57 protein-coding genes and 1 other RNA gene (2 of these 58 cut by a window edge) are annotated in these 57671 nt (G+C 42.1%); 46 read left to right on the forward strand and 12 right to left on the reverse strand.

Going from position 1 to position 57671, the window contains the following annotated elements; genetic code table 11:
• A protein-coding gene (locus QUD85_RS02945; RefSeq protein ID WP_093328011.1) for a sterol desaturase family protein crosses the window boundary here: on the forward strand, positions 1-918 show its 3' portion. It extends 66 nt beyond the left edge of the window; the window shows 918 of its 984 coding nt (coding positions 67-984); its start codon lies off the left edge, out of view; its stop codon occupies positions 916-918.
• Between the two features lie 30 nt (positions 919-948).
• On the opposite strand, the gene QUD85_RS02950 is transcribed toward QUD85_RS02945, so the two are convergent.
• A complete protein-coding gene (locus QUD85_RS02950; RefSeq protein WP_093328009.1) occupies positions 949-1188 on the reverse strand; it encodes a YdcH family protein in 240 nt (79 codons plus the stop codon).
• A gap of 109 nt (positions 1189-1297) precedes the next feature.
• Positions 1298-1777 carry a ribonuclease E activity regulator RraA gene (gene rraA / locus QUD85_RS02955; RefSeq protein WP_093328008.1) on the reverse strand — a complete coding sequence of 160 codons (480 nt, stop codon included), beginning with the start codon at positions 1775-1777 and terminating at the stop codon, positions 1298-1300.
• Positions 1778-1923: 146 nt separating this feature from the next.
• Here rraA and rnpB point away from each other — a divergent pair.
• Positions 1924-2274: RNase P RNA component class A (rnpB, locus tag QUD85_RS02960), an RNA gene on the forward strand.
• 458 nt (positions 2275-2732) lie between these two features.
• Here the strand turns inward: rnpB and QUD85_RS02965 are convergent.
• On the reverse strand, positions 2733-5885 hold the full coding sequence (locus tag QUD85_RS02965; RefSeq protein WP_093328007.1) for an HD domain-containing phosphohydrolase: 3153 nt from the start codon (positions 5883-5885) through the stop codon (positions 2733-2735).
• A gap of 253 nt (positions 5886-6138) precedes the next feature.
• On the opposite strand from QUD85_RS02965, the gene QUD85_RS02970 reads away from it, so the two are divergent.
• Genes QUD85_RS02970 through QUD85_RS02980 form a run of 3 tightly spaced genes read left to right on the forward strand, consistent with a single transcriptional unit; the run spans position 6139 to position 8441 of the window.
• Positions 6139-6591: an NfeD family protein gene (locus QUD85_RS02970; RefSeq protein WP_093328006.1), complete on the forward strand. Its 453-nt coding sequence runs from the start codon at positions 6139-6141 to the stop codon at positions 6589-6591.
• Positions 6592-6603: 12 nt separating this feature from the next.
• A complete protein-coding gene (locus QUD85_RS02975; protein ID WP_093328005.1) occupies positions 6604-7518 on the forward strand; it encodes an SPFH domain-containing protein in 915 nt (304 codons plus the stop codon).
• Positions 7518-8441 (forward strand): SPFH domain-containing protein, encoded by a 924-nt coding sequence (locus tag QUD85_RS02980; protein WP_093328003.1) that lies wholly within the window; start codon positions 7518-7520, stop codon positions 8439-8441. Before QUD85_RS02975 ends, QUD85_RS02980 begins: the two co-directional genes overlap by 1 nt.
• A 135-nt stretch (positions 8442-8576) precedes the next feature.
• Here the strand turns inward: QUD85_RS02980 and QUD85_RS02985 are convergent, their stop codons facing one another.
• Positions 8577-8726 carry a hypothetical protein gene (locus tag QUD85_RS02985; RefSeq protein WP_177168834.1) on the reverse strand — a complete coding sequence of 50 codons (150 nt, stop codon included), beginning with the start codon at positions 8724-8726 and terminating at the stop codon, positions 8577-8579.
• 411 nt (positions 8727-9137) lie between these two features.
• Between QUD85_RS02985 and ygjK the strand changes: the two genes are divergently transcribed.
• From ygjK to lpxC, 23 genes are all read left to right on the forward strand, one after another.
• Complete coding sequence (gene ygjK, locus QUD85_RS02990) at positions 9138-11558, forward strand: alpha-glucosidase (protein ID WP_245732059.1); 2421 nt, start codon at positions 9138-9140, stop codon at positions 11556-11558.
• 103 nt (positions 11559-11661) lie between these two features.
• On the forward strand, positions 11662-12459 hold the full coding sequence (locus QUD85_RS02995) for an SDR family oxidoreductase (protein WP_093328002.1): 798 nt from the start codon (positions 11662-11664) through the stop codon (positions 12457-12459).
• 80 nt (positions 12460-12539) lie between these two features.
• The gene (locus QUD85_RS03000; protein ID WP_093328000.1) at positions 12540-13022 is read left to right on the forward strand and encodes a YcxB family protein; all 483 of its coding nucleotides are present in this window, start codon (positions 12540-12542) and stop codon (positions 13020-13022) included.
• Positions 13012-13881 (forward strand): sulfite exporter TauE/SafE family protein, encoded by an 870-nt coding sequence (locus tag QUD85_RS03005; protein WP_093327999.1) that lies wholly within the window; start codon positions 13012-13014, stop codon positions 13879-13881. The genes QUD85_RS03000 and QUD85_RS03005 overlap by 11 nt, the downstream gene beginning before the upstream one ends.
• Before the next feature lie 99 nt (positions 13882-13980).
• Positions 13981-14979 carry a Fe(3+) ABC transporter substrate-binding protein gene (locus tag QUD85_RS03010; protein WP_093327998.1) on the forward strand — a complete coding sequence of 333 codons (999 nt, stop codon included), beginning with the start codon at positions 13981-13983 and terminating at the stop codon, positions 14977-14979.
• Positions 14976-16592, forward strand: a complete 1617-nt coding sequence (locus tag QUD85_RS03015) for an ABC transporter permease (protein ID WP_245732058.1) — start codon at positions 14976-14978, stop codon at positions 16590-16592. The genes QUD85_RS03010 and QUD85_RS03015 overlap by 4 nt, the downstream gene beginning before the upstream one ends.
• Positions 16592-17641 (forward strand): ABC transporter ATP-binding protein, encoded by a 1050-nt coding sequence (locus QUD85_RS03020; protein WP_093327996.1) that lies wholly within the window; start codon positions 16592-16594, stop codon positions 17639-17641. The genes QUD85_RS03015 and QUD85_RS03020 overlap by 1 nt, the downstream gene beginning before the upstream one ends.
• Before the next feature lie 281 nt (positions 17642-17922).
• Positions 17923-18381 carry a division/cell wall cluster transcriptional repressor MraZ gene (gene mraZ / locus QUD85_RS03025; protein WP_093327995.1) on the forward strand — a complete coding sequence of 153 codons (459 nt, stop codon included), beginning with the start codon at positions 17923-17925 and terminating at the stop codon, positions 18379-18381.
• Between the two features lie 9 nt (positions 18382-18390).
• Complete coding sequence (rsmH, locus tag QUD85_RS03030; RefSeq protein ID WP_093327993.1) at positions 18391-19332, forward strand: 16S rRNA (cytosine(1402)-N(4))-methyltransferase RsmH; 942 nt, start codon at positions 18391-18393, stop codon at positions 19330-19332.
• Between the two features lies 1 nt (position 19333).
• Entirely contained in the window at positions 19334-19648 is a 315-nt protein-coding gene (ftsL, locus tag QUD85_RS03035; protein ID WP_093327992.1) for a cell division protein FtsL, read from the forward strand.
• Positions 19645-21390, forward strand: coding sequence for a penicillin-binding transpeptidase domain-containing protein (locus tag QUD85_RS03040; RefSeq protein ID WP_093327991.1), 1746 nt, complete (start codon positions 19645-19647; stop codon positions 21388-21390). Before ftsL ends, QUD85_RS03040 begins: the two co-directional genes overlap by 4 nt.
• Positions 21383-22879, forward strand: a complete 1497-nt coding sequence (murE, locus tag QUD85_RS03045) for a UDP-N-acetylmuramoyl-L-alanyl-D-glutamate--2,6-diaminopimelate ligase (RefSeq protein WP_177168844.1) — start codon at positions 21383-21385, stop codon at positions 22877-22879. The genes QUD85_RS03040 and murE overlap by 8 nt, the downstream gene beginning before the upstream one ends.
• Positions 22876-24261, forward strand: coding sequence for a UDP-N-acetylmuramoyl-tripeptide--D-alanyl-D-alanine ligase (murF, locus tag QUD85_RS03050; protein WP_093327989.1), 1386 nt, complete (start codon positions 22876-22878; stop codon positions 24259-24261). The genes murE and murF overlap by 4 nt, the downstream gene beginning before the upstream one ends.
• Positions 24261-25343 carry a phospho-N-acetylmuramoyl-pentapeptide-transferase gene (gene mraY / locus QUD85_RS03055; protein WP_093327988.1) on the forward strand — a complete coding sequence of 361 codons (1083 nt, stop codon included), beginning with the start codon at positions 24261-24263 and terminating at the stop codon, positions 25341-25343. The genes murF and mraY overlap by 1 nt, the downstream gene beginning before the upstream one ends.
• A gap of 3 nt (positions 25344-25346) precedes the next feature.
• Positions 25347-26690, forward strand: a complete 1344-nt coding sequence (gene murD, locus QUD85_RS03060) for a UDP-N-acetylmuramoyl-L-alanine--D-glutamate ligase (protein ID WP_093327987.1) — start codon at positions 25347-25349, stop codon at positions 26688-26690.
• Between the two features lie 47 nt (positions 26691-26737).
• Positions 26738-27892: a cell division protein FtsW gene (ftsW, locus tag QUD85_RS03065; protein ID WP_245732063.1), complete on the forward strand. Its 1155-nt coding sequence runs from the start codon at positions 26738-26740 to the stop codon at positions 27890-27892.
• Complete coding sequence (gene murG, locus QUD85_RS03070; RefSeq protein WP_093327984.1) at positions 27889-28992, forward strand: undecaprenyldiphospho-muramoylpentapeptide beta-N-acetylglucosaminyltransferase; 1104 nt, start codon at positions 27889-27891, stop codon at positions 28990-28992. The genes ftsW and murG overlap by 4 nt, the downstream gene beginning before the upstream one ends.
• On the forward strand, positions 28989-30428 hold the full coding sequence (gene murC, locus QUD85_RS03075) for a UDP-N-acetylmuramate--L-alanine ligase (protein WP_093327982.1): 1440 nt from the start codon (positions 28989-28991) through the stop codon (positions 30426-30428). Before murG ends, murC begins: the two co-directional genes overlap by 4 nt.
• On the forward strand, positions 30421-31347 hold the full coding sequence (locus QUD85_RS03080) for a D-alanine--D-alanine ligase (protein ID WP_093327981.1): 927 nt from the start codon (positions 30421-30423) through the stop codon (positions 31345-31347). Before murC ends, QUD85_RS03080 begins: the two co-directional genes overlap by 8 nt.
• Before the next feature lie 3 nt (positions 31348-31350).
• The gene (locus QUD85_RS03085; protein ID WP_093327979.1) at positions 31351-32121 is read left to right on the forward strand and encodes a cell division protein FtsQ/DivIB; all 771 of its coding nucleotides are present in this window, start codon (positions 31351-31353) and stop codon (positions 32119-32121) included.
• A gap of 5 nt (positions 32122-32126) precedes the next feature.
• The gene (ftsA, locus tag QUD85_RS03090; protein ID WP_093327977.1) at positions 32127-33368 is read left to right on the forward strand and encodes a cell division protein FtsA; all 1242 of its coding nucleotides are present in this window, start codon (positions 32127-32129) and stop codon (positions 33366-33368) included.
• 48 nt (positions 33369-33416) lie between these two features.
• Positions 33417-34589, forward strand: coding sequence for a cell division protein FtsZ (ftsZ, locus tag QUD85_RS03095; protein ID WP_093327976.1), 1173 nt, complete (start codon positions 33417-33419; stop codon positions 34587-34589).
• Positions 34590-34721: 132 nt separating this feature from the next.
• Positions 34722-35636, forward strand: coding sequence for a UDP-3-O-acyl-N-acetylglucosamine deacetylase (lpxC, locus tag QUD85_RS03100; RefSeq protein ID WP_093327974.1), 915 nt, complete (start codon positions 34722-34724; stop codon positions 35634-35636).
• Positions 35637-35675: 39 nt separating this feature from the next.
• Here lpxC and QUD85_RS03105 read toward each other — a convergent pair whose 3' ends face one another.
• Complete coding sequence (locus tag QUD85_RS03105; protein WP_093327973.1) at positions 35676-36152, reverse strand: DUF721 domain-containing protein; 477 nt, start codon at positions 36150-36152, stop codon at positions 35676-35678.
• A gap of 72 nt (positions 36153-36224) precedes the next feature.
• Between QUD85_RS03105 and QUD85_RS03110 the strand changes: the two genes are divergently transcribed.
• From QUD85_RS03110 to QUD85_RS03125, 4 genes are all read left to right on the forward strand, one after another.
• Positions 36225-37079, forward strand: a complete 855-nt coding sequence (locus QUD85_RS03110) for a M23 family metallopeptidase (protein ID WP_245732057.1) — start codon at positions 36225-36227, stop codon at positions 37077-37079.
• A gap of 92 nt (positions 37080-37171) precedes the next feature.
• Positions 37172-39856, forward strand: coding sequence for a preprotein translocase subunit SecA (secA, locus tag QUD85_RS03115; protein WP_093327970.1), 2685 nt, complete (start codon positions 37172-37174; stop codon positions 39854-39856).
• 63 nt (positions 39857-39919) lie between these two features.
• Positions 39920-40315: an 8-oxo-dGTP diphosphatase MutT gene (gene mutT, locus QUD85_RS03120; RefSeq protein WP_093327968.1), complete on the forward strand. Its 396-nt coding sequence runs from the start codon at positions 39920-39922 to the stop codon at positions 40313-40315.
• 64 nt (positions 40316-40379) lie between these two features.
• Positions 40380-40916: a hypothetical protein gene (locus tag QUD85_RS03125; protein WP_093328062.1), complete on the forward strand. Its 537-nt coding sequence runs from the start codon at positions 40380-40382 to the stop codon at positions 40914-40916.
• 110 nt (positions 40917-41026) lie between these two features.
• On the opposite strand, the gene QUD85_RS03130 is transcribed toward QUD85_RS03125, so the two are convergent.
• Positions 41027-41956, reverse strand: coding sequence for a LysR family transcriptional regulator (locus QUD85_RS03130; protein ID WP_093328060.1), 930 nt, complete (start codon positions 41954-41956; stop codon positions 41027-41029).
• A gap of 101 nt (positions 41957-42057) precedes the next feature.
• Here QUD85_RS03130 and QUD85_RS03135 point away from each other — a divergent pair, with 101 nt between their 5' ends.
• From QUD85_RS03135 to QUD85_RS03175, 9 genes are all read left to right on the forward strand, one after another.
• The gene (locus QUD85_RS03135) at positions 42058-43077 is read left to right on the forward strand and encodes a zinc-binding alcohol dehydrogenase family protein (RefSeq protein WP_093327967.1); all 1020 of its coding nucleotides are present in this window, start codon (positions 42058-42060) and stop codon (positions 43075-43077) included.
• Positions 43078-43429: 352 nt separating this feature from the next.
• The gene (gene rplM, locus QUD85_RS03140) at positions 43430-43858 is read left to right on the forward strand and encodes a 50S ribosomal protein L13 (protein WP_177168843.1); all 429 of its coding nucleotides are present in this window, start codon (positions 43430-43432) and stop codon (positions 43856-43858) included.
• 3 nt (positions 43859-43861) lie between these two features.
• The gene (gene rpsI / locus QUD85_RS03145) at positions 43862-44254 is read left to right on the forward strand and encodes a 30S ribosomal protein S9 (protein WP_177168842.1); all 393 of its coding nucleotides are present in this window, start codon (positions 43862-43864) and stop codon (positions 44252-44254) included.
• 267 nt (positions 44255-44521) lie between these two features.
• The gene (petA, locus tag QUD85_RS03150) at positions 44522-45112 is read left to right on the forward strand and encodes a ubiquinol-cytochrome c reductase iron-sulfur subunit (protein WP_093327965.1); all 591 of its coding nucleotides are present in this window, start codon (positions 44522-44524) and stop codon (positions 45110-45112) included.
• The gene (locus QUD85_RS03155) at positions 45112-46377 is read left to right on the forward strand and encodes a cytochrome b (RefSeq protein WP_093327964.1); all 1266 of its coding nucleotides are present in this window, start codon (positions 45112-45114) and stop codon (positions 46375-46377) included. The genes petA and QUD85_RS03155 overlap by 1 nt, the downstream gene beginning before the upstream one ends.
• Positions 46377-47126: a cytochrome c1 gene (locus QUD85_RS03160; RefSeq protein ID WP_093327962.1), complete on the forward strand. Its 750-nt coding sequence runs from the start codon at positions 46377-46379 to the stop codon at positions 47124-47126. The genes QUD85_RS03155 and QUD85_RS03160 overlap by 1 nt, the downstream gene beginning before the upstream one ends.
• A 111-nt stretch (positions 47127-47237) precedes the next feature.
• On the forward strand, positions 47238-47879 hold the full coding sequence (gene sspA, locus QUD85_RS03165) for a stringent starvation protein SspA (RefSeq protein ID WP_093327961.1): 642 nt from the start codon (positions 47238-47240) through the stop codon (positions 47877-47879).
• 15 nt (positions 47880-47894) lie between these two features.
• Positions 47895-48338, forward strand: coding sequence for a ClpXP protease specificity-enhancing factor (locus QUD85_RS03170; RefSeq protein WP_218139578.1), 444 nt, complete (start codon positions 47895-47897; stop codon positions 48336-48338).
• 116 nt (positions 48339-48454) lie between these two features.
• Complete coding sequence (locus QUD85_RS03175; protein ID WP_093327958.1) at positions 48455-49072, forward strand: hypothetical protein; 618 nt, start codon at positions 48455-48457, stop codon at positions 49070-49072.
• A gap of 50 nt (positions 49073-49122) precedes the next feature.
• Here QUD85_RS03175 and nadC read toward each other — a convergent pair whose 3' ends face one another.
• Both nadC and QUD85_RS03185 read right to left on the reverse strand, forming a co-directional pair.
• The gene (nadC, locus tag QUD85_RS03180; RefSeq protein ID WP_093327957.1) at positions 49123-50007 is read right to left on the reverse strand and encodes a carboxylating nicotinate-nucleotide diphosphorylase; all 885 of its coding nucleotides are present in this window, start codon (positions 50005-50007) and stop codon (positions 49123-49125) included.
• Positions 50007-50525: a retropepsin-like aspartic protease family protein gene (locus QUD85_RS03185; protein WP_093328058.1), complete on the reverse strand. Its 519-nt coding sequence runs from the start codon at positions 50523-50525 to the stop codon at positions 50007-50009. The genes nadC and QUD85_RS03185 overlap by 1 nt, the downstream gene beginning before the upstream one ends.
• A gap of 130 nt (positions 50526-50655) precedes the next feature.
• Between QUD85_RS03185 and ampD the strand changes: the two genes are divergently transcribed.
• Both ampD and ampE read left to right on the forward strand, forming a co-directional pair.
• Positions 50656-51189 carry a 1,6-anhydro-N-acetylmuramyl-L-alanine amidase AmpD gene (gene ampD, locus QUD85_RS03190; protein WP_093327956.1) on the forward strand — a complete coding sequence of 178 codons (534 nt, stop codon included), beginning with the start codon at positions 50656-50658 and terminating at the stop codon, positions 51187-51189.
• Between the two features lie 73 nt (positions 51190-51262).
• Positions 51263-52096 carry a regulatory signaling modulator protein AmpE gene (gene ampE, locus QUD85_RS03195; RefSeq protein ID WP_093327954.1) on the forward strand — a complete coding sequence of 278 codons (834 nt, stop codon included), beginning with the start codon at positions 51263-51265 and terminating at the stop codon, positions 52094-52096.
• On the opposite strand, the gene QUD85_RS03200 is transcribed toward ampE, so the two are convergent.
• Both QUD85_RS03200 and QUD85_RS03205 read right to left on the reverse strand, forming a co-directional pair.
• Entirely contained in the window at positions 52093-53049 is a 957-nt protein-coding gene (locus QUD85_RS03200; protein WP_093327953.1) for a lipid A deacylase LpxR family protein, read from the reverse strand. The genes ampE and QUD85_RS03200 overlap by 4 nt on opposite strands.
• On the reverse strand, positions 53042-53941 hold the full coding sequence (locus QUD85_RS03205) for an alpha/beta hydrolase family protein (RefSeq protein WP_093327952.1): 900 nt from the start codon (positions 53939-53941) through the stop codon (positions 53042-53044). Before QUD85_RS03205 ends, QUD85_RS03200 begins: the two co-directional genes overlap by 8 nt.
• Positions 53942-54075: 134 nt before the next feature.
• On the opposite strand from QUD85_RS03205, the gene QUD85_RS03210 reads away from it, so the two are divergent.
• From QUD85_RS03210 to rraB, 3 genes are all read left to right on the forward strand, one after another.
• Positions 54076-54993 (forward strand): aldo/keto reductase, encoded by a 918-nt coding sequence (locus QUD85_RS03210; protein ID WP_177168841.1) that lies wholly within the window; start codon positions 54076-54078, stop codon positions 54991-54993.
• Positions 54994-55118: 125 nt separating this feature from the next.
• Entirely contained in the window at positions 55119-55862 is a 744-nt protein-coding gene (locus QUD85_RS03215; RefSeq protein WP_093327948.1) for a 1-acylglycerol-3-phosphate O-acyltransferase, read from the forward strand.
• Between the two features lie 3 nt (positions 55863-55865).
• The gene (gene rraB / locus QUD85_RS03220; protein WP_093327946.1) at positions 55866-56216 is read left to right on the forward strand and encodes a ribonuclease E inhibitor RraB; all 351 of its coding nucleotides are present in this window, start codon (positions 55866-55868) and stop codon (positions 56214-56216) included.
• On the opposite strand, the gene QUD85_RS03225 is transcribed toward rraB, so the two are convergent.
• Together QUD85_RS03225 and QUD85_RS03230 are read right to left on the reverse strand one after the other, a co-directional pair.
• The gene (locus QUD85_RS03225) at positions 56217-57074 is read right to left on the reverse strand and encodes a hypothetical protein (RefSeq protein WP_093327944.1); all 858 of its coding nucleotides are present in this window, start codon (positions 57072-57074) and stop codon (positions 56217-56219) included.
• A 66-nt stretch (positions 57075-57140) separates the two neighbouring features.
• Positions 57141-57671 carry the 3' portion of a trimeric intracellular cation channel family protein gene (locus QUD85_RS03230; protein WP_245732056.1) on the reverse strand. Its footprint extends 99 nt past the window's final position, so 531 of the gene's 630 nt are visible here — the last part of the coding sequence; its start codon lies beyond the right edge, outside the window; its stop codon occupies positions 57141-57143.

The raw sequence follows: 57671 nt of genomic DNA on the forward strand, positions 1-57671 counted from the left end.
CTTTATTGGGGCTATTTGGTTTCGGCAATAGTGCTGGCGGTAGGTGTGTATTGGGCGACTCATTCATCACGCAGTATTAAACAGTGTTTTGCCTTTATTTTCCCAAAACGTATATATTTGTCGGCTTCAGCCCGCTTAGATTATCTGCTATTTGTAGTAAATAAATTAGTGCGCGCAGCGCTGTTTCCATTGATTTTGATCACCATGGCTCCTATCGCGCTTCATGTGTCCGGAGTCATTGAATATGTATTTGGCGCACCTGAATTCATCCAAGCAAGTCCCGCAACCATCATGGTGGTATTCACATTGTTGCTCTTTTTGGCGGATGATTTTTCTCGTTTCTTTTTACATTATTTAATGCACAAAGTGCCACTACTTTGGGAATTCCATAAAGTACATCACTCAGCTGAAGTACTTACGCCCTTTACTGTATATCGCTCGCATCCATTAGAGAACTTTTTGTATGCTACGCGGATGGCATTAGCTCAAGGCTTTGTTGTTGGTGTCTGCTATTACTTATTTGGTCCAACGCTTAAAATGATTGATATCGTTGGCGCTAATGTCTTTATTTTCGCATTTAATATTTTAGGGTCGAACTTACGCCATAGTCACATATGGCTCAGTTTTGGCAACAAAGTGGAAGGTTGGTTGATAAGTCCGGCGCAACATCAAATACATCATAGCGATAACCCTAAGCATTTCGATACTAATTTAGGCACGGCTTTAGCTATTTGGGATCGGTTATTTGGTACGCTGATTAAAGCGTCAGACGTAAATAATATTCGGTTTGGTATGGGCAAGCATTCTGCAGACCATAGTTCATTATGGAAAATGTATACTCAACCAATTATGGCTAGTGGAAAACTGATCAAACGTAAACTATCTGTTAGCACTGAAGCAAAATCGAAAGCCGAATAATCAGTTTGCCAGCCGTGGTAATTATGCTTATTAAGCGCTAGAAATTTGCTGATATAATTCGTCTTTAAGCACAGCGCGATCATGTTTTAACTGGTGCATAGCTTCATCGTCAATGGGCGCACTGTTTAACTCTAGCTCTCTAATTTCTTTATCTAGCGCATTGTATTGCTTGTTTTTGTCCGCAAACACCACATCACTTTCATTAAGTGCATTAATCTTATCTTTTAACTCTGGAAAGTCGTTAATTAACGAGTGTACTTCACCTAACATGTCGGCTCCTATTGGGATTGTTTAACTTAAGCTTAGTCTATTTTCTTAAATAGAAAGCGTTAATTTTTATTCCCCAATAAAGATGCGACGACAAGACTGATTTGCGCGCTTAAATAAGCGAGGTGCTTGATATTAGTACACCATTTATATCAGCGTATAGCCAATCACCCTGACTAATGGTAATACCTAAGAATTTAGCAGGTTGGCCGAGCTCACCTAATCCTCGTTTATCTGTTTTTCGTGGCATACAACCAAGGGCCATAATACCTAGAGATAGATTTTCCAAAATTTCTACGTCACGCACGCAACCATTAATGACAACGCCGGCCCAACCATTTTTTATGGCTGCGAGGGCAAGGTTGTCACCTAGAAATGCAAATTGCTTGCTACCATGTGCTTGCACAACTAACACTTTTCCTTCCCCTGGCGACTTTAGCAATTGTGCTACTAATGAATTGTCGTTTGGACATTCAACCGTAACCACCTGACCACAAAAAGGTTTATTACAGCCAAAATGGATTAGACCAGCTTCGGCTACTTGCACTGTTTGCTGAAAAGCATCATATAAATCGGGTGTCGAAAACGTCATGTTGTAATTCACATTATTGATGGGTTATGGGATGTTTCATCATTCACCAAGACGCAAACAAGGTGTTAATTCATTTTATTGATAGTCGATATGTCAAGCTCACTAATTTGGTTTACCTTGCAGGGTCTTTTGCGATAGAATGCGCGCGAGTTAACCAGACAATCGCTGCTTGCTTCTAGCAAGGGGAGGAAAGTCCGGGCTCCAAAGAGCAGGGTGCCAGATAACGTCTGGGCGGCGTAAGCCGACGACAAGTGCAGCAGAGAGAAGACCGCCTAAGCACGCAAGTGCCGGTAAGGGTGAAAGGGTGCGGTAAGAGCGCACCGGGCCACTGGTAACAGCTGGCAGCAGGGTAAACTCCACCCGGAGCAAGACCAAATAGGAACTCGTACGGCGTGGCTCGCGTTGAGTTCGGGTAGGTTGCTTGAGCCTTAGAGCGATTTAAGGCCTAGACGAATGATTGTCCACGACAGAACCCGGCTTACCGGTTAACTCCCTCTTTCCTAAATATCTGGGGTCAGAACATGTTCTGACCCCAGATGTCATTATATTTTCATCAATACGTTAGCTAATATGAATAGTCGCAATGTTTTAACACGCGTTGAAAGCCGCCGTCCTGCCACAATCATCGTATGCGAATGATTGCGCTTATTCCAAGAACAGAACCCGGCTTATCGGTTAACTCCCTCTTTCCAAAATATCTGGGGTCAGAACATGTTCTGACCCCAGATGTCATTATATTTTCATCAATACGCCGACTAGCATAAATAGCCGCGTTGTTTTGAACGGCGCTTGTAGCCTTTGTCCTGTCTCAATCATCGTATGCGAATGATTGTACTTTATACAAAAAACAGAACCCGGCTTACCGGTTAACTCCCTCTTTCCAAAATATTTGGGGTCAGAACATGTTCTGACCCCAAATATTTTGGACGTGCCAATAAAGGTGAGTTGACGTAGGTTATAAGTACTGATTTATATCCACGTCATCAATTTGTTCAGGTTTGAGGTATTTTTCCGCGTACTCTTTGTAAACGCCGCTGGTTAAGAACAGCTTAAACACATCGCCGTCGACATGATCGTCTTTGACCATAAACGATAGGATTTTTATTGATTCACTAATCGTTTTTGCCTTCTTGTATGGGCGGTCGCTCGCCGTTAGTGCTTCATAGATATCCGCGAGCACAAGCAGCCTTTCTGGCGTTGATAAGTCTTCTGCGGTGAGCTTTCTAGGATAGCCTGTCCCTTTTAGGGTTTCATGGTGTGTTGTTGCGTATTTAGGCACACGAGACAGCTCTTTTGGAAATGGCAGGCCTTCGAGCATTTTAATAGTGCTGATCATATGCTCGTTGATTTTAAACCTATCTTCGGTCGTTAATGTGCCTCTGGAAATGCTTAGGTTGTAGATTTCACCCAGATTATAAAGATGCTCTGGAATATCCATTTTAATCCCTAGCTTAGGATCAAGTTCCATAGGCGCTTGGCGCTCGATAATATGTTGCGGTTTGTTCGCTAACAATTTCTCTTCAGCAGGGAGATTAGTTTTTAGGTTTGGAAGATTTAATTCTTCGACTGGTGATAAACCCAAAGTATCGTCAAAGTGGCGCGTCCAAGTTTGTTCTGCTAGCGCTTCAATACGTTTGATTGCTTCTTCTTCCAAGAATTCACCACCAACATTGGTGTTTGCGATAAAGGCGAAGTCTTCTTGTAGCTGAACAAAGCGTTGCTCAAGCGATGCTTTAAGCTCGTCAGCTTTACTTGGATCTGCCTGCAACGCTTTGAGGTAATCTATTTCTGCATCTCTTCGCAGCACCTCAAATCGCATACGTACTTCATGAATACGGTTATAAATTGTTTCAAGCTTAGAGCCTTTATCAACAATGTGCTCAGGAATCGTTAATTTGCCGCAGTCATGCAGCCACGCTGCCGTATAGAATTCGCGATATTCATCTTCATTGGCAAATTTAAATTCTGCAAATGGCGCATCGTCGGACTTCTCTGCCGCACTTGCTAGCATTAATCCAAGTTCTGGCACGCGGCGACAATGGCCGGCAGTATAGGGTGATTTAGCATCGATTGCTTGTGCGACTTGTTGGATGATGCCATCCATCAGCTCCTTCAGTTCTTTTTCATATTGCTGAATAGAACCTGACATCCCATAGAGGGAATGCGCCAATTTATCTAATTCTAAAATACTAGTATCGACGACATTTACATCGTCATACTGTCTGTTTTTAATCTTATCTGTTTCTAACTCGAGCTTTTTAACCGGATTTACGATCGGGCGAGCAAGTAACCAAGAAATAGGCAGCGTAAACAATACACATAAAATGGTGACGCCCATCGATACCGTGACTTTTTTAATAATAGGTGCAAACACTTTCTCTGCAGGCACTATGATAGAAAAGAAGGTTTCTCCCGCTTCATCAATTGGTTCGATATAAACAAAGGTAGGGACATGATCGACCATGATGGTTTCAAGTTGATTATTGGTGCCGCCGGCTTCAGCGATATCGACCAAGAACTCATAAGGGACGACACCTGTTTTGAGTCCTTTCGAATCTTCATCATTTAAACTAAACCATTTATTGGCAAGAAACCTGCGCTGCCTATCGTCAATATGAGCAATCGCTTTATCGAGGATTTGTAAGAGCATGGCGTCTTCGTTTTCCTTAACGCTCATATACAAATTCGTTGAAACATCGAGTGGTTTCATATCGATACTACTGTGAAACTGTATATTTTTAACAAAATATTTTTCAACGTTATGCTCTAATACAACACCGACATCGATAGCGGCATCTACGTCGCCGTTTTCGACAGCTTCAATTACCGCATAAAGAGTGTCGTATTCATACAAATCCATGGTTGGGAAGTGATGTGTTAACGCTGGAATGATTGACCAACCATTTAATATAGCGACCCGCTTATTGGAAAGACTGTTGATTGACGTGTAAGTTTCTTCTTGCGGTTGGGTAATTATTGAAAAAGGGACATCAAGATAGCTTTTAGAGTAGTCACCATGATCCATTCCGCTACTTTGAAAAATCGACGTCAAAATATCTATTTTGTCATTTTGATATTGCCTGATGAGTTGCTTCCACGTGAATCCATTGACGAATTCAAACTGAATACCTGTCATTGCCCCGATTAGCTTAATAACATCAACGCTATAACCCTGTGGTACGCCCGAAATAGTATAATCAATCGGTGCCCAATCTAGCTCATTCGCAACTTGAACTTGCGGCAAAGAGCGAATGTAAGACTGTTCTTCCGCCGTTAGCGACATTGGGTTCACAGTAGGCAATCGAGTACTGTGATTGAACACTTGGTTGGAGGCATTGATATTACCGTTCTTTTGATAAACATAGATTTCTGATTCAAGCCGAGTCGAGTCAGATAAGTCCTGCTCTTGCAAATATGAAGCTAAGGTAAAAAGTGCAACATCGATGCCCAATACTGCGTCGTGATCTTTGAGCTTAATTGCGTAGCTTTGACCAGGTGATTGCAGATGTTCGAATAAGTAAGGGTCTGTTTGATAAACCGAATCCGTCGTTGCATTGGTAAACCACACTCTGCTTTGCGGATAAAATTCTGACTGCATTTCGCGTGTGGTTCGAACGTTAAATGACTCATCTACATAGGTAAATGTTTTGGTACGGTCCTCACCTTCACCGCGTACATCAACGATTACCCATCGATCTTTTGTCGAGGCGTTGTACTGCTTTCTAATACTTGGCGACGCGTTGAGGTTAACTAGTTGATGAAAAACGCCGTTTTGTTCAGACAAATGCAAACTGTAAAAAACATTTTGTACGTTTAGAATCTCAGCAAACACTTGGTCAATGTCTTTACTAATATCGTCATTGTCCAGAATTGGGGCATGTGCAGCCAATACCTTTAATGTATGAGCGCTGCGTTGCTCGAGATTAGTAAGAAAATTACTCGTATTTTGTGCGGTTAAATTAAATAGTGTTTGTGTTTGTTCGCTGGTAATCACACGAGAAAAGTAATATTGCGCCCCGATGGCTATTGCTGCGGTAATCGTGGTAGCAATAATAACGATGGTTACAACAGTAAATTTAATTGAAAACAAACGGTTGATGCGTCGCATGTTGATCCTAGAATGATTTTTATTGTTTGATTTTAGTATAAAAAACAATCTAACTGTAAACAAATGGTTAATTCAATTTTAGCGGCTTGTAATTAGACAAAAACGCTTTGAAATAATTTGTTGCGATTTGCTCGCTCGATTGTCACGACAAGTCACTGTATTACTGGTATATTTTATTGTGGGGGCATAACTCGCCCAGCAAATACAGCTATAGCTTCAATTTGTTGGGTCAAGGAAATAACAAGGAGAGCGAATGGATTTTTCTGATCCGGTAACAATATGGGTGACACTAGGCATTGTGCTAATGCTTGCTGAAATTGTGTTACCTGGCGGTATTGTTTTCTTCATTGGGCTAAGCGCACTGCTTACGGGTGGTGCATGGTTTGTTGGATTAGTGGACACCTGGGTATATTCTCTGGTGACATTTTTTATACTTACCATGGTGCTCATTTTAGCCTTTAGAAATGTGTCTCAGTCTTTATTTGGTGGTGACCAGCATATTGGTAATACGGATGAAGATCTTGATATTTATGGTAAAACGGCTACCGTCATAGAACCAATAGGCCCGGGCAAACAACCGGGTAGAATCGACTTTCAAGGCACACAGTGGCCAGCATTAAGTGATGGCAGTGAAATTCCTGCTGGCGCTAATGTCAAAATTATTTGTCACGAAAACATCTCGCTGTTAGTCGAATTAAAACAATAACAAGGAGGAAGCATGGTTGCTTTAACAATAGCCATTCTGGTTATTCTGTTTATTATTTATCAATTATTACTAGTGGTGCCAATGCGAGAAGTCGCAGTGGTAGAACGCTTAGGAAAATTTCGAGCGGTGTTACAACCGGGTTTTCATTTTTTAATTCCTTTTATCGATCGTGTGGCATACGCGCATGATACTAGAGAGCAAGTATTAGACGTGCCGCCACAAAGCTGTATTTCTAAAGACAATATTCAAATCGAAGTTGATGGCCTCGTTTATATTAAAGTGATGGATGGCCACAAAGCGAGTTACGGTATTGAAGACTACAGAATTGCAGCCGTTAACCTTGCTCAAACAACGATGAGAAGTGAAATAGGTAAACTTAATCTAGGCCAAACCTTTTCAGAACGAGAGCAACTTAACGAAGCGATTGTACGTGAAATCGATTTAGCTTCGAACCCTTGGGGGATTAAAGTGCTGCGTTATGAGATTAAAAACCTAACGCCGTCACAGCATGTTGTTAATACCCTAGAAAAACAAATGGAAGCAGAGCGCAGCAAGCGTGCTGAAATTACTTTAGCAACCGCTGAAAAAGAAGCGCGTATTAATTTGTCGGAAGGTGACAGACAAGAAGCTATCAACCTGTCAGAAGGCGAGAAACAAAAGCGTATTAATGAAGCAAAAGGTAAAGCGGAAGAAATATCGATTGTTGCTAATGCTAAGGCGCAAGGTATGTCTCGTATTACGCAAGCGGTTAATACTTCGGGCGGTATCGATGCGATGAATATGCAATTGATGGAACAATTTATCAAAGAAATGGGCAAAATTTTGGAAAGCTCAGAAGTGTCTGTTGTACCCACGGATTTAGCTAAACTAGAAGGCTTTTTCACTGGCGTCGAACAAGTGACACAATCTGTAAAAGGAGGTAAGTAATGCCAGCACCATCTGAATTATTTGTACTTGGCGTATGGGGCCTTATATTTCTTGTTTTCATCATTAAACTGTTTGCTTCCATTCGTTTGGTTCCGACAAAATCTGCTTATATTGTTGAGCGTTTAGGAAAGTATTACACGACACTGGATGCTGGTTTTCATGCCTTGATTCCTTTTATCGATAAAGTGGCCTATATCCATGACCTAAAAGAAGAGTCTATCGATGTGCCGCCGCAAGAGTGTTTCTCGCGTGATGAAGTAAACGTTACGGTGGATGGGGTTATATACATTTCCGTGATCGATCCAGTTAAAGCAAGCTATGGCATTGTCGACTACCGCTTTGCAGCAATGCAATTGGCGCAAACAACAACGCGCTCTGTCATCGGTACGCTAGATTTAGACAGAACCTTTGAAGAACGTGATCTCATAAGCGCTAAAGTTGTTGAAGTGCTTGATGCAGCAGGGGAGTCTTGGGGTATTCGTGTTCATCGATATGAAATCAAGAATTTAACACCGCCTTACACGGTAAAAAATGCGATGGAAATGCAAGTGAACGCTGAACGTGAACGTCGCGCTGTATTGGCTAAAAGTGAAGGTGACAAGCAAGCGAAGATTAACCGCAGTGAAGGTGTCAAAATGGAAGTTATTAATTTGTCTGAAGGTGAAATGCAAAAGCAAATTAATGAAGCAGAAGGTAAAGCGGAAGAAATCCTTACTATTGCGAACGCGACGGCGGAATCAATTGAAAAGCTTGCGTCGGTTATTAAGGAACCTGGTGGTGAAAACGCACTGCGTATGCAACTTGGTGAGCAGTACCTGCGTAATTTGCAGGGCCTAGACAAAGACAGCACACGTATCGTTCTGCCAAGCAATATGACCGATTTCCATCAATGGATGCGAAATATTGGCTTGGATGCTAAATAACTGGTTGCAAGGAAAGAAAACTTTCAGTAGCATCTCCAAAAAAAACATCCCCTCGCAAAAATACCTTTTCTGCGAGGGGATATCGAGAAATCGTTTTACAACTTAGGCGTTTATTACGCCTTTTTTAATGCGCCTTTATTCGTAAGAGCGCTCTAGCCATTGAATTTGAAGCTTAAGATCTTCAATTTCTTTATGTGCATTTGCAAGTTGCTCTGCAAGTGCATTTTCCGGCTGTTGTGATTTTTGCTGTGTATTCACAGACTGCGTTGGTGTATTGATTTCCATAACCTTACCTGTAAAATAACTGAAAGTCGTTATGTATTATTACAAAATAACTTTCATTTAGCTACGCCTTGCCTGCAAAAAACTCAGATAAATTTGTTAAAAAAATGCTAACGCATTGATTTTTATCATATTAAAAATTCTTGTTAATTTTGAAAGAAAAATACAGTTTTGCTAGGTTTCTATGGTGTTTCTAGCCACATACCTATTGTTTGGGTAACACTTTCAATTCTTCAGCCACCCAGGCTACTTTTACCTTTGATTACACATTAACCGCTTCAATGGGGTTGTGAAAAATAAAACAGACTTATCCAACTGCGGGGTTAAACCTGTTTTTAACAATAATTATTACAGATGATTTTGAATGGTATATTGTATATCATGAGGTGTAAGGGATATTCATTGGGAAAAACAGTGTTTAAAAAAGGGCTCATTATATTTTTGTTAGTGCTGCTACCGTTACTAGCGTTTAGCGAGGAAACGACACAGCATTCGCTGGGTGTTGCGCGTTATGGCGATCCACAATTTTTTCAGTCATTCGATGCGTATGGTAATCAGCAGTTTAATCCTTTTATCGACCTTGGCGCTTGGCATGGTTACTTGTTTCCAAAAGATAGCGAAAACTATGGAACATTTACCGGCCCTTACATCATTGCACAGGAATATGGTGTATTTATAGCAACAGCGCTAGAGCGACTAACGCTAACAAATTTAGCTAACAACGTTTCCTATAATTTCAGAGAAGCTACAGCCACATTTTCGCTTAACGACGGTGTGATGAAACAGCATTATCAATTTAATCAATTTGCCGTTCAATTGTCGCTGGTATTTAAAGATGAACGCAGCGCTCTTGTTGAAACTAAATTGATTAACACGTCGGATGCAGCGCTTGAACTTAAATTGCAGTGGCGAGGAAAACTAAACGACGATTTTTCACTGTCAAAACCTCTGTCTATCTCTCACCCCTCTTGGCAAGCAAAATTTAAAGCATTGCAGCAAGGCGTTGTGGTTGAATTTGGTGCGCTATCAGATAAGTGGAATATGCTGTTTGAGCAGGGCGCTCAATTTAAAATTACACGCAGTATCTCGGCTGAAACAACTATTTATGACAATGGGTATGTAGCCAGTATACGCCAGCATATTGCAGCTCATTCATCTGCAGTTATCATTACTTCTCATCAATACTTATTGAACCCATCTGAAAAACAGCGATTTGCGAAAGAAAATATTAGCCTCAATAGCACGCTATTTAATCAAGCATCAAAGCAGGCAAAGCATCGATGGCAGCACTATGCAAAGCAATTACCACAACCAAAAAACCAAACAGTTGCTCACCTTCAATCTAAGGCAATTACTACCTTAATTAACAATTGGCGCTCTCCAGCAGGAGCAATAAAACACGGTGGCGTGTCACCATCATACACGGCGCGTTGGTTTAATGGTTTTTGGGCTTGGGATAGTTGGAAGCATGCAGCTGCAATCGCGCAGTTTGATGTGCAGTTAGCGCAAGATTCAATTCAGAGTATGTTTGACTACCAAATATTAAGTAGTGATCCGTTGCGACCACAAGATGCAGGTATGGTTGTTGATGCCATTTTTTACAACAAAGATAGCGCTAGGCAGGGCCATGGTGGTAATTGGAATGAACGCAATACTAAACCGCCTCTTGCTACATGGGCGGTCTGGCATGTTTATCAGGTATCTAGAGACAAACAGTTTTTGGTTGAGATGCTGCCAAAATTAGAAGCATACCATCAATGGTGGTATCGCAATCGCGATCACAATCAAAATGGTTTAATCGAATACGGTGCAACTAAACATCGTTTTCACAACAATGACAAAGAAGCACTAATTTTTGTTGTTGAATTAAACGAAAGCGCTAACGATGAGCAAAAAGCGAAAACAAAAGAAAAGTGTCAGCAGAAGGCTGAAGGCAAATACCAGTGTCACGGAATAGAGCAATATCATCAGTTTAAAGAGCAAACCTTTGTTCAATCTATCGATATCCCAGCACAACATGGCGCCGGTTGGGAGTCGGGCATGGACAATGCAGCTCGATTTGGATTTATTTCGGCTCAACAGTTAGCTGCATACGCCGATGCTCACTACCAAGGTAATCTGGTTCGTGCTCGGCAAGACTGGTCTGTTGATTTTTTTGAAAATCGAAATCAGCAAGGCGACTTACTCGGCTATTCTATTAATCAAGAATCAGTTGAGCTCAATAGCTATCTTGCGCAAGAGAAGCAGTTGCTAGCAAAAATCGCGATACTGTTGGGACAAGAGCAAAAGGCATTGAATTACTCTAAACAGGCAAACGCCCTAGCAATACGAATTAATGCATGTTTTTATGATGAGGCTTCAGGTTTCTACTACGATTTACAAATTGATTCTAATCGACAAAAGGGCTGCGAGGGCAAGTTACTTGTGCATCGAGGTCGAGGACCTGAAGGTTGGAGTCCTCTTTTCGCCAATATTGCAGACAAAGAAAAAGCTAAACGGGTTATTGAGGTAATGCTTAACCCCAGTGAATTTTATGGCTTTGTTCCTTTTGCTACTGCTAGCCTGAGCAACCCTGCATACCATCCAGATATATATTGGCGGGGTCGGGTTTGGCTAGATCAATTTTATTTCGCGTTAGTAGCGCTGACTAACTATGGCTTTCATGAAGCTGCAAGTAACAGCTTTCAAAGGTTGCTAGCTAATGCACAAGGCTTAACCGACAGTCAGCCGATAAGAGAAAATTATCATCCTGAATCAGGAGTTATGCAGGGGGCGACAAATTTTAGTTGGAGTGCAGCACATTTATTGCTTACATTAAAGCTACTTGAACATTAGCATGATCTTAGTACTTGGTCGTTGGCGTATAAGTCAAACGTAGTAAATTACGCCTTGAAAACTAGGCTTGTGTTGTAACAGAGAAAATCAAAAAGTAGTGGTTATGGATATTAAAAATAAACGTATTTGGGTGACAGGGGCATCATCAGGTATTGGTGAAGCTGTAGCAAAAGAGTTAGCAGCGCAAGGAGCTAACTTAATTCTATCGGCAAGAAATGAAGCGCAGTTAGAAGCATTGCGTGCTTCATTACCTAACGCCGAAAGCCATATCGTTGTTGCCATTGACTTGAGTAAATCTGAAGACATTGCTGATATTGTTGCACCCGTGTTAAAAGACATTGGTCGTCTTGATGTACTTGTTAATAACGGTGGTATTTCTCAGCGAGGTTTAGCGCGAGATACCCTATTGGACGTTCAACGTCAGGTGATGGAAGTAAACTATTTTGGCACAGTAGCAATGACGCAAGCCGTATTGCCATCAATGTTAGAAAACGGCGGTGGTATGATCGTCACTGTCTCGTCAGTGGCTGGCAAAGTAGGTGGACAAAGCATGTCAGGATACAGCGCATCTAAGCATGCTATTTTAGGCTATATGAATTGTTTGCGCGCAGAAGAAGCGCTTAATGGTATTAAAGTGCTTAATATCTGTCCGGGGTTTGTACAAACCAATATTAGTGTCAATGCTATGCTCGCTGATGGCCAGCAGTATGGGAAAGTAGCGGGTTCTATTGCTAACGGTATTGATGTGCAAACTTGTGCGGTTAAGATGGTGAATGCCATCCGTCAGGAGAAAGATGAGGTCGTTATAGGAAAAGGCATCAGTTATTGGGCACCAACAATCTACCGTTTCTTCCCGGGGCTATTTAGACGACTTAGTTCTAGTAAGAATTTTAGAGAATAATCAAATGCCGCAATCGCGGCATTTTTTATTATTCAAAATTTGTTAAACTAGCGTCATCCAAACGCTTTCATAAAAAAATAATGAGCGAATCATTTTTGTACACAACATCATATCAACTGGATAAACCTTATTTTATTGAGTGTTTCGAAGAGTCAGCCGAAAAACCATTAAATGCGAAATCATTTACGAAAAGCTATGGTTTTTTAGCCGTCGCGTTCGCAGTGTTTGCGATGGCCGAAGTATCCGATTACTTGGCTTGGTTTTTTGTTGGTTTGGCTGCAGTAGAAGCGCTAAGTATTTATTATCAAAAGGCCTGGTGGGTAACCCGCCAAATGTGGTCTCGAGCAAGCCATGAAACAGTTTCAATTCAAATTGACGATACTGGTATTCAAAGCCAGACACGTCATTTAACGTCAACTATTGAGTGGCAACATATCACCGCAGTTGCTGAAAGTGACAGAGGGTTTGTGTTTAGCATAGAAAAAGGACGTTCATACTTGTCTAAAAGCTGTTTGACTGAAGAAGCTATCGCCTTTATTAAAGCCCAGATTAATGTCGACTAAAACTATTTTAAAAGACCCTCGCTTTTTATCTGCTTTTGTTTGTTGCTGGGCTATTCTGCTGTGGTTATCTCCGTTCACATGGACGGGTATTCTTTCCTACGCGCATTACAGTGGCCTGGGCGTATTGGGTGCTATTTTTGCAAACTCTACCGGCGCAGGTGGCGGAGTAATTTTTATCCCAGCCTTTAACCAGTTAAATTTTACAGAAGCACAGGCAATCGCAACTAGTTTTGGTATTCAATGCTTTGGTATGACTGCCGGTGGATTAACCTGGTGGTTGCACTACAAAAAAGAAAAAACATCGTTAAGGCTGTGGACTGGTTTTAAACGTATTATTGCCATAACGAGCGTGGCAAGTATTGTTGGGCTGTGGGCGGTCTACGCAAATGGTGTCGGTTCACCCGCTAGTTTGCACCAAAGTTTTAGCTGGTTCTCACTGATATTAGGTGCCTTTATTATCTTTAGTGTACTGATGCTAAAACCCGCTAGAGAACGCAGCCAAATTAACCAATTTGATTATCTGATGCTAGTAGTACTCGGGTTGATCGGGGGCGCATTAACGGCTTGGCTTTCGGTGGGTGTTGGTGAATTGCTCGCAATCTATCTGATATTGCGCCGCTTTGACGTTACTATGGCCGTTGCGGCTGCGGTTATTGTCTCCGTGTTTACAGTGTGGTCGGCTATCTGGCAACATACCTTAGTGGATTTTCAAGTCTATTGGCAGGTGGTGCTTTTTGCAGGTCCTGGTGCTGTGTTAGGTGGTATTTTTGCTAAAACATTAGTTAACTATTTATCAGCCACGCGTTTAAAGTTATTTTTTGCGTTTTGGCTGTTGGTTATCGGCGTAGTTGGCATTTAAACTTATTTAAATGAGAATTATTCTCAAAAACCTTGACAATATGTCGGTGCTTAATTAGGCTTGCCAACGTATAAAAACAAATTAATATTTGGACCTTAAATGCTTAAAAAACTATTGATTGCAGCGCTATTAATGCCTGCGCTGTTTGCGCAAGCAGCAGAAGAAGTAAACGTATATTCTTATCGTCAAGCCTACCTTGTTGAGCCATTGTTTGCTGAATTTACTAAACAAACTGGTATTAAAGTGAATGTCGTTTTTGCCAAGAAAGGTATGGCGGAAAGGCTAGAGCGTGAAGGTAAGCATAGTCCAGCAGATGTGCTTCTAACAACAGACATTAGCCGTTTAATTGAGCTACATGAAAAAGGCTTGTTGCAAGTCAACGAAGACGCAACAATTACGGCAGCTATTCCTGCGCAATACCGTTCAAATGACAACACATGGTTCGCGTTAACAACACGTGCTCGTAATATTTACTCTGCTAAAAAATTAGGCGACTTAACGCTTAATTATGAAGATCTAGCCGATCCTAAATGGGCAGGTCGTATTTGTACTCGCAGTGGTAAGCACCCTTATAATGTTGCGCTAGTATCTTCTATGATTGCGGCTCATGGCGAAGCAGACACGTTAACCTGGTTGAAAAAAGTTAAAGCAAATTTAGCGCGTAAGCCTCAAGGCAACGATCGTGGTCAGGTTCAGGCTATTTCACAAAACTTATGTGATTTATCGTTGGGCAATAGCTACTACTTTGGCAAAATGCTTAATGATGACAAACAAAAAGTATGGGCTGATGCCGTTAACATTAACTTCCCTAACCAAGAAAATCGTGGCACCCACGTGAATATTTCAGGTATGGGTATGGCTAAGTTCTCGCCTAACGCAGACAATGCAAAAGCGCTAATGACTTTCTTAGTATCAGAGCAAGCACAGCAAATGTATGCAGAAACAAATATGGAATACCCAGTGCGTATGGGCGTGAAAGTCTCTGATCTAGTTGCTTCTTGGGGTGATTTTAAAGCGGATACATTACCGCTTGAAACCATCGCTAAACATCGTAAAACAGCACTTAAACTATTAGACCAGGCTAAATTCGATCTGTGAAATTAGATTCAACTCGCTATAACATAGCCGTTTGGTTAATTGCACTGGCGCTTTTTGCGCCAGTGTTAGTTATGGTGGTTGAAGGTCTCTTTTCTTCGTCCGCACTATTGCCACATTTGTGGGATACAGTGCTACCAACCTACATAAAAAATACCCTGTTACTTGCTGTCTTGGTGGTGTTTTTCGCATTGCTCTTTGGCATTCCATCAGCATTGCTTATAAGTTTTACCAATATCAAAGGTAAAGGCATTCTGCGCTGGTTGCTGATGTTGCCGCTAGCAATGCCCGCTTATTTAATTGCCTATTTGTATACCGATTTATTCGATTACGCCGGCCCTGTTCAGCGCTATCTTCGCGCCTTTTTCGATTGGCAGTCTCCTGCTGATTATTACTTTTTCGATATTAGAACCATCACTGGTGCAAGTATAATGTTGGCACTCGTGTTGTACCCCTATATTTATCTTTTGGCTCGCACAGCCTTTGATAACCAAGATCAAAACCAGCTCAACGCGGCCAGAAACTTAGGGCTTAATGCAAAACAAGCCTTGTTAAAAGTTGCTGTACCTTTAGCTAGGCCTGCAATAGCTGTAGGGGTAACACTTGTTGCAATGGAAACACTTGCCGATTTTGCAACCGTGCAATATTTTGCAGTTAATACACTGACTACGGCAATTTATGATACTTGGCTTGGCTATGGCGACCTTGCTTCAGCAAATCTCATGGCTAGTGTTTTAATGATGTTAATTTTGACTGTGGTGGTATTGGAGCATAGAGCGCGAGCGCAGCAACGTCATCAATCCAATCGGGTGGCAAAGCAGTCGGCGCCAATTCAGCTCAGTTTAAAAGGCCAAATCTTTGCTAATCTATTTTGCTGGTTACTTGTTGGCGCAGGGTTTCTTTTACCTTTTGTCATGCTAATTGATATGAGTATTTCATACATTGAATATGCGCGATTTGAAACCATTAAGCAGGCGGCAATCAATAGCTTCCAATTGGCAGTCTACACAGCAACCGTTGCCGTTTTACTAGCGATCTTATTTGCCATCTACAAGCGTTTTAGCACCAGCAATGGCGCAAGGTTTCCGCTTCAGATTTCAAGCTTTGGCTACGCAATACCGGGTACAGTGTTAGCTATGGCGCTATTATCGACGCTTGGTCCAGCCGATAATTATCTTAATTACGCCATCGCCGCGCTAGGTTTTGAGGAGCCAGGGCTGTTACTATCAGGTACTATGTTTGCATTAGTTTTTGCGCTTGTGGTTAGGTTTGCTGCAATAGCAAACGGCGCTCTAGAAAGTGGCATGGCTAAAATTCCACAAACATTAGATTTAGCGCCGTCGAGTTTAGGCGTATCGTTTAAATGCGCGGTTACACAAATACATTTACCCTTGTTAAAGCCGTCTATATTAGTTGCATGGCTTATGGTATTTGTAGAAGCTATGAAAGAGTTACCCGCAGTACTTGTATTGAGGCCTTTTAATTTTGATACGTTAAGCACCTACATATATCAATTGATCAGTGATGAGCAATTGGAGCAAGGTGCTATAGGTGCAGTATTTATTGTTGTCGTTGGGTTAATCCCGGTCATTTGGTTAAATAAAGAAAAGCAGTGATGAGTGATATTCTTGTAATTAATGAATTAACAGTTGAGTTACAGCAACAAACGATCATTGCTGACTTGTCTATGTCATTGCAGCAAGGGCAGATACTAGGCCTTGTCGGTCCAAGTGGATGCGGCAAAACAACACTACTTAATGCCATTGCAGGGTTTGTTGACCAGCAAAAGGGCGAGATTGTGCTTGATACCCATATTCGTATTAGCCAAAAAACACCTGTGCCGGCAGAAAAACGTCATGTTGGTATGATATTTCAGGACTATGCGCTGTTTCCTCACTTAACGGTGGAAAAGAACATCGCCTTTGGTATTCAAACCTTGCCGGCACAACAACAAGCTGATCGTATCGCCCGTTTGGTCGAATTGCTTTCACTTGTTGGCCAGGAGAAAAAATATCCTCACCAATTATCGGGTGGACAACAACAGAGAGTAGCTATAGCTCGTGCGTTGGCGACGCAACCTAAATTATTGCTGTTAGATGAACCGTTTTCGAACATCGATGCAAGATTGCGCAGTGAACTGATGGTTGAGATGAGGGCGTTGCTGAAAAAATTAAATATTAGCGCAATATTTGTCACCCACAACAAAGATGAAGTGTTCACCTTTGCAGACCAAATGGCAGTTATGGACAATGGTCAAATATTACAAATGGGTCCGCCAGCACAGTTAAGCAAACATCCAAACTCTTGGCTTGTGGCAGACTTTTTGCAATTGGGCAGTTGGTTACCTATTGATGTAAAAGGCAATGTTGCTGATTCAGTGTTAGGCCAATTACCTATTGACGAAAAAGACCAATTAAACGGCAAATATTCCTTATTATTAAAGCCTCAAGATGTTATGATCAGCGCCGATTCGCAAGCGAATATTGTGATCAAACATATTGGCGTAACAGAATATGGTTTCCACTATATTGCCGACAGTTTAGACCAAAACAACTCGCTCGCTTTCAAGCAATTAAGTTTTTACAGTGAAACGCAGTATCAATTGCATCAACAATTAACCGCGCAGGTAGCACTTCATAAGTTTGTCGTCTTTGCTTCATCTTAAAAGTTGTTTGAGTTGGGTTAAAACTGCTCAAAAGTTCACCGAATATACACCTCTAGTTGCTAAACTACTAAAAAATATCGTCATTTTGGGGAAAGTGATCCACTTTGCCCCACGGTTTAGCTCTTTTCTTGCTAAGCCTTGAAAATTCTGCGCTAGCGCATGATCAAATTTTACATTCTTTGCTTGACATCACTTGGTTTTGGTCACTAAACTACATAAATGTGGGAAAAAGTGGGAAATAGTGGATCAAGAGACTGATCCCGACAAAGATAAGTAGGATTATGTTTAGAGGCACCAGTGCGATCACGCTCGACAGCAAGAACCGTATCACGATACCAACCAAGTATCGTGAAGAGCTTGTTGCCGATTGCCAAGGCAAAATGGTGTGTACTGTTGATATTCAACATCCCTGTCTTCTACTTTATCCGCTCCCAGAATGGGAAGAAATAGAATTAAAACTCACCAAGTTGTCTAGCATGAATCCGCAAGAACGTTTGTTACAACAAGTGTTACTTGGCAACGCATCTGACGTTGAAATGGATAAAAGCGGCCGTCTTTTAATTAATGGTCCGCTTAGAAATCACGCCAGTTTAGAAAAAAACATCATGCTAGTTGGTCAATTAAAAAAATTCGAAATTTGGAGTGAGTCGGCTTGGCAGGAGCAGATGCAAAGTGGCATCAATAAGATCCAGTCAGGCGAGATTGAATTAACAGAGCGTTTACTTGACTTGTCACTGTAACGATAAAAAATGTCAGCGGAAAATTTACATATTTCAGTATTGCTGCAACCAGCAATCGACAACCTAGCCATTGATCCAGATGGCACCTACATCGACTGTACTTTCGGTCGAGGAGGCCACTCCGGCCTAATTTTAAACCACTTATCTGAAAACGGGCGTTTAATCGCCATCGACCGTGATCCCACAGCAATTGAAGCCGCTAAAAAATATGCTGACGATAGCCGCTTTTTAATTGAACACCACGGTTTTTCAGAGCTTGCCAATATTGCTGTGAAGCACGAGATTACAGGCAAGGTAGACGGTATTTTATTTGACTTAGGCGTCTCGTCCCCACAACTTGACGTCGCAGAGCGTGGCTTTAGTTTCATGAACGATGGTCCGCTTGATATGAGAATGGATACCTCTAAAGGGCAAACCGCAGCGCAGTGGCTTGCTCATGCTGATGTTGAAGACATTAGTTGGGTACTAAAAACCTTTGGCGAGGAAAAACTTGCATGGCGAATCGCCAATGCAATTGTTGACGCTAGAGAAGAAACACCCATTGAAAGAACGGGCCAATTGGCAGCAATCGTAAAAACGGCCGCGCCTCAGCCAAAACTCAAAAAGCATCCTGCGACACGCACATTCCAAGCGATTCGTATGTATGTAAATAGCGAGTTAGAGCAGATTGAGAAAGCGCTTGATGCCAGTTTGTCGGTGCTTAAGCCCGGTGGCCGACTTGTTGTTATTAGCTTTCATTCATTGGAAGACAGGCTAGTTAAACAGTTTATGAAGAAACATTCTCAAGGTAAACAAGTGCCAAGAGGATTGCCAATAAGTGAAGAGGAATTACAGAAAGGAAAAAAATTGGCATTGGTAGGTAAAAAACAAAAGCCTAGCAAGCAAGAAGTAGATGAAAATATAAGATCGCGTAGTTCGGTATTGAGGGTCGCAGAGCGACTAGCTGATTAATATGGCTGATAACAAGAGCGTTCTGGTTTTAGACATTTGGCAAGATATTAAGCGTCATATGTTTAGCTACTTGTTAATGCTACTTGTTGTGATTTCAGCGTTTGCGGTGATTTATTTCACGCACATGAATCGCCAAACAACGAGTGACTTAGAAAATTTGTTAACCGAGCGAGATGAATTAGATATCGAGTGGCGTAATTTGCTACTGGAGCAAAATAGTTTAGCGGAACATAGCGAAATAGAAAAAAAAGCACAACGTGAATTGAGGATGCAGCGCCCAGAATCGGGTTCTGAAATAATATTAAAAATTAAATGAGCAAGGCAGTGAATAGTAAGAAAACAACACAAAAACCAAACACCGTAGCATGGCGTTTTTACGTCGTGATTGGTGCTATTGTGCTTGTTTATTTTGCGCTTACTGCACGTGCTGCTTACATTCAGATTATTGAACCTGACATGCTGAAAAAGCAAGGTGATCGTCGTTCAATGCGGGTTGCTAGTTCCAAAGTACAACGTGGTTCAATTGTTGACCGTCATGGCGACGAACTTGCCGTAAGCGTGCCTGTTGAAACGGTATGGGCAGATCCTAAAGTTGTCATGGATAAAAATGCCTTGGCAATGGTTGAGCATTGGCAAGCTCTAGCTGATGTATTGCATCAAGATGTGAATAAATTAACGCAACGCATTGTTCGCAATCCGGCAAAACGATTTGTATATATTGAACGCCAAGTTTCCCCTGCCATGGCTGATTACATTCAAGCCCTTAAGATTCCAGGTATTTATCTGCGTAAGGAATCTAAACGTTTTTATCCTGCTGGCGAAATTAGTGCCCACGTTGTTGGCTTTACCAATGTCGATGACAAAGGTATTGAAGGCGTCGAAAAAGTGTTTGATGAAACACTTACCGGTACAGATGGACGCAAGCGTTTTAGAAAAGATGCGAAAGGCCGCAAAATAGAAATTATTTCCGTGGAAGAGTCAACGCCACCACAAGATGTTGCTTTGACTATCGACCAGCGCATTCAAGCATTGGCATATAAGGAACTGAAAGGAGCGGTTAAAGCATTTAAAGCAAGCTCAGGCTCGGTGATTGTAGCTGATGTACATACAGGTGAGATTCTGGCGTTGGCCAATGCGCCATCATTTAACCCGAATAATAGAGCGAATACTGCAACGCATCGTTTTAGAAACCGCGCGATTACAGATACCTTTGAACCGGGCTCAACAATGAAGCCTTTGTCTGTATTGAGCGCTTTAGAGTTTGGTAGCGCAGAACTAGACACCGTGGTAAACACTAGCCCGGGTTGGATGAGACTAGGTGGACGCCGTGTTAGCGATCCTATTAATCGCGGAAAGCTTACTTTACCTGAAATCTTAGCCACGTCATCAAATATGGGCACGACAAAACTTGCGTTATCGATGCCTAAAGAATTTTTACTAGACCGATTCTTCGATGCTGGCTTTGCAGAAGATACAGGTACTGGCTTAGCAGGTGAACATACCGGCGTTATGCATGATCGCCCGCGTTGGTCAAAATTTGAATTAGCGACATTATCCTTCGGTTACGGCTTAGCGATTACGCCAATGCAATTAGCAAGATTTTACGCAACCCTAGCAAATGGCGGTATTAAACGTCCATTTTCTATCGTAAAACAAGAGCATGTGCCAGAGGGCGAACAAATTTTTACGCCAGAGCTAACTTCTGAGTTAGTTACCATGCTTGAAGGCGTTGTAACTAATGGCGGTGCACCTAAAGCTAAAGTTGATGGTTACAGAGTCGGTGGTAAAACCGGTACCATCAAAAAAGCAGTTGCTGGTGGCTATGGTAATGACTATGTCGGTTTATTTGCAGGGGTAGCACCAATAAGTAACCCTCGCTTGGTGGTCGTTGTTGTAATTAACGAACCAGGTGGTGACCTATATCACGGTAGTGATGTATCAGCGCCCGTTTTCTCGCGCGTGATGAAAGGCTCGCTGCGTTTACTAAATATTGCACCTGATCAAGTATCACCAAAACAACTTGCTAAGTCAGTAGATAAGGAGGATGACAATGCCTAACGCCTTATCTCGACTTCTTAGCGCCGCAAACATTGCTTTCGACAAACAGATTGAAAGCAGACAGTTAGTTAATGACAGCCGCGAAATCAAAACGGGTGACGTATTTTGTGCGGTAATAGGTAGTGCGTCCAACGGTAATTTGTTTATCTCTGCAGCCATTGAAAAAGGCTGTAGCGTAGTGTTATCGCAATGTCAGCAGCAAGAGCAACATGGCAATGTGCGCGAAGAGCAGGGCGTGCCAGTTATCAGTATGTATCAGCTCGACCAATCCCTAGCCGATTTGGCGCTATGGTACTACGATAATCCGCAGAAAAAATTGAACATTTTTGGCGTAACTGGGACTAATGGTAAAACAAGTGTTAGCCAGCTTATCGCTCAGCTATTAGAACAACTTGGAAAAAAAGCCGCTGTTATCGGTACAACAGGCGCTGGCCGTTTGAACGCGCTCACACCAATTGCCAACACCACACCAGGTCCGACTGAGTTAGCTCAGTTATTTGCTCAATTCGTTGAACAAGGTATCACTGATGTTGCCATGGAAGTATCTTCCCATGCCCTAGAGCAAAAAAGAGTCGACGCTAGCTTATTCGATATCGCTGTGTTTACCAATTTAAGCCGAGATCACCTTGATTATCATGGCACAATGGAAAACTATGCGGCTGAAAAATTTAAAGTGTTTTCAGGCCAACAAAAACAAGTGGCAATACTCAACGCAGATGATGCTCAAGCAAAACAATGGTTACCAGTAATGACACAACCCGTGTGTCTGTTTAGCTGCAAGCAAGATGTTAGCGACAATCGCTATTTTGTTTACGCCAAAGAAGTGTCACTAACTCGTCAAGGTATGTCTTTATCGATTGTTACGCATAAAGGTCCATTAACAATAAGTGCCCAGCTAATAGGTGCATTTAATGTGGAAAATCTATTGGCGGCCATTGCAGTGGCAGTGATGCAAGAATATAGGCTTACGGATATAGAACAAGCGGTGGCTGCAATAACCCCTATCACCGGTCGAATGGAAACATTTTCTGCACCGGGAGAGACGACGGCCGTAGTTGATTACGCTCACACGCCAGATGCACTAGAAAATGCATTGTCTGCATGTCGTCAACATTGTGCAGGCAGTTTGTGGGTTGTCTTTGGTTGTGGCGGCGATCGAGACAAAGGTAAGCGCCCACTTATGGGGCAGGTTGCTGAAAAAGGGGCGGATAATATCGTTGTCACCAATGATAATCCGCGTACCGAAACACCAGAAAATATTGCCAGCGACATTTTGGCAGGTATTGAAAACAAGCAAAGAGTTCAAGTATTGCTGGATCGCCAGCGTGCGGTGTTGTCAACGCTGCAACAAGCTAAATCAGACGACATGGTTTTGCTTGCAGGTAAAGGCCACGAAGATTATGTCATCGTTGGCGAAGACACTATTTATTATAACGAAAGAGAAGTTGTTTCAAATTTCTTCTCAACTAAAAAAGAGGGCATGCAATGATTTCATTATCTTTATCAGAAATTGCAACTGCCGTGTCTGGAGAGTTAATCGGGAAAGACATCACCATAGAATCGGTAACAACCGACAGTCGTGCGCTAACACACGGTGATGTCTTCCTCGCCCTTAAGGGGGCGAACTTTGATGGTCACCGTTTTGTAGAGCAAGTATTGGCACAAGGTGCTAGTGCGGTGATTGTTAGTACTAAACAAAAGACGGATACTCCGCAAATTGTCGTCAATGATACGCACAAAGCATTGGGTTTATTGGGTGCTTATGTAAAACAGCAAGTCGCGCCAAAAACCGTTGCAATTACTGGCAGTAGCGGAAAAACAACCGTTAAAGAAATGGTTGCCGCTATTTTGTCGCGCCTTGGCAATGTGTTAGCAACGGCAGGCAACTTTAATAATGATATTGGTGTGCCTTTAACCTTACTGCGTTTAGAAAAACAACATGAATTCGCTGTGATGGAATTAGGTGCAAATCATATCGGTGAAATTTCCTATACATCAGGATTAGTAAAACCAGATATTTCGGTTATCAACAACATTGCCGCCGCTCATCTCGAAGGCTTCGGCGATTTATGCGGCGTTGCGCGCGCAAAAGGCGAAATATACGAAGGGCTAAAGCCAGGCGGTATAGCACTATACAACAAAGATTGTAAGTATGCACATAAGTGGCAGTGGCGTTTAACAGATAAAACCGTGAAGACTTTTTCATGTCTAAACAAGGCAGATGTTTACAGCGAAAATGTGTCGCTTAATGCCATTGGCTGCCCAGCGTTTACGTTGAATGCAAATGGCGAGACTATCGATATTACGTTGCCAATTCCTGGCCGACACAATGTGTGTAACGCGGTAGCCGCGGCGACTATAGCTTTGGAATTTGGTGCAACCCTTGAAGATATTCAACAAGGACTAGAGCAGATGGCGCCGGTTAAAGGACGCTTGAATCTACACAAGTTATCAGATGATTTCACCGTGATAGATGATACCTACAATGCCAATGTTGAATCGAACAAAGCAGCAGCCGAACTGCTCGCAAGTTATAGCGGGAAACGCGTATTAATTTTAGGTGATATGGCTGAACTAGGCAGTGAAGCTCGCAATTATCATCATGAGGTTGGCGCTCACGCAAAAGGTCTTGGTATTGATAATTTGCTAACGCTTGGCGTACTTAGCCAAAACACATCGATGGCATTCAATGGCGATGGCTACCACTTTACTGAAAGAGAAATGTTAATCGAACAACTAAAACAACTTGTGGTTGATGAAAAACAACCTGTAACCATTCTTGTTAAAGGGTCACGCAGTTCGCATATGGAAAATGTAGTGAAGGACATTTTGGCTTGGCATAAAAACACAAGCGTTGAGGAGCAAGTCTAATGTTATTGTGGCTAGCGGATTATCTAACGCAGTTTTATACAGGCTTCAACGTTTTTTCATATTTAACGTTTAGAGCTATTGTCAGTACGTTAACTGCTTTAGGCATTTCCATTTATTTTGGCCCTAAGCTAATTCGTAAGTTACAACTACTGAGTTTCGGTCAAACGGTACGTGATGATGGCCCTCAAAGCCATTTGTCTAAGCAAGGCACGCCGACTATGGGCGGCATCTTAATCCTTGGCGCTATTGTTACAAGTGTTTTGCTTTGGGCTGACTTAAGCAACGTATATGTTTGGGTAGTGCTATTTGTTATCTCCTCTTTTGGCATCTTGGGATTTGTAGACGACTATCGCAAAGTTGTGCGAAAGGACCCTAAAGGGCTAATTGCACGTTGGAAATATTTTTGGCAAACAGTGTTAGGCCTTGGTACTGCATTCTTCTTGTATTGGTTCTCACAATCTCCGCAAGAAACTGCCCTGTTATTGCCTTTTATCAAAGACGTCATGCCGCAACTTGGCTTGCTTTATATTTTGCTTACCTATTTCGTGATTGTTGGTACCAGCAATGCCGTCAATTTAACTGATGGTTTAGATGGTTTAGCTATCGTTCCTACCGTAATGGTAGCCGGTGCATTTGCCATTTTTGCTTACATGACAGGCAATATTAATTTCTCTGCTTACTTACATATTCCTTATATTCCGCTGACAAGTGAATTGGTGGTGGTATGTACGGCAATTGTTGGCGCAGGGCTAGGTTTTTTATGGTTTAACACGTATCCAGCACAAGTATTTATGGGCGATGTTGGTTCATTAGCACTTGGTGCTGCTTTAGGTGTTATTGCCGTGCTTGTTCGCCAAGAACTGGTGCTGTTTATTATGGGTGGTGTCTTTGTTATCGAAACATTGTCGGTCATTTTGCAAGTGGGCTCTTACAAGCTAAGAGGCCAACGCATATTCAGAATGGCACCGATTCATCACCACTATGAATTAAAAGGTTGGCCAGAGCCACGCGTCATCGTGCGCTTTTGGATTATTTCTTTAATGTTAGTGCTAATCGGTTTAGCAACGTTGAAACTTAGGTAACTAATGGATTTTTTGACGCAACTTAACAATAGCAACGTACTCGTACTCGGTGCAGGTGTCACCGGGATGTCGTGTGCGCGCTTTTTAGCGTCAAAAGATATCGCTTTTTCACTTAATGACAGCCGTGATGCTGTTTTAGATGCTGCAATGTTCAGCAAAGAATTTCCACATGCAACGCTGAGCTTAGGCAAGTGGGATACAAAATTAATTGCAGCAGCAGATATTATCATCATTAGCCCTGGTATTGATTTAGCAACGCCAGCACTTGCCGCTAAACGCGATGATTGCGAAGTAATTGGCGATGTAGAAATTTATTGTCGATTGAAAGACACGCCAATACTGGCAGTTACGGGATCAAATGGTAAATCTACGGTTGTAAGTTTGCTTGCCCATATCGGCGAACAGCTTGGCAAGCAGGTTGCTTTAGGTGGCAACATTGGTGTGCCTGTGTTGGATAATATCGCGCTTGACTTAGATTGTTTGATTTTAGAGCTTTCTAGTTTTCAGCTGGAATCTATGCACTCGATGCAAGCTGTTGCAGCAACGGTGTTAAATGTGAGCGACGATCACCTTGATCGACACAAAACACTTGAAAATTATCAGGCCATTAAACAACGCATATACAGCCAAGCATCCTGCGCTATTGTCAATCGTCAGGATAATCGCACCTTTACCTCGCATAATCATCAAATTAGTTTTGGTGATGATAAACCTGGACATAACCAATTTGGTTTGTACCAAGGTGCGCTCTATTTTGGTGAGCAAAAGTTAGTGGATATAGCGTCACTAACTATCGCAGGTAAACATAATGCGATAAATGCGCTAGCTGCATTAGCCTTGGGTTATGAATTAGGCTGGCCACTAGAAGATATGGCAGCAGCATTAAGCAGTTTCGAAGGTCTAGCACATCGCTGTCAAAAGGTCAGCGATAAAGCAGGGATTACTTGGATTAATGACTCTAAGGCAACCAACGTTGGTGCAACAGAGGCTGCGATCGAGGGTTTGGCGGCAATAAAGCCGGCAGGAAGCAACATCGTTTTAATTGCTGGTGGCGAAGGTAAAGGGGCTAACTTTTCGCCACTGGCACCCTTATTTGAGCAAGCATTGTCTGTGCTGATTACTCTAGGTAAAGACGGTCCGATGCTTGCGCAATTAAAGAAAGGGGCAATTGAAGTAGAAGACATGGAGCAAGCCGTTGAATGTGCGTACAAGCACGCGAAGGCGGGCGACATTGTAATTTTGTCTCCAGCATGTGCCAGTTTAGACATGTATAAAAACTACATGGTACGTGGCGAAGTATTTAAACAAGCTGTGGATGAACTTACGTTGGAGGAGGCTCTCGTATGACGACATTAACGCCTTCTTTTAATGTGTTTAAGCAGCTTAAGCTGCCGATGTGGATTGCGCCAAAGACTCAAGATGCTGTGACCTTTGATCGCACATACATAGTCATTGCAGTGTTGATGTATATGATCGGCTTAGTAATGGTCGCTAGCTCGTCTATGCCGGTAGCGGAAAAGTTGTTTAACAACCCATTCCACTTTGTGATCAGGCATGTCATTTATATTGGTTTGAGTGTAATCATTGCGGCTGTATTTTTAACTATGCCGATGCATAAATGGAAAGAATACAGTGGTAACTTTTTACTTGCCGCTATTGCGCTGTTAGTGCTGGTGTTGCTTGTTGGACGCACCGTTAATGGCTCTACACGTTGGTTGGTGTTAGGTCCTATTACTGTGCAAGCGGCAGAGCCGGCAAAACTGTTTTTCTTCTGTTATCTCGCGTCATATTTGGTGCGCAGAAGAACGGAAGTTATGGAGCATGTTAAAGGCTTTTATAAACCGCTAATCGTGTTTGGTGTACTGGCCTTTTTATTATTGAATCAGCCAGATTTAGGTACTGTTGTCGTCATGTTTGTTACGACCATTGGTTTATTGTTCCTTGCAGGGGCAAAACTATGGCAATTTCTTGCAGTCTCCGCTGTAGGGATATCAGCTATTGTCGCGCTTGCTGTATTTACACCGTATCGCTGGCGTCGTATTACCAGCTTTTTGGATCCATGGGCAGATCCTTTTGGCAGTGGCTATCAGTTAACCCAATCACTGATGGCATATGGTCGTGGAGAAGTCTTTGGTCAGGGGCTAGGCAATAGTATTCAAAAACTAGAATATTTACCCGAAGCTCACACTGATTTTGTTATGGCAATACTGGCAGAGGAATTTGGTTTTATCGGTATCAGTATTGTGCTGTTTTTAAGCATGATTTTAGTGCTAAAAGCACTACTGTTAGGGCGCGAAGCGCTAAACAGAGAAAAATACTTTGAAGGGTTTTTCGCATACGGTATTGGCATTTGGATGAGTTTCCAAACAGCGGTTAATATCGGTGCTAGCGCAGGTATAGTGCCAACAAAAGGGTTAACTATGCCGCTAATTAGCTATGGCGGTAGTTCAATGATCATTATGACTATTGCTGTGGTTGTTTTAATTAGAATTGATCACGAATTAAGGTTGCAAAGTCTTCAAGCAACCAAGAAAGGGGGGCAAACATGACGCAAGTTGTAGGTGAAAGTCAGAAACGCCCAACTGTATTGGTAATGGCAGGCGGTACCGGAGGACATATTTTCCCGGGGATCGCGGTCGCAGATTATATGAAGGCACAAGGATGGCATGTTCATTGGTTAGGTACGGCAAAGCGTATGGAAGCCGATATTGTGCCGGCTCATGGTTATGATATTTCGTTTATAAATATCGCGGGTCTGCGCAATAAAAATTGGCGCACGTGGTTAAAAACACCATTTAAGTTATTGCAGTCGCTGATGCAATCGATCCGCGTTATTCGCAAAGTGAATCCAGACGTAGTGTTGGGAATGGGTGGCTATGCAAGCGCACCTGGTGGTTTTGCAGCATGGCTAATGAGCAAGCCACTGGTATTGCATGAACAAAATGCGGTAGCAGGTTTAAGTAATCGTTTTTTAAGTTATCTGGCAACAAATATTTTTAGTGCCTTTCCAGGTGCATTTGCAGCGAAGCGCGCTGAAGTAGTGGGTAATCCACTTCGCCAAGATATCTTATCTTTGGAACAAGTAATTCCTGAGCAACCAGCGACAACGAAGAAAGTGTTAGTGGTCGGCGGTAGTTTGGGGGCGCAAGTGTTAAACGAAACTGTGCCACAAGCGATTGCTCAAATTAAATTACAAAACATTACTGTGTGGCATCAAACAGGTAAAGGAAATCACCACGAAGTGGACAACAGTTATCACCAATACGGTGTTAATAAAGACAAAGTCAAAGTGAGTGAGTTTATTGATGATATGGCTGACGCATATCAGTGGGCAGATGTCGTTATTTGTCGAGCGGGTGCTTTAACGGTTTCCGAACTAGCCATGGCGGCAAAACCGGCAATTTTTGTTCCTTTGCCACACGCTGTTGATGATCATCAAACGAAGAACGCCATGTATTTAGTCGAGCGCGGTGCGGCAAAGTTATTACCGCAAAAAGAGTTAAACGGGACGACACTTGCACAAATGCTAAATAGCTTATTTGTGTCGGACACTGTAGTGCAAAAAATGTCAAAAGCGGCGCATGATGCAGCGCATGCCGATGCAACTAAAAAAGTAGCTCAACGTTGTATGGAGTTAGGTAGCAAATGAGTACAGTAATTGGACAAATGAAAATTCCAGAAATGCGTCGAGTAAAGCGCATTCACTTTGTTGGTATCGGTGGTGCTGGCATGGGTGGTATTGCTGAGGTATTGCTCAATGAAGGCTATCAAATCAGTGGTTCAGATATTGCCGAAAATCAGGTAGTAAGACGCTTACGAGATTTAGGTGCACAGATAGCTATAGGCCACCAGGCAAAGAATATTGATGGCGCCAGCGTTATTGTGGTGTCTACAGCGATCGACAACACTAACCCTGAAATCAATGCCGCATCAGAGCAACGCATACCGGTTGTTCGTCGCGCCGAAATGCTAGCCGAATTAATGCGTTTTAGACATGGCATTGCTATTGCGGGTACACACGGTAAAACAACCACAACAAGTTTGATTTCAAGTGTATTTGCAGAAGCAGGGCTTGATCCGACGTTTGTTATCGGTGGCCTATTAAATAGTGCTGGAACAAACGCTCGACTGGGTTCAAGCAGATATTTAATAGCAGAAGCCGACGAAAGTGACGCGTCATTCTTGCACTTACAACCTATGGTAGCGGTTATAACCAATATTGACGCTGACCATATGGAAACCTATCAAGGCGATTTTGAAAAACTTAAAGATACTTATATCGAGTTTTTACACAACTTACCTTTTTATGGTTTAGCGGTTGTCTGTATTGATAATCCCGTGGTACGAGAAATTTTGCCTCGCATTAGTCGTCAAGTAGTGACGTATGGTTTTTCTGAAGATGCTGACGTGCAAGCAACGAACTATCAGCAACAAGGTGGTGTTAGTTACTTCACGGTAGAGCGAGCAGGCGAGATGCCACTAGAACTTAGTGTTAATTTGCCAGGGCAGCACAACGTACTTAATGCACTTGCTGCAATCGCAGTAGCAACAGATGAACATATTGCAGATAAATCTATTGCTGCTGCATTGGAAAAATTTGCAGGTATAGGTCGCCGTTTTGAACAGCTGGCAGACTTAAAGACGAAAAACGGCAACATGGTGTTGGTCGATGACTATGGACACCATCCGAGTGAAGTGAAAGCGACGATTAAAGCAATGCGCAATGGTTGGCCAGAAAAACGTTTGGTGATGGTTTTTCAACCGCATCGTTATTCGCGCACACGCGATTTATATGACGATTTTGTTGATGTGCTATCGGATGTTGATTGTCTTCTGTTGCTTGATGTTTATGCAGCGGGAGAAGCGCCAATAGCGGGCGCTGAAAGTAAAAACTTAGCTGGCAGTATCCGTCAACGCGGACAAATAGACCCTATTTATGTTGGCGACATTACTAAGTTAGCAGAGCTTTTAGCAGCGCAACTACAAGATGGTGACATGGTGATTACCCAAGGCGCAGGCAACATAGGTGCAATTGCTCGTGACCTAGTGAATCAAGATATATTGCAGGAGGGCGCTAATGTTTAGTCCTCAGGGAACGTCTGTTGCTGTTTTATATGGCGGAAACTCAGCTGAGCGAGAGGTGTCTTTACGTTCAGGAGATGCCATTGCACGTGGTTTAGAGCAAGCTGGTTTTCAGGTTCGTTTGATTGATACCAAAGAAGCAGATGTCTTTAGTCTGTCTTCATTAGCTTTGGATTGTGTGTTTATAGCCTTGCACGGTCGCGGCGGTGAAGATGGCAGCGTTCAAGGTGCGCTTGAATATATTGGATTGCCGTATACGGGATCTGATGTGCTTGGTTCAGCATTGTCTATGGATAAGAACCGCACCAAGCAATTATGGCAAGGCATTGGCTTGCCAACAGCAGATTTTCGCGTAGTAGAAAAGCAGAGTTACAACGCGGCAGATGCGGCAAAAATTATTACCGCATTTGGCAAGGTAATGGTAAAGCCGGCTCACGAAGGTTCAAGCATTGGAATGGCTAAAGCGTCAAGTGCGGTGGAATTGCATGCTGCGCTTAGTGAAGCATTTAAACACGACGTCAGCGTTTTAGTAGAACAATGGATTGATGGACCAGAGTATACGGTTGCAATCTTAGGTGATAAGGCGTTACCGCCAATTAAAATGGAAACGCCAAATGAGTTTTATGACTATCAGGCAAAGTACCAGTCTACAACAACACAATATCACTGCCCATGTGGTTTGAGTGATGCAGACGAAGAAGAGCTAAAGCAGCTTGCCCTTAAAGCGTTTAAGTCGACAGGCGCTAAAGTCTGGGGTCGTGTAGATGTTATGCGTGACGCTAATGGTCAATGGCAATTACTTGAGGTTAATACGGTGCCAGGAATGACGGAAACGTCGCTTGTGCCAAAAGCTGCAAACGTTGAAGGTTTATCGTTTGTAGAACTTGTTACCGAAGTTGTTCGTTTGAGTATGGAGAAATAAACCATGGCGCGAGCAAGACGAAAAAGTACCAAAACTAAAACACCATTGCATTGGAGTTTTTGGCTAGGTGTCAGCTTTTTTGTCTTGGTTATCATCGGTGTGCTATTTGCAAGTTACAGTATTACCGAAAAGATGGTTGAAGAAGAGTCTATGCCGGTCAGTATCGTAAAAGTTAGTGGCGAAATGCCCTATACGATCAAAGCGGATATAGATGGGGCGATAGCGCAAGTAAACTTGGGTAATTTTTTTCAAGTTGACGTTGATGAGATTCAGCGACAAGTGATGAATTTACCATGGGTGTACTCAGTATCAGTACGTAAACAATGGCCTAACCAAGTCAATATTTACGTGGTAGATCAAACACCTGTTGCCCGTTGGAATGGAGACTTTTTTCTTAATGCAAAAGGTCATGTGTTCCAAGCAAGTGCAGATAGAGTCGCACACTTCTTGCCCTCATTTTACGGGCCAGAGGGAAGTGAATTAGATAGTTTAGCTAGGTTTCAAGATTTCAATCGACTACTTGATTACAGAAACCTCGCCATCGAAGAGTTAGTGTTGTCTGAGCGTTACTCATGGCAAATCACATTGGATGACGGTGTAAGGCTGAATTTAGGACGAGAAGAAGGGATAGAGCGGATACAGCGCTTTATGGATGTATACCAACAATTAAAAGTAAATGCGGCCGAAGGCAAGCAAATCGATTATGTAGATTTGCGCTACGACACCGGTGTAGCAGTTGGTTGGAAAGAACAAGAAAAACAAGAAAGAGTTTAACGTTAATGGCAAAAGGTAACGAAAGAAATTTAGTTGTTGGATTGGATATCGGTACATCCAAAATATCTGTTGCTGTCGGTGAAATAACCCATGACAACCAGTTAAGTATTGTTGGCGTAGGTAATCAACCTTCACGCGGTATGGATAAGGGTGGGGTGAGTGACCTTAACCTAGTTATTCAATCTATTCAGCGCGCTATTAACGAAGCTGAACTAATGGCTGATTGTCATATCGACTCGGTGTATTTAGGTATTTCAGGCAAGCATATTAGCTGTCAGAACGAAAACGGCATGGTACCAATCAACGATCAAGAAGTTATTCAAGAAGACGTTGATAATGTGATTCACACCGCGCGCAGTGTACCTATCTCTGCTGAGCGAAGAATGCTACATGTGTTGCCACAAGAATTTAGTATCGACAGCCAAGAAGGTATAAAAAGTCCTATTGGCATGTCTGGGGTGCGAATGGAAGCGAAGGTTCATATCGTTACCTGTGCTAATGATATGGCGAAAAACTTAGTTAAGTGTGTTGAGCGCTGTGATGTAAAAGCAGATCAACTGATTTTCTCTGCACTTGCTTCAAGCTATGCGGTACTGACAGATGACGAAAAAGAGTTAGGTATCTGCGTGGTAGATATTGGTGCTGGCACCATGGATATTTCAGTATTTACCGGCGGTGCGCTGCGCCATACTGCTGTAATTCCTGTGGCGGGAAACCAAGTGACAAGTGATATAGCCAAAATATTCCGCACGCCTCTTAGCCATGCAGAAGATATCAAGGTGAAGTATGCCTGTGCATTGCGCCAAATGGTGAGCATGGAAGAAAACATTGAAGTACCGAGTGTCGGCGGTAGGCCAGCACGTTCAATGTCTCGCCATACACTGGCTGAAGTGGTTGAGCCTCGCTATCACGAGCTATTTGAGCTTGTGCAAGAAGAGTTGCGAGAAGCAGGTTTAGAAGAACAGATTGCTGCAGGTTATGTATTGACCGGTGGTACAGCGAAAATGGAAGGTGTCGTTGAATTTGCAGAAGAAGTCTTCCAAATGCCAGTTCGCGTGGCAAACCCAACAGGGTTAGTTGGTTTAAAAGAATATGTGAATGATCCAACGTACGCGACAGTAGTTGGCTTATTGCGTTACGGCATGCAAGCCACAGACGCTGACGAAAATGATAAGAAACTGGGCGAAGGAGTGAGTGTAAAAGGTCTTTGGGACAAACTCAGCGCTTGGTTTAAAGGTGAATTTTAACAATTAATAACAAATTTTTTTGGTGGAAACAAAAAATCGGAGAGTACTATGTTTGAATTAATGGAAGATCATAACGAAGAAGCGGTAATAAAAGTTATCGGGGTCGGTGGTGGCGGCGGAAACGCCGTCGAGCACATGGTGTGTCAGACAATCGAAGGTGTTGAGTTTATCACGGCTAACACTGATTCACAGGCGCTACGCAACTCGTCTGCAAATGTTACTTTGCAAATGGGTGGTGAAGTTACAAAAGGGTTAGGTGCAGGAGCTAACCCAGAAATTGGCCGTCGCAGTGCGGAAGAAGATCGTGAAACGATCAAGCAAACCTTGATGGGTGCCGACATGGTGTTTATCGCTGCTGGTATGGGTGGTGGTACCGGTACTGGTGCTGCTCCTGTTGTGGCAGAAGTAGCCAAAGAAATGGGTATTTTGACAGTTGCTGTTGTAACTAAACCATTCCCATTCGAAGGTAAGAAGCGTATGAGCTACGCAGAGCAAGGTATTGAATTTTTAGCGAAGAATGTTGACTCATTGATCACCATTCCTAACGAAAAATTATTAAAAGTACTAGGCTCAGGTACAAGCTTACTTGATTCGTTTAAGGCGGCAAACAATGTATTGCTTGGTGCTGTTCAAGGTATTGCGGAACTTATTACGCGCCCTGGTTTGATCAATGTTGACTTTGCCGACGTAAAAACGGTGATGTCAGAAATGGGCACAGCAATGATGGGCTCAGGTGTAGCAAGCGGTGAAGACCGTGCGCAAGAAGCGGCAGATGCTGCGATTTCAAGCCCACTGTTAGAAGACGTAGATTTATCAGGTGCACGTGGAATATTAGTTAATATTACAGCGGGTATGGATTTAAGTATCGATGAATTTGAAACAGTAGGTAACGCAGCGCGCGCTATCGCTTCAGATAATGCGACTGTAGTTGTTGGTGCGGTAATTGACCCTGAAATGACAGAAGAGCTACGCGTAACAGTTGTTGCGACAGGTATTGGTGCTGAGCGTAAGCCAGATATCACTATCGTTGCACCACCTAAAGTTGAGCCAGTAACGCCACCTCAGCAAGTCGTTGGTGGTGACTTTGTAGCGACTTCTGGTGGCGGTCAACCTGATACAGCGACAATGGCAGATGCCAATGCGCAAAGTAATGTTAATCAGGACCCAGCGCTAGATAACTATTTGGATATTCCAGCTTTTTTACGAAAGCAAGCTGACTAATTATTGGTCGAATAAACAAAGGTAAAAGCTGTATTTTTGATTTAATTAGCATTTGCTGATATAATTCGTCGCCGCTGTTTGAAGTGGTCAGACAAGTATTGAAGCGTAAATGCTTGAGACAAAAGGCTTATTATGATGTATCAACGTACTATAAAAGACAAAGTATCGGCCATTGGTGTTGGCTTACATAAAGGTGAAAAGGTGCAGTTAACTCTCCTTCCTGCGCCTGCAAACACTGGTATTATCTTTCGTCGTGTAGACCTCGATCCGGCTGTAGATATTCCTGCAATGCCAGAAATCGTTGGTGAAACTACGTTATGTACGAATTTGATCAACGAGCAAGGCGTTCAAGTTTCCACCGTCGAACACTTGCTATCAGCATTAGCCGGCCTGGGCATAGACAATATTATTGTAGAAGTCGATGCACCAGAAATTCCAATCATGGATGGTAGTGCTTTACCTTTCGTTTATCTTATTCAATCTGTAGGTATTGAGACGTCTAATGTGGCGAAACGCTTCATTCGTATCAAAAAGCCTATTCGTGTTGAAGAAGATGACAAGTGGGCAGAATTGGTGCCGTATGAAGGATTTAAAGTTAATTTCACCATTGACTTTAATCATCCTGTGATTTCAAATACGGTGCAAACCATGTCTATGGACCTAACGAGTTCGTCTTTCATTAAAGAAATCAGCCGTGCGCGTACGTTTGGCTTTATGAAAGATATCGAATTCTTACGCTCGCATAACCTTGCACTTGGTGGCAGTTTAGAAAACGCTATCGTGTTGGACGACTTCAAGATGCTTAATTCTGAAGAACTTCGTTACGACGACGAATTCGTTAAGCATAAGATCCTTGATGCGATTGGTGATTTGTACATGTGTGGCTCAAGCATTGTTGGCCAACTAAATGCGTACAAGTCAGGTCATGGTTTAAATAACGTGTTATTACGTGAAGTCTTTAAACAAACTGACGCTTGGGAATGGGTGACGTATGAAGATGCTGAACAAGCACCGATTCGATACGTAGGCGTGACAGCGACAGCTTAAGATAACTAATTTAGAGAAAGCCGGCTTATGCCGGCTTTTTTATTTGCCTTGCTTTTTGTTAGCAAGGGCTGCCAGTTTTTCTAGTTTTTGTTGCAATGATGGCGGCGCAGATTTCGCCACTTCACGGATTTGCTCTCCCGCTTCCTTCGAGATAAACTGTGTCTTTTCAGCCGTTTGCGCTACACTAGAGGCAGGCGAATGATTAAAGTTAGGCGCTACTTTTATATCGATATTGGTAAATGTGCCTGCGGTTTTTTCAGTTAGCGCATGCTTGATGTTGTTTTTTTCAAATTGAAACCGCTGTGACCAAACTGCTGATTTTACTTCAATTATTAGCGTTTTGTCATGAAAGTTACCAATACGCCATGCGTCTAACGGAATGTCAGGGCAAAGGCTGGCAACAATAGAAGAAACTGACTTCAAATAGTTGGTTTTTTTTGCAATTTGTGCCAAAGTGCCCTGCGATGAAGATAAAAGGCTCGACATATCGACAGGTTGTTTTTGTTTCGGAGCCATATAGTCAATTTAAATGAATACGATTTTATGAGTTTAACACTAGTATACAGAGGAAAAAATGTTAGATACTTAATGAAGCTAAATAAGTTTCATTGGGCTTCTGCTTTGCTGACATTTGCATTGGTCAGTGGCGGTTTATTTTATCTATTTTTTTCGTCTAATGATGTGCCGTTGCAACCAAACGGATATGCGCTTGTAGAAACAAATAATAATATAGAAGAGTTAGAAGTCGCTAATCAGCAGATCGTTGCATTAACGATGAAAATTGCGGATTTGCAAAGCCAAGTTCTGCGTTTAAACGCTTTGGGCGACAGATTAGCCGAAGAAGCAAATATTCCAGAAAAAGAATTTAACTTTGAAGAGCAAGTGCCAGCGGGTGGTCCATTATCACAGCAAACCGTTGCCACAAAAAGCCTGACCGAACTGATGCATGAGATATCATCATTGCAACGAGAGTTAGGTTATGAAGAAAAACAGTTGAAGCTACTTGAATCTTTAACCTTGGGTCACCATATAGAAAATAGCAGCTATTTATCTGGTCGCCCGATTGCTAAAGGTTGGTTGTCGTCATACTTTGGAATGCGCAAAGACCCTTTCTCAGGCAGGCCAGCAATGCATAAAGGTGTTGATTTTGCGGGTAAAGAAGGAACGCATGTTATCGCTACAGGTGCCGGTGTAGTCACTTGGTCTGGTGAGCGATACGGTTATGGTCAGTTAATCGAGATTGATCATGGTAAAGGATACAAAACCCGCTATGGTCACAATAAGTCTTTACTTGTTAACGTAGGAGACGTTGTTAACAAAGGAGACACCATTGCATTAATGGGCAGCACAGGTCGTTCTACCGGCCCACATGTACACTACGAGATTTTACGAAATAATAAACAAATTAATCCCGTAAAGTACGTGTATCGTAAAGCTAAATAACATAAGATAGCGTGCAATTAAATTTTCGAATGATCGGCAGGCGCCGATCTTTTATTTTGCCTGTGGCAAATTAGATAAATTGGTTTAACAAGATGTTTGTAAAGTTAGTAACTAAAATGTTTGGTAGTCGAAATGACCGACTACTCAAAAAAATGCGCAAAGAAGTCGATCAAATTAATGCGCTTGAGCCAGTCATTGAAGCCCTTTCTGATAGTGAAGTTAAAGCCAAAACACAAGAGTTTCGAGAGCGTATCGAAGCTGGTGACACCTTAGAGCAAATATTACCTGAAGCATTTGCTGTTGTACGCGAAGCAAGTAAGCGCGTATTTGGTATGCGCCACTTTGACGTGCAAATGATCGGCGGCATGGTGTTAAACCAAGGCAAAATTGCAGAGATGCGTACAGGTGAAGGTAAAACCCTTACGGCAACATTACCAGCTTACTTAAACGCGCTTACTGGCAAAGGTGTTCACATTGTTACCGTGAATGACTACCTAGCGAAACGTGATGCTGACTGGTCACGTCCATTGTTTGAATTCTTAGGCTTAAGCGTTGGTTGTAACATTCCAGGTTTAGCGCCAGCTGACAAGAAAGCTGCTTATGAGGCAGATATCACGTACGGTACAAATAACGAGTTTGGTTTCGACTACTTAAGAGACAACATGTGCTTTTCGCCGCAAGAACGAGTGCAAAAGCCATTGCATTTCGCTGTTGTGGATGAGGTTGACTCAATTTTAATTGACGAAGCACGTACACCATTAATCATTTCTGGTGCTGCAGAAGATAGTTCGGAGCTTTACCGCGCGATTAACACCATTGTTCCTTCACTTGAGCAACAAGAGAAAGAAGATGAAGAAGGTGTTGAAAGTACGGGTGACTACACCATCGACGAGAAAGCAAAGCAAGTTTACTTAACTGAGCGTGGTCAAGTTCGTGTTGAAGAAATTCTAACAGAAAAAGGCTTATTGCAAGATGGCGATTCGCTTTTTGCTGCAGGTGCAATTAGCTTATTGCATCATGTCATGGCTGCACTTCGTGCACACAAATTATTCCAGAAAGACGTCGACTACATTGTTAAAGACGGTGAGATCGTTATTGTTGACGAACACACTGGCCGTACAATGGAAGGCCGTCGTTGGTCTGAAGGTTTACACCAAGCTGTTGAAGCGAAGGAAGGCGTAAACATTCAAAATGAAAACCAAACGTTAGCGTCTATCACTTTCCAGAACTTTTTCCGTATTTACGAAAAGCTTGCTGGGATGACTGGTACTGCAGATACCGAAGCATTCGAATTTAACCATATCTATGGTTTAGAAACAGTGGTTATCCCAACGAACCAACCAATGGTACGTGATGACCAAGCGGATTTAATTTATTTGTCTGCCGAAGAAAAGTTCGAAGCGATTCTAGAAGACATTAAAGATTGTGTAGAACGCGGTCAGCCGGTGCTAGTGGGTACTATTAGCATCGAAACGTCTGAGTTTCTTTCTTCATTTTTAAAGAAAGCCAAAATCAAACATAAAGTACTTAACGCAAAATTCCATGAACAGGAAGCAGAAATTGTTGCTGACGCAGGTAAGATTGGCGCGGTAACGATTGCGACCAATATGGCCGGTCGTGGTACTGATATTGTATTGGGTGGTAATTTAGATTCAGCGATAGCGAACCTTAAAAACCCATCAGATACACAAATAGAAAAAGTAAAAGCTGACTGGCAAGCCGAGCACGATAAAGTGCTTGAGTTAGGCGGTCTTCGCATTATCTCTACCGAGCGTCATGAATCTCGTCGTATCGATAACCAGTTACGTGGTCGTGCAGGCCGTCAAGGTGACCCAGGTTCGAGCCGTTTCTATCTTTCGATGGAAGATGGCTTAATGCGTATTTTCGCGTCAGAGCGTATTGCCAATATGATGCGTAAATTAGGTATGGAGCGCGGCGAAGCTATAGAGCATCCATGGGTTACGCGTTCAATTGAAAACGCTCAACGTAAAGTTGAGGGACGTAACTTTGATATTCGTAAACAGTTACTAGAATTCGATGATGTTGCTAATGATCAACGTAAAGTTATTTATGAGCAACGTAATGAATTGATGGACGAGTCTGACATTAAAGATGTAGTAGAAAACATCCGTACAGATGTGTTGTCGCAAGTGTTCGCGCAGTATATTCCGCCGCAATCATTAGAAGAAATGTGGGATGTACCAGGGCTAGAAGAGCGTTTAAAAGGTGATTTCACATTAGACCTACCGTTACAGCAGTGGCTTAAAGAAGACAGCAAACTTCACGAAGAAACATTGCACGACAAAATCCTTGAAACGGCTGAGCAAGAATACAAAGAAAAAGAAAATGCGGTTGGTGAAGAAGTGTTACGTCATTTCGAAAAAGCCGTTATGCTGCAAAGCTTAGATTCGCATTGGAAAGAGCACTTAGCGGCAATGGATCATCTTCGTCAAGGTATTCACTTACGTGGCTACGCTCAGAAAAACCCTAAGCAAGAATACAAGCGTGAATCTTTTGCATTGTTTGAAGAAATGCTTGAGAACATGAAGTTTGACGTGGTTGGCATTTTAAGCAAAGTACGTATTCAAGCTGAATCAGATGTTGAAGCCGTTGAAGAACAGCACAAAAAAGCAGATGAAGCGCCAAAATCATTTACTCATGAAAGTGCAAGTAACCCAACACAGCCGGAGCAAACTGTTCCACGTGTAGGACGCAATGAACCTTGCCCATGTGGTAGTGGTAAGAAATACAAGCAGTGCCATGGCAAGCTAAGCTAGTCTGATTTTTCAAACTAACATTAAATACCAGTCTATGACTGGTATTTTTTTATGAGGAACACAATGAAACAAGTACATGTTGCAGTAGGCGTAATTTTTCAAAATGATGCGTTTTACCTAACTAAGCGAGCTGACAATGTTCACCAGGGCGGTAAATGGGAGTTTCCAGGCGGCAAAGTTGAAACTGGAGAAACGGTTGCGCAGGCACTGCAAAGAGAATTACAAGAAGAAGTTGCCATTGATGTCCTTGCCTGTCAGCCACTGCTTATCATTGAACATGATTACGGTGATAAACAGGTTAAATTAGAAGTCTTTATCGTTGATCAGTTCCAAGGTGAACCAACCGCTCAAGAAGGACAACAAGAACAATGGTTTAGTTTAGAAGAATTGAGCGAAATAGACTTGCCTGCAGCGAACACAGCTATTGTTGAAAAGCTTAACCAACACTTTGCTAGTTAAATTTTGCAAAAAGGGCGTTAAGTGCTTATTTTTAACTAAACGTGTTAGCGAGTGAATGCTAAAAATGAACATAGAAAAAGAAATACCGTTATTAGAAGAGATTTTTGCTTCTTGGCAATCTGTCATTGGTGACGAATATATGGGGTACAGAAATCACGTATATCGTATGATTCATTTTTGTTTCGCTTTACATGAATGCGATGCAGAAACGCACGAAAAAATAATCATTGCAGCTGCTTTTCACGACATAGGTATTTGGATTGAAGACACCGTCGACTATATTCCGCCATCATTGCCGCCGGCTAAGGCCTATCTTGAAGAGCGCGGACTTATGGATTGGTGGCCAGAAATAGAGTTGATGATTACAGAGCACCATAAAATTCGTCAGTACAAAGGTGAATTCCCGTTGGTTGAAGTATTTCGAAAAGGCGACCTCGTCGATTTTTCTTTAGGTGCGGTCAAATTTGGCATTCCTAAAACCTACATTCAAGAAGTAAAAACCGTTTTCGACAATGAAGACTTCCATAAAAATTTAATGAAACGCGCCGGCCGCTGGTTCTTAAAACATCCATTAAATCCTGCTCCTATGATGAAATGGTAATTTTTTTATAACATTTGGGGTCAGAACATGTTCTGACCCCAAAGTGAAAAGTCATATTTATTAGCTAGTTACCATTTCCAGTTTTAACCAATTTTCATGATTTCAGCGTTTTACGTTGGTCTATGAATATGCCCGTTTGTATATAGTTCTTGTAACATTTGCGTGCATTTTTCTCGTAAAGTATCTCTCAGTAGACGCACTGCTGGTGTGATTAACTGTTTAGAAGGGCAGATAAGCCAGAGCTCGGTGCTTGGCGGAGAATATGCTGGCATGATGTTAATTACACGATTCGCGATCAAATCAGGATACATATCTAATGCAGATTTTGTTGCGACGCCTTTGCCAGAGACACACCATTTACGAACTAAGTCGCCATCATTACCGGCTCGATTGCCCTGCATTTTCACAATGTATTTGTCACCATCAACTATAAACTCCCAGGCGTTGTAGATTTTATCCCGCAGTTGATAAAACAACCCATTGTGATGCGCCAAATCATCGGGATGCTTGGGGGCTTCGTGGTGCTGCAAATACTCTGGTGATGCGCATAAAATTCTAGGTACATCACATATTTTGAATCCATACATTGACGCGTCGGAGGGCGAGCCATAGCGCAGTGCAATATCAACAGGATCTCTATAAAAGTCGATATTGCTGTCACTTAAATGCACTTTCATTGCAACATTGTTGTGTTGGTCTATAAATTCGTCTAACCAAGGTAAGACAATGTTCCGTCCTAAGTCGGAAGAAATTCCTAGTCTTATTTCACCTTCGACAATACCTTGTTCATTTTTAAGGTTTTGTGCCGCTTGCGCTAGTGTTGCAAGAGCGCGCTCACATTCAGGTAAATAATGCTCTCCTTCAACAGATATTTTTAGCTGTCGTGTGGTACGTATGAACAATTCTGCGCCTAAGCTTTGTTCCACTCGCTTAACTGCCGCACTTGCCGTGGCTGTGCGTAAATCTAATGCAGTAGCGGCTTTGGTAATGCTCTTAAATTCAGCTACTTTTAACACTATCTTTAGATCTTCAGTATTCATATATTCAAAAATTATTTGATAATCATTCAATTATTATGCTGTTTAATGCTTGGTAATCAAGTTTTACACTCTTGCTGTCTCTCGATATAGGAATTAAACAAATGAAAGCAATCGGATACAAAAAGTCATTACCCATCACAGACGATCAATCTTTAGTTGATATTGAATTAGCGAAGCCAACGGCCGAAGGGCATGACCTGCTGGTTAAGATTAATGCCATTGCCGTAAATCCAGTTGATTGGAAAGTTCGACAATGGATGGCTCCAGAGAATGACGAATATAAAGTGCTTGGCTGGGATGCGGTAGGAGAGGTGGTTGCGGTTGGCGACAAGGTAAGTCACTTCAACATTGGCGACGAAGTGTATTATGCCGGCGACCTAACTCGGCAAGGAGCAAATGCTGAGTTTCAGCTTGTGGATGAACGTATTGTGGGTAAAAAACCAAGTAGCTTGTCTTCAGCAGAGGCCGCTGCCTTACCGTTAACGGCAATCACTGCATGGGAATTATTGTTCGAGCATTTACAGATAAAGCAGCAAAGTTCGGAAGATAAATCTAGTGACGAAGTTTTACTTGTTGTTGGTGCTGCTGGGGGCGTAGGTTCAATCCTAGTTCAACTTGCTAGTCAGCTAACAAACGCCACTATTATTGGTACGGCAAGTAGACAAAGCTCTAGTGATTGGGTGACAGCATTAGGTGCTGACTATGTCGTAGACCATAGTAAACCCTTGTCTCCTCAAATAGAGGCGCTGAATATTGGTCAGGTAACTCATGTAGCAAGCTTGAATGCGACAGATGCTTACTTTGATGCTTATATAGACTTACTGAAACCTTTTGGAAAAATAGCGTTGATAGATGATCCGAAAGTTATCGATATTTCGAAGATAAAGATGAAAGCATTGTCTTTTCATTGGGAGTTCATGTTTGCTCGTTCTATGTTCAGCAGCGACATGCAAGCGCAGGGTGATTTACTAAATGCATTATCTGACCTTATTGACGAAGGAAAAATTAAAACGACATTAAGTAAAAACTTGGGACGCATTAATGCGGAAAATTTAAAAGCGGCTCACGCTGAACTTGAAGCAGGCAAAGCAATAGGAAAAATTGTATTAGAAGGCTTCTAATCATTTTTTAATATTTGGGGTCAGAACATGTTCTGACCCCAAATATAATAAATAATAATTTCAATAGGTTATGATTTTTAGTTTGCGTTGTTTATTCGCGTTTTCGCCGCTTTATACAGTTTTTAGATGTAATTAATTGATGAGAAGTTGTCGTTTTTTGCATATTTTTTAATTTGATTAAAATTTCTACGTGATCTTTTGCTTAACTTCCTTTATAATCCTGCGCTCCCAACGTTACACATGCCTATTTTTAGGCGCTAGACTCGATACTCGAAGGGGTAACAGCGTAGTCTATTAAACCGGTAGCCTTGGCTACTATGTTTTGTAACTTTTAAATATCGGGTTTTTATTAATGAAAACTTTTACAGCAAAACCAGAAAGCGTAGAACGCGATTGGTTTGTCGTTGATGCTGATGGTAAAACATTAGGTCGTATTGCGACAGAAATTGCACGCCGTTTACGCGGTAAGCACAAGCCAGAATACACACCTCACGTTGACACAGGCGATTACATCGTTGTTATCAATGCAGAGAAAGTACGTGTTACTGGTAACAAAGCGAAGGGTAAAATCTATTACTCGCATACTGAGTTCCCAGGTGGTTTGAAGCAAATTAGCTTTGAAAAGCTAATTGAAAAAGCGCCAGAACGTGCAATTGAATTCGCAGTTAAAGGTATGTTACCAAAAGGTCCTCTAGGCCGTGCAATGTACCGTAAACTTAAAGTGTATGCTGGCCCTGAGCACAAGCATGCAGCACAACAACCACAACTTTTGGAGCTTTAACCAATGGCTGATAATCAATATTACGGTACTGGTCGTCGCAAGAGCTCTGTGGCTCGTGTGTTCATGAAGGCAGGTAAAGGTACCATCACTATCAACAAACGTGACATTTCTGAGTACTTCTCACGTGAAACGGCTCGTATGGTTGTTCGTCAACCACTTGAGTTAGTTGAGCTATTAGAAAAGTTTGACTTCAACATCACTGTAGTTGGTGGTGGTATGTCAGGTCAAGCTGGTGCTATCCGTCACGGTATCACTCGTGCATTAATGCAATATGACGAAGCATTACGTGGTGACCTACGTAAAGCTGGTTACGTTACTCGTGACGCTCGTCGTGTTGAACGTAAGAAAGTTGGTTTACACAAAGCGCGTAAACGTCCACAATTCTCGAAACGTTAATCATTGCACTGCAGCGATTACAGAAAAACCGGCATTTATTGCCGGTTTTTTTTTGCCCTAAAGCTTCGTTGTTAAAACATTTGCCATTCTTGCCTTTTTTTTCGTCATAAAGCCTTACAAATTTGTGTTAATCCTTGTAAAAAATGGGGTATTTCTTTATGATCGTAACAATTTTTTATAGTCGCCCGTTTTAGGTAAAAAATTTGTTGGAATTGGTTGGAATTTCATCAAAACCTAATCAAGAGGCTAATTTTTTGGAGAGTCTGAATGAGCAATGCGCCCGTTGATAACGGCCGTCGACGCTTCCTTACTGTTGCTACTTCTGTAGTAGGCGGTGTAGGTGTTGCCGGTGTTGCTGTACCTTTCATCGGTTCGTGGAATCCATCTGCTCGTGCTAAAGCTGCTGGTGCTCCAGCAGAAGTAGCCGTTGGCAAGATCGAACCTGGTCAATTAGTTCGCGCCGAATGGCGTGGTAAGCCTGTGTATGTAGTACGTCGTACTGAAAAAACGATTGCAGATCTTGGAAATCACAATGATCAATTACGTGATCCAAATTCTGAAGAAGCACAGCAGCCAGAATATGCGGCAAATGAATACCGCTCCATCAAGCCTGAATTTATGGTGGCACTAGGTGTATGTACTCACTTAGGTTGTGCGCCAACTTACCATAAAGGTGATTTTGAACAGCACGTAACAGGTGTTACCGACGGTTTCTTCTGTCCTTGTCATGGTTCAAAATTCGATATGGCAGGTCGAGTATTCTCAGGTGTTCCTGCGCCACTTAACTTAGTGGTTCCAGAACATTCTTTCCCTAATGACGACACCTTGTTAGTAGGTGTAGCACCAGGAGAAGCGTAATGTTTGCAAGTTTCATGGCTTGGATCGACAAGCGTTTACCTGTGACGGATGCAATGAACAAGCATGTTCTTCAGTATCCGGCGCCAAAAAACTTTAACTTTTGGTACTTCTTTGGCTCGTTAGCCATGTTAGTACTAGTGAACCAAATCGTAACGGGTATTTGGTTAACAATGAATTATGAACCATCGGGCGACGGTGCATTCGCATCGGTTGAATACATCATGCGTGATGTAGACTACGGTTGGTTACTTCGTTATATGCACTCGACAGGCGCGTCTGCGTTCTTCGTTGTTGTATACCTTCACATGTTCCGTGGCCTAATGTACGGTTCATACCAGAAACCACGCGAGCTGTTGTGGATCTTCGGTATGTTGATCTTCTTAGTGCTTATGGCAGAAGCGTTCATGGGTTATCTATTACCATGGGGTAACATGTCATACTGGGGGGCTCAGGTAATTATCTCCCTCTTTGGTGCTATTCCAATTGTTGGTGAAGACTTAGCTACTTGGATCAAAGGTGACTACGTAATTTCAGGTGCAACGCTTAACCGTTTCTTTGCACTTCACGTTATTGCACTTCCGTTAGTACTAGTTGTACTTGTTTTCCTTCATATTCTTGCACTTCATGAAGTTGGTTCAAACAACCCAGAAGGTATTGATATCAAGAAGAAGAAAGGTTCGGTGCCTGAAGAAGAGCACAGCAAGTTTGAATTCCACGAGAATTACAAGAATAAGTATGACATCGTTGATGCAATCCCGTTCCACCCTTACTACACGGTTAAAGATATTATGGGTGTTGCCGGATTCTTAATCTTGTTCTGTTGGGTCATGTTCTTCTATCCAGAAGGTGGTGGTTATTTCCTAGAAAAACCAAACTTTACACCAGCTAACGGCCTTAAAACGCCTGAGCATATTGCACCGGTTTGGTACTTTGGTCCGTTCTATACCATCTTACGTGTAATCCCTGATAAATTATTAGGTATGATTGCGATGTTCGCTGCGATAGGTATGTTGTTCGCACTACCTTGGTTTGACCGTGGTACGGTTAAATCTATTCGCTATCGTAGCAAGTGGCACCTAATTAACTTAATTCAGTTTGCTATTTGTTTCATCATTCTAGGTATTTTAGGTACGCTACCAGCAACAGACCTAGCGAACTTAATTGGTACGATTGCAACACTAGGTTATTTTGGTTTCTTCGTTGCACTATGGTTCTACAGTAAGAATGAAGACACTAAGCCGGTACCAGAGAGGATCACAAAATAATGAAAAAGTTACTTTTAGCCGTATTAGCTTGTGTTCCTTTGGTTGCTCTAGCAGCAGGCCCAAGTGCACCAACAGATAAAGCTAACAATGACCTAGCTGATAAAGACTCGCTAAAGCGTGGCTTTGAAGCATATATGAACTATTGTTTAGGTTGTCACTCCCTACAATACCAACGTTACAATCGTACGTTTGAAGATTTAGGTATTGACGAGGAAGAAGGCAAAGCTAAATTCATGTACACAGGCTCTAAAGTGGGTGACCATATCAAAAACGCTATGCCAGCAGCAGACGGGGCAAAGTGGTTTGGTTCAACACCGCCTGACTTAACGCTTGAAGCGCGTTTTAGAGGTACAGATTGGATTTATACGTATTTACGTACATTCTATGTTGATGAGTCGCGTCCATTTGGCGTAAACAACGTTATCTTCAAAGATGTTGGTATGCCACACGTATTGCAAAGTTTGCAAGGTGTGCAAGTACTAACTGATGAAGCGAAAGCGATGTTAGCATTGCCTCAAGAAGAGCAGCGTCCATTAACAAGTGCTGACCTAATTATTGTTCAAGAAGGAAGCATGTCGCCAGAAGACTACGATTTAATGGCACGTGATATTGCTAACTTCTTAGAATATACAGGTGAACCAGGTAAGCTAGCGCGTGAGCGTTTAGGTTATTGGGTAATTGGATTCTTAGTGATTCTCTTTATTCTTTCTTACTTACTGAAGAAAGAATATTGGAGAGATATTCACTAATCTCAAAATAATAGCGAGCTAAGCTCGCTATCAGCCAAACGAATACTTTGTGAAAGCATGGCGTTCGTTTGGTTTTGTCGTTTATTAAATGAACTAAATACTGGAGGCATTATGGCCGTTGCTGCAAACAAGCGCTCTGTCATGAACTTATATTCACATGCTGACGACATGTACTCTCACCAAACTCGTATCGTACTTGCTGAAAAAGGCGTAGGCGTTGATGTGCATTTGGTGGATATGGCTAATTTGCCCGAAGATTTACTCGATTTGAATCCGTATGGCACAGTGCCAACGTTGATCGATCGTGAGCTTGCGCTTTACGAAGCGAAAATTATTGTTGAATACTTAGACGAACGCTTTCCGCATCCGCCATTAATGCCAGTTTACCCTGTGTCTCGTGGTCGCAGTCGTTTAATGATGCACCGAATCGAACAGGACTGGTATAGCCTAGCTAAAGTCATTTTAGCCGGTGATGCAGCGAAAGCAGAAAGTGCACGACAAGAGCTTAAAGAAAGTTTATTAAGCATCGCACCAATTTTAAATGAAACACCATACTTCATGAGTGAAGAGTTTAGTTTGGTTGACTGTTACTTAGCACCATTATTATGGCGTTTACCTGTGATGGGTATTGAATTGGAAGGCCAAGGTTCTAAAGAACTTAAGTCATATATGCTGCGTTTGTTTGAACGTGAGTCATTCCAAGCGTCTCTTACTGAAGCTGAGCGTGAATTAAGAGTAGGCTCTCAGGTTTAGGCTATGTCTACAGTGATGACCTCTAATAAGCCCTATCTCGTTAGGGCTTTTTACGATTGGATTTCAGACAATGAATTAACGCCGTATATTGCAGTAGATATTCATTGTCGTGGTGTACGTGTACCCATTGAATATGCCAATGATGGTCAAATTGTACTTAATATTTCTGCAGGCGCGGTTGGTCACATTGCGTTGGGTGAATTTGCTATTGAATTTAGTGCGCGTTTTGGCGGTAAATTAGAGCACCTTACCGTACCTTATGGTGCTATCGGTGCAATTTACGCTAAGGAAAATGGAGCAGGCACAGCTTTGCCCATTGAAGACGACTATGCAGATGAAGAAATCACGGAAGCTAAACCATCGTTATCTGAAGTGTCGAGCGACACCAATGATGATGATCCGGAGCCAACACCACCTAAGCCAAAAGGTGGAAGGCCGAGTCTTAAAGTAGTGAAATAAAAAAAGCCCGCATTAGCGGGCTTTTTTTATTTCCTATAGCTATTGCATTTCGCTTACGGTAATTAGTAAGCTATTGTAATAAATGGACTTTAACTATTTCTGTATTAAGGATGATGATGAACAAAATTCACACTCTGTTGGTAATTGTAACTAGCGTAATCAGCACACTTTTTGTAGTTTATCTCTTTGAAGAAAAGCCCCAAAAACAATCGTATCAGCCAGATAACCAAGAAACTGCAACGGTGTTAACAGCCCAAGAAACAAAGCAATCAGCTGAAAAAACTTCCGTAAAACAAATTGTTTTGGATGACGTCGTAGTGCAAGATACTCCGCTGAGCCAAACAGAAACATCTGCTAGCTATGTCAACGCTGGTAGTTTAAACAATCGGTATGTAGCGAAGCAGATCAGGAAAGAGGGATTTAGCGAGATTGTTGATAGCTTACGGTTAGAACAAACAACTGAAGAAGTGGAAAAGGAACATCAAATTCTAAAAGCGCTTTTAGAGGATAATACGTTTGCTCCATATCCTCACCAATACAGTTGTGGTCAGGGTGTATGTGCTATTGCACTTACTCAAATTTCTTCAAATGATATTGAACAAATCTTTGACAAGATTAAAACAAGCCTTCCATTTAAAGCCGCTACCTATTATCAATATGAAAACAATGATGGTAGCTTTGATATACGTATAATGGCTGGCGCTAGTGATAAGGTCGCTTCGATTCAGCTATAATTGTGGATAGTTAAGCTGTAATAGGGTGGCAAATATGCCGCTCTAAGGTACTACTTAAACCTCATCGACAAATCAGTTGCTTTGACATGTTTAGTTAGCGCGCCTACAGAGATAAAATCTACCCCCGTTTTTGCATAGTTTGCAAGCGTATCTAATGTCATGTTTCCAGACACTTCAAGCTTGGTTTCAGGGTTGATTGTTGCCCTCAACTCTACAGCTTGCTCAATCATATCAGTGGTAAAATTGTCTAGCATGATAATGTCTGCTTTAACCGAAAGGGCGGTCTTAAGCTCTTCTAACGATTCTACTTCTACTTCTACTTTTTTATCCGGCTCATTGGCTTTAGCGGTATTAACAGCATTTTCTATAGAGCCACAAGCTAGGATATGATTTTCTTTGATCAAATAGGCGTCAAAGACACCAATGCGGTGATTAACGCCACCACCACACGCGACTGCATATTTTTGTGCGCTTCTAAGGCCAGGTATTGTTTTGCGTGTATCAAGTAATTTAGTTGTTGTACCGGCTAACTTCTCTACATACTGGCTTACTACAGTTGCGGTTCCTGACATACTTTGTAAAAAGTTAAGTGCAGTACGTTCACCCGTTAATAACAACCTCGCATTGCCCGAAAGCTCGAATAACGTCGTATTCTCTTTTACATGCTCACCATCGTTAACAAACCAAGTGATCTGTGTCGTATGCCCGCTGGCTTTGTCGAGTTGTTTAAATACCTCATTTACCCATGCAACTCCTGAGATAATGCATTCTTCTCGGCAAATAACAGTAGCAACCGCTGTATTCTCAGCAGGTATTAGGGCAGCGGTAACGTCAAGGTTTGCGTCTAGTGCCTGAGTTGCAGAAAGACCTAGGTCTTCCCTGAGTGCCCAAGCGACTGTGTATTCAATATCTTGTTGTAAAGCGGGTGAGTGCATTAACGAATTTCTCTTAGGATGAGTTGATTACCTTGCTGGGTGAATTCTACTCTTTTTAATACGCTCATGCCTAATAGTATTTCGTCTTGTTTCATACCTGGGTTGACGCTTGCTCTGACATCATGCCATTTAAGATCGCCTAAGGTGACGCTTTCAAGCGAGGTTAGCATAATTTGAACGCTACCATTGGCGGTTTGCGCAATGCCTTGACCAAGGTCAGGCAAATACATGTCTCGTGCAATATGTGCAGGGATAGATACATTTGTAGCACCAGTGTCGAGCAAAAAGGTAACGGGCTTTCCGTTTATAGTGCCGCCGCTGACATAATGTCCCTGTTTATTACGCGTCAGTACAACTTCTACGCCGCCGCTTGCGCCTACATACGATTCAGGGGATTGATTAGGATTTGCTTGGTCGTCAAGTAACCCTTGAAACAGATAAATAAAAAAGACGAACGCAAGTATCCATGCGCCCCAAACGAAGAACTGGCCGAAGCCATCATTAGATTGATTTTCCATAAACAACATCTCACCTTTTTTCTGATTGTACAACAGCAACCTAATAAAGCGCACTAAATATCGCCTTAATCTAGCGATCCTGTGCAAACATTGATATAAGTAAATCTTTTAAAAATAACAATACGTTGCTATGGATATTTCTGATGGTTGGCTGACAAATATTACGGTTTGCCCATCTCAACACTATGATAAGCGGCCAGCGTGCCCAATTTCATTACTCGTCATTCATAATATTTCATTACCACCGAAGCAATTTGGTGGATCATACATTGAACAGTTTTTTACGGGAGCATTAAACCCGTTAGAGCATCCTTATTTTGCTGAAATTTCATCAATGCGAGTATCTGCACACTGCTTGATTAAGCGCACCGGCGAGATTGTACAGTTTGTAAGTTTTAATGACAGAGCGTGGCATGCAGGAGTTTCAAACTATCAAGGCAGAGAAAAATGTAATGATTTTTCCATTGGTATAGAACTAGAGGGAGCTGATGATATTCCTTATGAACAGGCGCAATATCAATCGCTATCCCAAATTACACAATTGTTAATTCAACACTACGATATAAAAGATAATATTGTTGGGCATCAAGATATCGCTCCGGGGAGGAAGACCGACCCAGGAGAAGCATTTGACTGGTCTTATTACTATTCATTATTGAAATAATCGGTGCTTACATCTACAAATTTAGCGACCCTGTTGATATGCTAACCCTATAACCGTACTGGATAAAAATTAAATGAGCCTGATCAGTCTGTTAATTGCTATCGCTGCCGAACGTCATCTTTCTCAAAGGTGGCACTTTTCTTCGTTTTACCGCTTGTATTTACGCACCATCAATAAGCTGGGATTTTCTTCGCCGTGGGCAAATCAGTCGGCGCTAGCTTTGTTTATTCTTGCGCCTGTAGCCTTGCTTGCGCTGGCGTTATACGTGCTCGACAATACTGTGTTGGACCTGTTGCTGTCTACACTGGTACTCATTGTATGTTTTGGCTGTTTCACTACGCGCGAAAGTTATAAACAATATTTATTGTCTGCTTTTCGCGGTGACTTGACCGCAGCCGAGCTACACCATCAAGAACTTCAAAAAAATAAAAACGAAGAAGAAACCTCATTTGGTCATTTGCTTGTTTGGTTGAACTACCGCTACTACTTAGCAATTATGATCTTTTATGTCGTCTTTGGTGCAGCAGGCGCATTGTTTTATCGTTTGCTAGTGACCGTCAGTGAAGGGCAAACCACAGCTCAATATGAAGACAATCAAGACGCACCAACTTGGGCAAAACGCTGGCTGTTTTATGTGGACTGGTTACCAGCACGCATGGTTGCTTTTAGTTATATGTTGGTTGGTCATTTCTCGAAGGCATTAACAGAGTTTTTAGAAGGCTTCTTTGCATTTACCCGTCAGCCAAAAACTATTTTGGTGAATGTCGCTGAAAAGGCCGAAGACTTTATGTTAGATCCAGAAGACTGCACCGCTGAGCCATGTATCTTAGTGAAGTTGGCTAAACGAGCCGTATTGCTGTGGTTGACGATAGTCGCTGTGTTAATTTTAAGTGGTTTATTAGCTTAAAAGGTTCCACCATATTTTAATGAGGCGTACATTAAAACGTTGTCTTTTGCTGAGTCATAAGAGGGTGAATAGGCATTCATTGACCAGGTTAACTGGTGGTTAAAAATAGGCACTATAACGCCTGTACTGAGTGCCCATTGCTGGTGTTGTATCGTTACATTCGACACATACGGCAATTCACCTTCTATGGTAATATCATTAAAGCGATAGCCAACTTGCCCCTGCAAGTATAATTGCCAATTTAAATGAGGTAATGCTTGCCAGTTCTCGCCTTGACCAAAACGTGTTGATAATTGTCCAAAAGACGCGCCAATTGAGTGCCCATACCTGAGTCTAAATCCGACATTAGCTTCACTGCGAAAATTACCTACTGATACTTGCGAAAAAACACTCTGATCCCAATTGTCTGTGCCAAATAATCGTGCTTCATACTCAAAGGCTGCATCTAAAGTAAATTGGCTTTTGATTTGATACTGCCAGCCCTTTGGTTGGCTTGAACCTGTCAATGCATGCACAAGGCTTTGAACGGATTTAGCCAAAGACTCTTCGCCTACTTTACCTATCGCTAACCAGGTCTTAAGGCTAGTCTGTTGATTATGTCTGTGAAAAAAACTATCTAATTTTAGGTGTCCAGCATAGGGGCGTTGATTGGGTTGCGGCGCTTCTATTGCAATATCTTCTGGCGTCCAAATTTGTTGAGAAACATTGAAACCCCACTGTATCTGCTCGTCATCAAGTGTCGGTGAAAGCCATTGATGTAGCGTTAGCAGGGGTAGGTCTTTTGGTAGGGTTAACGCGTCATCTTGATAGCCCCAGCTATAGCTAAAGCCATTAGTGTAATTACCATCAACACCAATGATAATGTCGTTCTCCCAACGTACTTGCCAAAAATCAGCTATTGCTGAGCTAGAGAAACAACTAAGTGCTGCAAAAGTGAGCCAAGTTTTATCCATGCTGGGCTCTTCTTTTCGTATCTTGAGAAAAAAGATCGGCAAGCGTTTGCTGCCACAGCGTTTGACTATTCGCGGCCTTAAAATAACCAAAATGACCTATTTTATTAAGCTGATGTTTACTCGGTTCAATTAGATGGAACGTTTTGCTGGCCCCTTGGTAAAATTGATGAAGTTGTTTCACATTTTTTTCTGATATCAGCTCGTCATCACTGAAATATAATACATCGATAGGGTGTGATAGCTTTTGATATAACGATGTTGTCTCGTCATTGCCATCTAGCAGATAGTCTGCTCGCATACACCACCTGCGCCACTGCCATATGACATTCCTTGGTAAGTCACCAACGATATTAAATCGCTTACCGGGAAAATAACCTGCGAACAAGGTAAACATCGGCTGTATAGCAAACCAAAACCACAACATTTTGGGTCGAACCTTTAACGCTTGGTGTCGCCAATAGCCCGTGCCCGCGGCGATAGTGATAAGCTTTTTGACATGATGATTGTTGGGGATTAGTCCAAACACTTGTCCACCTAAGCTATGACCTATCCAAGTCATGTCTTTTTCACCGAAAACTTGAACGCAAAAATCGATAACCGCTTGGCAATCCTTTGTCGCCCAATCCGTTATGTTTAACTTATTGTGCTTAAGAGAACCTGCGCTTGATTTGTACATACCTCTGTAATCAAAGGTGACCACCGCACAATTTAAGCTCTCGCATAGCCACTGAGCTAATGCTTTGTAGGTACTTTGAGACGCACCCATCGCCGACGCTATAACAACAACGCTTGATATGTTGTCTTTGGGCGCGAATACGCGCGCGATCAGCTTTTCGTCTTTATTCGCGTCTTTTACGTATTCGATGATATTTTTTTCTGTAATAACTGTCATAATATGCAATTAAACGACTTTGGGTTTGGTCAATATTGTCTCATTTGTTATTAGGCTGCGCTGAGTCGCCTATCCTAATTACTATGACATTTATCCAACCCACATTGAAGAGAAAAGATACAGCGGAATTAAGCATGCAAAAAATTACACTTGGTCAGTCTACACTGCAATCATCACGGTTTGTATATGGTTGTATGCGACTAGTCGGCGAAAACACCAGTAGTGACAGAGAGAAAGGCAAACGAGCGATTGCCGCTGCCTTAGATGCAGGATACAACCACTTTGATCATGCCGATATATATGGAGGTGGTGAATGCGAAAGCCTTTTTGGTGAAGTATTAAAGTCGCAGCCATCGATGCGTGACAATATTATTCTCACCTCTAAAGCAGGTATTCGTCGAGACAATGATACGTTTGCTGGCGCGCCAAAGCGTTATGATTTTGACAAGGATTACATCGTTTCATCGGTAGAAGCTTCTCTGAAGCGCTTAAATACCGAACAATTAGATTTGTTTTTGTTGCATCGCCCGGACTTTTTGATGGATGCTGACGAAGTTGCTGAGGCATTTAGCAGCTTACGTGATGCTGGCAAGGTTAAACATTTTGGTGTCAGTAATTTTAGCGTGTCACAGTTTAAATTGCTGGAAAGCCGTTTAGACTCACCGCTAATAACCAACCAGATTGAAATCAACATTCATAATATCGATAGTTTTAATAATGGTATGTTGGACATGTGCCAGCAGAACAAGATAACGCCTATGGCTTGGTGTCCTTTAGCTGCGGTTGCTTATTCTCCTTGGGGCAATACCTTTACACCAGAAGATGAAATGCGCGTTGAAACAGAATACGCATTGCAAGCCGAAAAGTATCAATGTGAAGCTTGGCACATTGCCATGGCTTGGTTGTTAAAACACCCGGCTAATATATGCCCAATTGTCGGTTCAACTAACGAGCAAAGAATTGCATCTGCGGCGCGTGCTTTGGAACTAGAGTACAGCAAGGAAGATTGGTATCGCTTACTAGAAGCTCGAAACGGTGTAGCAGTTCCTTAATTGAGTAAACACCTGTACCAAACTATTTAGCTTTATTTCAATGGTCGGATAAGTAAGGAATTCGCTTAGTTATTTCAATTAAACAAGGTATACTTGCCGACCTTGTTATTTTCAGAGAAGTACACGTGTTAGCTGCAATTCGATTAGTTATTCTGGCCGTTGCAATTGTTATTGTTTCAATTGTTGCTGTCCTATACTGTTTGATCAGACCATTTCACCGCAACAATGTTTTTGTTGCAGCACATATGATGGGGTCTTTAGCTCGCATTGTAGGTGTTAAAATTGAAGTTCGCGTGCCGGATGAAATCCGTCGAGGTGGTCCATTCGTTTTTATCGCAAACCACCAAAACAGCTATGATATTTTTACAGTCGCTAACTCGGTATTGCCGGGTACCGTGAGTATTGGTAAGAAAAGTTTAAAATGGATACCATTCTTCGGCCAGATGTACTGGTTGTCGGGTAACATATTGATAGACCGTAAAAATACCGATAAAGCAATGGGTACAATTACTACTGCAGCTAAAAAGATCAGAGAAAACAAACTGTCTGTATGGCTTTTCCCGGAAGGCACGCGCAGTTATGGTCGAGGTCTACTCCCTTTTAAAACGGGTGCCTTTAGAACGGCGATTCAAGCAGGGGTACCAATAGTCCCTGTATGTATTGGCAACCTAAGTCATATCAAACTTAATCGCTGGAATAATGGCCGCGCAATCATTGAGTATATGCAACCAATTGACATTGCCGAGATGAACAAAGGTGAGATTAGAAAATTCACAGACGAGACAAGGCAGTTGATGCTTGATAAAATCTGCGAATTGAGTGAAGAGGCTGGTCACCCAATGAAAGACCAGCAACTATTAAAGAGATAACTAATGGAACATCCAGAGTTTGCTGAGTTAGCTGAATATACGCAATCGCTTGTCAATGAATTGCTTGAAGATGGCTCAAATGAGGAAAAAGACCACACTATTGAACACCATTTTTCTTCGCCTAATTTTGATACGTTAGAGAAAGCGGCCATTGTTGCTTTCAAACAAGGCTTTGACGTAGAAGAGCCTGAAGAAGCTGAATTAGAGAATGGCGCCAAAATTTTTGCATTTGACATCATAACCGAGCAACCTCTTGATGAAGAGCTGTTGCTTGATGAAGTTAAAAAAATGCTGGAACTAGCCTCACAAACCGGCGTCGACTATGACGGCTGGGGAACTTACTTCGAAGAATAATTAGCTATTAGGCGCATTGTTTTGTTTAATAGTGCGCCTTAGCATGCCAAGTACTTCGCCTTTCATTTTGTCATTTGCTGGAACAACCAGCGTTAACCAATAATCATCACCCTTACCAACAACTTTGTATACGGTATAGTCTGAATCTGAGGTTTCCATAAACTCAAGTGCGACGATGTCATCTAAATATAAACTATACACATCCTCTTCATCGTAAAGAATAATACTATCTTGAGTGATGATGTTGCCGCCTTCTAAATTCGACAAAACGCCATGTGCGTTGAAATACTTTATTTGATCGCCAAGGTTGATTACCTGCTCATCTAACAACGATTTATACTGAGAATCCGAAACCTCAGCGCCTTTCTTTATAGACTGATCTACTAAGTAATTTGATTGTTCAAGGAAGGTGATGGCAGCACTTAATGTCAGCAATAAAAAGGTCGGAATAGCGGCAATTAAACCCCAGCGTTTTTGAGGTTTGTAACTGGCATCTAATTGGCGTTTATTGTTGTGATAGTATTTGGCACCTCTAGCCCCTTGAATAAGAAAATGGATAATTATTAGGGTTACAATGATGCCTTTTAGTTGTCCAGTATCTAAAAAAACAATTATTTTACCGACAATGACATAGATAAGAAGTGCAACGAAGCCTAAGAAGGATTTCTTATAAACGGCAAGAGTAAGTAATCCTAATAGAACAATATCGACTAAATACCATGTATCCTGGAAGCTTGCGAGGGCATCTGAAGGCGCAGATATAACGCCAATGAAAAACATAAAACAGCTAAGGATAAAGAGGGTAAGAGCGGCATATAAGCCTTTCTTTATGTCTTCGAGTGCGGTATTTTCGTCCATGATGTACTACTTCTTATCTATACAACTAGTATTAGGCTATCAATAAAAAAGGTGAATAGCTATAGGCTATTGTTGATCATCGATATCAAATGCAGGTAAAGATACTTTTCGATAAATTGCCCAAAGGCGCAAACTAAACGCTAGCACAATGGTGATAATTGTCGCTATTTCAACACTTACTTCTAGGCTTCTTAGGCCGACAAACAACCCACCGGCAAAAATTGCGATGGTGGCATATATTTCTTGTCGTAATATGAGCGGAATAACGTTGCACAGCACATCTCGTATCATGCCGCCAGCGACGCCTGTAATTGTCCCCATAACAATTGCTACTGCTGGCGGTGCACCTAATAGTAGCGCTTTTTGCGCGCCAATAACGGCAAACAGTGCCAGTCCTAAGGCATCTGAAACCAGTAAAAATCGTTTTGGGATAAGCCTAGGTTGGCGAATAATAACAATCACACACAGCGCGGTTGCTAAAATAACGAGTAAATAAATCGGTGATTGTACCCAAAAAACAGGTGTATCTAGTATGACATCCCTTATCGTGCCGCCTCCAACCGCGGTAACCGCAGCTAATACGACAACACCAAAAGG

This window comes from Thalassotalea agarivorans (assembly GCF_030295955.1).
GTDB lineage: Bacteria > Pseudomonadota > Gammaproteobacteria > Enterobacterales > Alteromonadaceae > Thalassotalea_D > Thalassotalea_D agarivorans.

Excerpts from the sequence above, each read along its gene's own strand:
- sspA (WP_093327961.1), top strand. The coding sequence starts at position 47,238 with ATGGCCGTTGCTGCAAACAAGCGCTCTGTCATGAACTTATATTCACAT.
- QUD85_RS03135 (WP_093327967.1), top strand. The coding sequence starts at position 42,058 with ATGAAAGCAATCGGATACAAAAAGTCATTACCCATCACAGACGATCAA.
- QUD85_RS02970 (WP_093328006.1), top strand. The coding sequence starts at position 6,139 with ATGGATTTTTCTGATCCGGTAACAATATGGGTGACACTAGGCATTGTG.
- QUD85_RS03010 (WP_093327998.1), top strand. The coding sequence starts at position 13,981 with ATGCTTAAAAAACTATTGATTGCAGCGCTATTAATGCCTGCGCTGTTT.
- murE (WP_177168844.1), top strand. The coding sequence starts at position 21,383 with ATGCCTAACGCCTTATCTCGACTTCTTAGCGCCGCAAACATTGCTTTC.
- QUD85_RS02985 (WP_177168834.1), bottom strand. The coding sequence starts at position 8,726 with ATGGAAATCAATACACCAACGCAGTCTGTGAATACACAGCAAAAATCA.
- murC (WP_093327982.1), top strand. The coding sequence starts at position 28,989 with ATGAGTACAGTAATTGGACAAATGAAAATTCCAGAAATGCGTCGAGTA.
- rsmH (WP_093327993.1), top strand. The coding sequence starts at position 18,391 with ATGTCAGCGGAAAATTTACATATTTCAGTATTGCTGCAACCAGCAATC.
- murF (WP_093327989.1), top strand. The coding sequence starts at position 22,876 with ATGATTTCATTATCTTTATCAGAAATTGCAACTGCCGTGTCTGGAGAG.
- QUD85_RS03205 (WP_093327952.1), bottom strand. The coding sequence starts at position 53,941 with ATGACAGTTATTACAGAAAAAAATATCATCGAATACGTAAAAGACGCG.
- rpsI (WP_177168842.1), top strand. The coding sequence starts at position 43,862 with ATGGCTGATAATCAATATTACGGTACTGGTCGTCGCAAGAGCTCTGTG.
- QUD85_RS02995 (WP_093328002.1), top strand. The coding sequence starts at position 11,662 with ATGGATATTAAAAATAAACGTATTTGGGTGACAGGGGCATCATCAGGT.
- ftsW (WP_245732063.1), top strand. The coding sequence starts at position 26,738 with ATGTGGATTGCGCCAAAGACTCAAGATGCTGTGACCTTTGATCGCACA.
- QUD85_RS03170 (WP_218139578.1), top strand. The coding sequence starts at position 47,895 with ATGACCTCTAATAAGCCCTATCTCGTTAGGGCTTTTTACGATTGGATT.
- QUD85_RS03005 (WP_093327999.1), top strand. The coding sequence starts at position 13,012 with ATGTCGACTAAAACTATTTTAAAAGACCCTCGCTTTTTATCTGCTTTT.
- QUD85_RS03160 (WP_093327962.1), top strand. The coding sequence starts at position 46,377 with ATGAAAAAGTTACTTTTAGCCGTATTAGCTTGTGTTCCTTTGGTTGCT.
- mraY (WP_093327988.1), top strand. The coding sequence starts at position 24,261 with ATGTTATTGTGGCTAGCGGATTATCTAACGCAGTTTTATACAGGCTTC.
- mraZ (WP_093327995.1), top strand. The coding sequence starts at position 17,923 with ATGTTTAGAGGCACCAGTGCGATCACGCTCGACAGCAAGAACCGTATC.
- ftsZ (WP_093327976.1), top strand. The coding sequence starts at position 33,417 with ATGTTTGAATTAATGGAAGATCATAACGAAGAAGCGGTAATAAAAGTT.
- murG (WP_093327984.1), top strand. The coding sequence starts at position 27,889 with ATGACGCAAGTTGTAGGTGAAAGTCAGAAACGCCCAACTGTATTGGTA.
- QUD85_RS03175 (WP_093327958.1), top strand. The coding sequence starts at position 48,455 with ATGAACAAAATTCACACTCTGTTGGTAATTGTAACTAGCGTAATCAGC.
- ftsL (WP_093327992.1), top strand. The coding sequence starts at position 19,334 with ATGGCTGATAACAAGAGCGTTCTGGTTTTAGACATTTGGCAAGATATT.
- QUD85_RS03000 (WP_093328000.1), top strand. The coding sequence starts at position 12,540 with ATGAGCGAATCATTTTTGTACACAACATCATATCAACTGGATAAACCT.
- QUD85_RS02950 (WP_093328009.1), bottom strand. The coding sequence starts at position 1,188 with ATGTTAGGTGAAGTACACTCGTTAATTAACGACTTTCCAGAGTTAAAA.
- QUD85_RS03185 (WP_093328058.1), bottom strand. The coding sequence starts at position 50,525 with ATGGAAAATCAATCTAATGATGGCTTCGGCCAGTTCTTCGTTTGGGGC.
- QUD85_RS03110 (WP_245732057.1), top strand. The coding sequence starts at position 36,225 with ATGAAGCTAAATAAGTTTCATTGGGCTTCTGCTTTGCTGACATTTGCA.
- ampE (WP_093327954.1), top strand. The coding sequence starts at position 51,263 with ATGAGCCTGATCAGTCTGTTAATTGCTATCGCTGCCGAACGTCATCTT.
- ftsA (WP_093327977.1), top strand. The coding sequence starts at position 32,127 with ATGGCAAAAGGTAACGAAAGAAATTTAGTTGTTGGATTGGATATCGGT.
- QUD85_RS03125 (WP_093328062.1), top strand. The coding sequence starts at position 40,380 with ATGAACATAGAAAAAGAAATACCGTTATTAGAAGAGATTTTTGCTTCT.
- QUD85_RS03020 (WP_093327996.1), top strand. The coding sequence starts at position 16,592 with ATGAGTGATATTCTTGTAATTAATGAATTAACAGTTGAGTTACAGCAA.
- QUD85_RS03200 (WP_093327953.1), bottom strand. The coding sequence starts at position 53,049 with ATGGATAAAACTTGGCTCACTTTTGCAGCACTTAGTTGTTTCTCTAGC.
- nadC (WP_093327957.1), bottom strand. The coding sequence starts at position 50,007 with ATGCACTCACCCGCTTTACAACAAGATATTGAATACACAGTCGCTTGG.
- rraA (WP_093328008.1), bottom strand. The coding sequence starts at position 1,777 with ATGACGTTTTCGACACCCGATTTATATGATGCTTTTCAGCAAACAGTG.
- QUD85_RS03210 (WP_177168841.1), top strand. The coding sequence starts at position 54,076 with ATGCAAAAAATTACACTTGGTCAGTCTACACTGCAATCATCACGGTTT.
- QUD85_RS02980 (WP_093328003.1), top strand. The coding sequence starts at position 7,518 with ATGCCAGCACCATCTGAATTATTTGTACTTGGCGTATGGGGCCTTATA.
- petA (WP_093327965.1), top strand. The coding sequence starts at position 44,522 with ATGAGCAATGCGCCCGTTGATAACGGCCGTCGACGCTTCCTTACTGTT.
- rplM (WP_177168843.1), top strand. The coding sequence starts at position 43,430 with ATGAAAACTTTTACAGCAAAACCAGAAAGCGTAGAACGCGATTGGTTT.
- QUD85_RS03105 (WP_093327973.1), bottom strand. The coding sequence starts at position 36,152 with ATGGCTCCGAAACAAAAACAACCTGTCGATATGTCGAGCCTTTTATCT.
- rraB (WP_093327946.1), top strand. The coding sequence starts at position 55,866 with ATGGAACATCCAGAGTTTGCTGAGTTAGCTGAATATACGCAATCGCTT.
- ampD (WP_093327956.1), top strand. The coding sequence starts at position 50,656 with ATGGATATTTCTGATGGTTGGCTGACAAATATTACGGTTTGCCCATCT.
- secA (WP_093327970.1), top strand. The coding sequence starts at position 37,172 with ATGTTTGTAAAGTTAGTAACTAAAATGTTTGGTAGTCGAAATGACCGA.
- mutT (WP_093327968.1), top strand. The coding sequence starts at position 39,920 with ATGAAACAAGTACATGTTGCAGTAGGCGTAATTTTTCAAAATGATGCG.
- murD (WP_093327987.1), top strand. The coding sequence starts at position 25,347 with ATGGATTTTTTGACGCAACTTAACAATAGCAACGTACTCGTACTCGGT.
- QUD85_RS03155 (WP_093327964.1), top strand. The coding sequence starts at position 45,112 with ATGTTTGCAAGTTTCATGGCTTGGATCGACAAGCGTTTACCTGTGACG.
- QUD85_RS02975 (WP_093328005.1), top strand. The coding sequence starts at position 6,604 with ATGGTTGCTTTAACAATAGCCATTCTGGTTATTCTGTTTATTATTTAT.
- lpxC (WP_093327974.1), top strand. The coding sequence starts at position 34,722 with ATGATGTATCAACGTACTATAAAAGACAAAGTATCGGCCATTGGTGTT.
- QUD85_RS03040 (WP_093327991.1), top strand. The coding sequence starts at position 19,645 with ATGAGCAAGGCAGTGAATAGTAAGAAAACAACACAAAAACCAAACACC.
- QUD85_RS03130 (WP_093328060.1), bottom strand. The coding sequence starts at position 41,956 with ATGAATACTGAAGATCTAAAGATAGTGTTAAAAGTAGCTGAATTTAAG.
- QUD85_RS02965 (WP_093328007.1), bottom strand. The coding sequence starts at position 5,885 with ATGCGACGCATCAACCGTTTGTTTTCAATTAAATTTACTGTTGTAACC.
- QUD85_RS03225 (WP_093327944.1), bottom strand. The coding sequence starts at position 57,074 with ATGGACGAAAATACCGCACTCGAAGACATAAAGAAAGGCTTATATGCC.
- QUD85_RS03080 (WP_093327981.1), top strand. The coding sequence starts at position 30,421 with ATGTTTAGTCCTCAGGGAACGTCTGTTGCTGTTTTATATGGCGGAAAC.
- QUD85_RS03085 (WP_093327979.1), top strand. The coding sequence starts at position 31,351 with ATGGCGCGAGCAAGACGAAAAAGTACCAAAACTAAAACACCATTGCAT.